Origin of the sequence: Pseudomonas sediminis (assembly GCF_002741105.1) — a bacterium.
GTDB classification, from domain to species: Bacteria; Pseudomonadota; Gammaproteobacteria; order Pseudomonadales; family Pseudomonadaceae; genus Aquipseudomonas; species Aquipseudomonas sediminis.
Genome location: NZ_NIQU01000001.1, coordinates 55,022 through 109,030, shown reverse-complemented (window position 1 = coordinate 109,030; position 54,009 = coordinate 55,022). Strand labels below are relative to the sequence as shown.

The following is a 54,009-nucleotide window of genomic DNA, read 5'->3' as shown; positions in this document are numbered from 1 at the left end:
CGAGCACCAGGGCGTTCTTCAGCATCGAGCGGCTGATTTCCGGCAGCATGCTCATTCTCCCAGCTTGAAGCCGCTATTGGGCTTGCGGTGGCCGTAGCTGCGTGGCCGGGTGTAGTAGTCGATGGTCGGCGCCGCCAGGTTCATCAGCAGCACGGCGAAGGCCACCGCATCCGGGTAGCCGCCCCAGGTGCGGATCACATAGACCAGCACGCCGACGCCGATGCCGAACACCAGACGCCCGCGATTGCTGGTGGCGCCGGACACCGGGTCGGTGACGATGAAGAAGGCGCCGAGCATGGTGGCGCCGGTGAGCAGGTGGAACAGTGGCGAGCCGTTGGAGTCCGAACCACTGCCGTTCCAGAACAGCAGGCTCATGACGAACAGCGCGGCGAGCATGCCCACTGGCGCATGCCAGGTGATCAGGCGTTTATGCAGCAGATACAGGCCGCCTGCGAGGAAGGCCAGATTGACCACCTCGCTGCCGGCACCGCCGAAATAGCCGAAGGCCGGGTTGCTGGCGTGCAGTTCGTCGATGGTCAGGCTCTTGTTCACCTTCAGCGCGTCCAGCGCGGTGGCCTGGGCCCAGCCATCCGGGAGATTGGCTATGCCTAGGATGTGTTTGATGCCGTCCAGCGCGGCGAAGGCGTGTGGCGCGGGCCAACTGGTCATGTCGACGGGGAAGGAGATCAGCACCACCACGTAGCCGACCATGGCCGGGTTGAACGGATTTTGCCCGAGGCCACCGTAGAGCTGCTTGCCGAGGGAGATGGCGAAGCCGCAGGCGATCAGCGTCAGCCACCAGGGCGAGTAGGGCGGCAGGGCCAGGGCCAGCAGCACGGCGGTGACCAGGGCGCTGTAGTCCTTGAGGAAGAACACCACCGGGCGTTTGCGTGCCGCCAGCAGCGCAGCCTCGAAGCCCAGGGCGCAGAGGCTGGCCCAGACCAGATTGAACAGGGTGCCGACGCCGAACAGCCAGGTCAGGGCGAGGATGCCCGGCACGGTGGCCAGCAACACCTGCAGCATGACCTGCTGGGTACGATTGCTGCCCGTGGCGTGGGGCGATGTGATGCGGGGCAGGGCCATCGGCGCTCCGGTCGTTACTGTCGCGGCGCCTTGTTGGGCGCGGTTCCCGGATTGCATCCGGGCTACGGTTGTCTGTGCCGCCCGGGGTCTCCGGCGCGACGGGGTATCTTTTGTAGCCCGGATGCAATCCGGGGCGGATGTCAGGGTTGGTAGTCGGCCAGCTTGCGCTCGGCATCGGCCAGGCGGGTACGTGCCTGCTGCAGTGCGTCGGCGGCAGCGTTGTCGTCACGCTCCAGCTTGCGCAGGTCGGCGCGAGCGAAGGCCACTTCGGTCTTCAGAGCTTTCAGCTCGGCGTCCACGCCCGGATGTTCGGTACGCACCAGCTCCGGGGCTGGTTTACCCGAGGTGGCCTCGGCGGCATGCAGTGCTTGTTCAGCAGCGGCCAGGGCATCGCGTAGCGGTTGCAGTGCGGTGTCGTCGCTGCCGGCCTTTTCTGCCTTCTTCAGTTCGGCGCGTTTCATTGCCAGTTCGATCTTGGCCTTCTTCAGTGCTTCGTCACCGGCGGGTTTGGCGGCCGCAGCGGGCTTCTGGCTATCCAACTCGGCCAGGGCTTTCTCGGCGGCTTCCAGTTGCTGGCGTACGCGGGCGATTTCGGCTTGCTGCTCGTCGTCCGGGCTTTCGATCTTTTCCAGCTTGCGCAGTTGTGCCTTGAGCATGGCGGCTTCGATCTTGGCCTTTTTCAGCGCTTCGTCACCGGCAGGTTTGGCTGCGGCAGCAGGTTCCTGGCTATCCAGCTCTGCCAGGGCTTTCTCGGCCGCTTCCAGTTGCTGGCGCACACGGGCGATTTCGGTTTGCTGCTCGTCGTCCGGGCTTTCGAGCTTTTCCAGCTTGCGCAGTTGCGCCTTGAGCATGGCCGCTTCGATCTTGGCCTTTTTCAAGGCTTCATCGCCTGCTGGCTTGGGCGCTGGGGCAGGGGCTGTCGCCTGGGCATTGGCCAGGGCCTTCTGTGCCGCTTCGGCAGCAGCACGCAGCTCGGCGACCTGTACCTGCAGCTCGGGCGTGTCGTGGGCGGCCAGCTGTTTTTCGGCCTTCTTCAGCGCGACCTGGGCCATGCTGGCCTCGATCTTGAGTTTCTTCAGCGCTTCATCGGCCGGCGCCGCTGCGGCTGCAGGCGGGGCTTCGGCCTGTGCGGCCTTGGCGCGAGCGGCTTTTTCGGCGCGGGCCTTGCGTTCGGCCTCCTTCTGCTCCTCGGCGCGGCGCAGACGTTCCTGGCGTTGCTCGAAGCGCTGCTTGGAATGTTCGGCCTTGAGTTGCTTCTGCTCCAGCTCGCGGATTTCCGCCTTGGCCACACGGTAGTACTGCACCAGTGGGATGCTCGACGGGCAGACGTAGGCGCAGGCGCCGCACTCGATGCAGTCGAACAGGTTGTGCGCCTTGAGCTGTTCGTGCTCCTGGCCCAGGGCGAAGAAGTGCAGTTGTTGTGGCAGCAGGCTGGCTGGGCACGCCTGCGCACATTCGCCGCAACGGATGCAGGGCATGGCCGGCGGTGGCGGCGGCAGTTCTGCGGCGGTGCTGGCCAGCAGGCAGTTGCTGGTCTTGATCAGGGGGACGTCCAGCGAGGGCAGGGTAAAGCCCATCATCGGCCCGCCCATGATCAAGCGATTAAGTGCGTCCTGATCGAGCCCGGCGAAGGTCAGCAATTTGCCCACTGGCGTGCCCAGCAGAGCCTCGACATTGCCAGGTCGCGCCAGCGCTTCGCCGGTCAGAGTGGTGATGCGCGAGATCAGCGGTTTGCCCAGCAGCACGGCATCGTGGATGGCAACGCAGGTGCCGACGTTCTGGCAAAGGATGCCGATATCGGCGGGCAGGCCGCCGCTGGGCACCTCGACGCCGGTGAGAATCTGGATCAGCTGTTTCTCGCCGCCGGACGGGTACTTGGTCGGAAACACCCGCACCTGGTAGTCATGCCCGGCGCAGGCGGCACGCACGGCAGCGATGGCCTCGGGCTTGTTGTCTTCGATGCCGATCAGCACTTGTTGCGGCTGGATCAGGTGGGCCAGTACCTCGATACCAGCCACCAGCTCGGCGGCGCGCTCGCGCATCAGCACGTCATCAGCGGTGATGTAAGGTTCGCACTCGGTGCCGTTGATGATCAGGGTGTGGATCTTCTGCGTCGGCCGTGCGGTGAGCTTGACCGCCGTGGGGAAGCCGGCGCCGCCGAGGCCGTTGATGCCGGCCTCGCGGATCAATGCCAGCAGTTCGGCGGGTTCCAGGCTGCGGTAGTCGGCGGGGGGCGTCAGTTCGATCCACTCGTCCAGGCCATCGCTGTCGATGACGATGGCCGGTGCCAGCATGCCGGAAGCATGCGGATAAGGCTGCTCATCGATAAAGGCGACGCTGCCGGAAGTCGGCGCATGCAGCGGCACACTGACGAAACCGTTGGCGTTGGCGATCTTCTCGCCCTTACGTACGCGTTGGCCGACCGCCACACAGGGCTCAGCGGTTGCGCCAATATGCTGGCCGAGCGGCAACACCAGGCGTTTGGGCAGTGGCGCCTGCTGGATCGGTGTGCGGTTGGACAGTTCCTTGCGCTCGGCTGGGTGGATGCCGCCAGGGATATCCCAGAACTTTTCCTGCACCGTCATGCCGCCTGCTCCCGGTCACTGGCGATCAACTGGCCGGGTGCCAGCGGCTTGTCCCATTTCCAGCTCTGCACGCTGCTGCCGACTTCGATCATGTCGATGCAGTCCACCGGGCAGGGTTCGACGCACAGGTCGCAGCCGGTGCATTCGCTGACGATCACCGTATGCATCTGCCGCGCCGCGCCGACGATGGCGTCCACCGGGCAGGCCTGGATGCATTTGGTGCAGCCAATGCACTCGGCTTCGCGGATAAACGCGACCATCTGTGGCTTTTCGCCTTCCACCGCGTCCAGCGGTTCCGCCTCGACGTCGAGCAGATCGGCCAGGGCGGCGATGGTGGCTTCGCCGCCGGGCGGACACTTGTTGATCTTGTCGCCGCCGGCGATGGCCTCGGCGTAGGGTTTGCAACCGGGATAGCCGCATTGGCCGCACTGGGTCTGCGGCAGCAGGGCGTTGATCTGCTCGGCGATGGGGTCGCCCTCGACCTTGAAGCGCACGGCGGCAAACCCGAGGATGGCGCCGGCGATCAGGCACAGCGCGAGCAGGGCGAGGACGGCGACCAGAACCAGGCTCATAGCTTGATCAGCCCGGAGAAGCCCATGAACGCCAGCGACATCAGCCCGGCGGTGATCATGCCGATAGCCGCGCCCTGGAAGGATTTCGGCACGTCGGCAATGGCGATGCGTTCACGCATGGCGGCGAACAGTACCAGCACCAGGGAGAAGCCCAGGCCAGCGGCGAAACCGTTGACGGTGGCGGTGATGAAGGTGAACTCGGCCTTGTTGGCGTTGAGCAGGGCGACGCCAAGAACGATGCAGTTGGTGGTGATCAGCGGCAGGAAAATGCCCAGGACGCGATAGAGCAGTGGGCTGGTCTTGTTCACCACCATCTCGGTGAACTGCACCACCACGGCGATCACCAGGATGAAACTGATGGTGCGCAGAAACTCCAGATCCAGTGGTTTGAGCACGTACTGCTGCACCAGGTAGCTGCACATGGCCGCCAGGGTCAACACGAAGGTGGTCGCCAGGGACAGGCCGATTGCGGTTTCGATCTTCTTCGACACGCCCATGAACGGGCACAGGCCGAGGAACTGCACCAGCACGAAATTGTTGACCAGGATGGCGCTGACCATGATCAGGACGAGTTCGGTCATCGGATTGCCGTCGAGTGCGCAAAGGCCATAGGAAAAGGGCGCCTATTATCGGGAAGCGCGTAGATGCAAACAAGCCGGCAGTGGCCGGCTTGTTCGACTGCTATAAGCCTAGCTGGTGCTTACTTGACGCGCTGGCCTGGCTTGGCGCCGCTATCCGGGCTGAGCAGGTAGATTTCCTCACCGCCGGGGCCGGCCGCCAGGACCATGCCTTCGCTGACGCCGAACTTCATCTTGCGTGGCGCCAGGTTGGCGACGTAGAGGGTCAGGCGACCTTCCAGCTTGCTCGGGTCCGGGTAGGCGGACTTGATGCCGGAGAACACATTGCGCTTTTCGTCGCCGATATCCAGCGACAGGCGCAGCAGCTTGTCGGCGCCTTCGACGAATTCGCATTTTTCGATCAGGGCGATGCGCAAGTCGACGGCAGCGAAGGCGTCGAAATTGATCTCGGCAGCCAGCGGGTCCTTGCTCAGTTCGCCATTGCCTTGTGGTTTGGGCGCTTCGGCGGCGAGGTCTTCCTTGGAGGCTTCGATCATGGCTTCGATTTTCGGTTGTTCGATGCGGGTCAGCAGCGGGTTGAACGGATTCAACTGATGATTGGCCAGCGGCAGCGCCAGGTCGGCCCAGGACTGAGGCTTCACGTTGAGGAAGGCTTCTGCCTCGGCGGCCAGCTTCGGCAGTACCGGCTTGAGCATGATCACCAGTTGGCGGAACAGGTTGATGCCCAGCGCGCAGATCTGCTGCACCTCGGCTTGCTTGCCTTCGACCTTGTTCAGTGCCCAGGGCGCCTTGTCGGCGATCCAGGCGTTGGCGCGGTCGGCCAGCGCCATGATTTCGCGCATGGCGCGGGAGAAGTCACGCGCCTCGTAGGCATCGGCGATACTCGGCGCGGCGGCCTGGAAGGCATCCCACAGCTCGGGTTCCGGGTTGGCGGCGACCAGCAGGCCGGCGTTGCCCTTGTGGATGAAACCGGCGCAACGGCTGGCGATGTTGACCACCTTGCCGACCAGGTCCGAGTTGACCTTCTGCACGAAGTCCTCGAGGTTCAGGTCGAGGTCGTCGACGCCACGGCTCAGCTTGGAGGCGTAGTAGTAGCGCAGGTATTCCGGGTTCAGGTGATCCAGGTAGGTGCGCGCCTTGATGAAGGTACCGCGCGACTTGGACATTTTCTGGCCGTTGACCGTCAGGTAGCCGTGCACGTTGACCGCGGTGGGCTTACGGTAGCCGGCGCCTTCGAGCATGGCCGGCCAGAACAGGGCGTGGAAGTTGACGATGTCCTTGCCGATGAAGTGATACAACTCGGCGGTCGAGTCCTTGCCCCAGAACGCGTCGAAATCCAGCTCCGGGCGTTTGCTGCAGAGGTTCTTGAAGCTGGCCATGTAGCCGATCGGCGCGTCCAGCCAGACGTAGAAGTACTTGCCCGGCTCGTCCGGAATCTCGAAGCCGAAGTAGGGCGCATCGCGGCTGATGTCCCACTCCTGCAGGCCGCCGTCGAGCCACTCAGCGATCTTGTTGGCCACCGCTTCCTGCAGCGCGCCGGAGCGCGTCCACTGCTTGAGCATGGCTTCGAAGTCCGGCAGCTTGAAGAAGAAGTGCTGCGACTCCTTGAGCACTGGCACAGCGCCGGAGATGGCCGAGCGCGGGTTCTTCAACTCGGTTGGCGAGTAAGTCGCGCCACACTTCTCGCAGTTGTCGCCGTACTGATCCTCGGTGCCACATTTCGGGCAGGTGCCCTTGATGAAACGGTCGGCGAGGAACATACCTTTCTCGGGGTCGAAATACTGGGTCACGGCGCGGGTGGCGATATGCCCCTTGTCGCGCAGCGCCAGGTAGATGGCCGCCGACAGCTCACGGTTCTCGTCGGAGTGGGTCGAGTGGTAATTGTCGAAGTCCACGCCGAAATCGGCGAAGTCAGCCATGTGCTCGGCACGTACACCATCGATCAACTGCTCGGGCGTGATGCCTTCCTTTTCGGCGCGCAGCATGATGGCCGAGCCGTGTGCGTCGTCCGCACACACATAGATGGCCTGGTTGCCACGCAGCTTCTGGTAGCGCACCCACATGTCGGTCTGCACGTACTCGAGCATGTGGCCGAGGTGGATCGAACCGTTGGCGTAGGGGAGGGCGCTGGTAACGAGAATCTTGCGGGCTTCGGTCATGGTGATCGGCTGCACTGGTAAAACGAGGGAAGTCGGCAACTATAAAGCAGCGGCAGGCTGCAAGCCACCTGCTGCAGGCAAGCATGCTCGATGTGCCGCGCATGGTGCGGTGCTGCTGCTATGATGCCGGCCTGTTTTTCCGCTGCCTTCTGGAGTTCATGCATGAGTGCCGTCACCCGCGAAGCGGTCGAAGCCTGTCTGCGTCAGTTCACCGACCCTCACCTCGATCAGGACCCGGTCAGCGCCGGTTGCCTGCGTGAGGTCGACATCCAGGGCACGCGGGTTTCCGTGCGTCTGGAGCTGGGCTATGCCGCTGGTTTGTTCAAGAACGGTTGGGCGCAGATGCTGCAGATGGCGCTGGAGAATCTCGATGCTGTCGACAGCGCGCGGGTGCAGGTCGACTGCGTGATCGATTCGCACCAGGGCCAGGCGCAGGTGCCGGCCCTGGCTGGTGTGAAGAACGTGATTGCCGTGGCCTCGGGCAAGGGCGGTGTGGGCAAGTCCACCACCGCAGCCAACCTGGCGTTGGCGCTGGCGCGTGAAGGCGCGCGGGTCGGCATTCTCGATGCCGATATCTACGGCCCCAGCCAGGGCATCATGTTCGGCATCGCCGAAGGCACGCGCCCGCAGGTCAAAGATCAGAAATGGTTCGTGCCGCTCGAGGCTCATGGCGTGCAGGTGATGTCCATGGCCTTTCTCACTGACGACAACACACCGATGGTGTGGCGCGGGCCGATGGTCAGTGGCGCTTTGCTGCAGTTGATCTCCCAGACCGCCTGGAACGATCTCGATTATCTGGTGGTGGACATGCCGCCGGGCACCGGCGATATCCAGCTGACCCTGGCGCAGAAGGTGCCGGTGGCTGGCAGCGTGATCGTCACCACGCCGCAGGACTTGGCGCTGCTCGATGCCAAGAAAGGCGTGGAGATGTTCCGCAAGGTGCACATCCCGGTGTTGGGCGTGGTGGAAAACATGGCCGTGCATATCTGCTCCAACTGCGGCCATGCCGAACACCTGTTTGGCGAGGGCGGCGGTGAGAAGCTGGCTGCGCAATATGACGTCGAGCTGCTGGCCTCGCTGCCGCTGTCGATGGCCATTCGCATGCAGGCCGATGATGGCAAGCCGACCACGGTCGCCGACCCAGAAAGCCAGATCGCCATGATCTACCAGGACTTGGCGCGTAAGGTCGGCGCGCGCATCGCCCTGGCGGGTAAACCGGCGATGCCGAGCATCGAGATCAGCGAGGACTAACAGCAGCTGCGCAGCGGCTTTCTGATGCCCCTCTCCCATTTATGGGAGACGACTGCATGGATGCAGGAGGTAGAGCGACGCAGGATGCCCAAACCGAGGGTGCCCGGAGGGCGGGAGAGGGTAGGCAGGCGACTCGGTCCTGGCTTGGTGATTTCCCATTGCCCTGATCAAGCTTCTGTAGGAGCGGCTGGGCGGCATTGCGCTTCAGCCGCGATTCGCGGATAAATCCGCTCCTACGGGACGTGCAAACGCCCATAAAAAAGCCCCGCACTAGGCGGGGCTCTTTTCAAGCAGTTCAGCTCAGGTTAGATAACCTGAACTTCCTCAGCTTGCATGCCTTTCTGACCACGGGTGGCCACGAAGGAAACTTGCTGGCCTTCTTTCAGGCTCTTGAAACCATCGCTCTGAATGGCTTTGAAGTGTACGAAGAGGTCGTCACCGGATTGCGGGGTGATGAAGCCGTAGCCTTTCTCATCGTTGAACCACTTAACGGTGCCAGTCTGACGATTGGACATGTGATGTCTCCTAACAAAAGTAATAGCAGCCCTGGAAAAGCCCAGGCCGGGACTGAGTGCAACGAGTACTAGGAGTCGGACGATGTTTGGATCGAAATCTAGGCATCTAGTAGCGATTCGCGGTGACACATGCAGCACAGTGGGGACACCATACGTGTTTTTATCGCCAAGTGCGAATAGTCGATGCAGCTTTTTTGCAAATAATCTTCGGCACTGGAGGCTACGGTCTTTGAAGCGTGGCGCCTGCATCGGTAAGATGCGCTCACTTTTCTTGCAATAGCCCACTCAGGACACCTCGCCATGAGCATCAAATCGGACAAGTGGATTCGCCGCATGGCCCAGGAAAACGGCATGATCGAGCCGTTCGTAGAGCGCCAGGTGCGCGGTGCCGACGACAGTCGCGTCATCTCCTACGGTGTTTCCAGCTATGGCTACGACGTTCGTTGCGCCGATGAATTCAAGGTGTTCACCAATATCCATTCGGCTATCGTCGACCCGAAGAATTTCGATGAGAAGAGCTTCGTCGACATCAAGAGCGATGTTTGCATCATTCCGCCTAACTCCTTCGCTCTGGCCCGTACCGTCGAATACTTCCGTATTCCGCGTGACGTGCTGACCATCTGCCTGGGCAAGAGCACCTATGCGCGTTGCGGCATCATCGTCAACGTCACGCCGCTGGAGCCGGAGTGGGAAGGTCACGTGACCCTGGAGTTCTCCAATACCACCAACCTGCCGGCGAAGATCTACGCCAACGAAGGTGTGGCGCAGATGCTGTTCCTGCAATCCGACGAGGCCTGTGAGGTGTCGTACCGTGATCGCGGTGGCAAGTACCAGGGGCAGACCGGGGTAACCCTGCCCAAGGCCTGATCGCCGAAGCGTTGTCAGGAAGCCGGGCTTAGCCCGGCTTTTTTGTGCGCGCTAGCGTTTGGTCGGATAGCCTGAATTTCCTGCTTGTGTAGGGCTCCACCTGTAACAGTCAACGTTCAGGAGAGCGACTCATGTCTTTTTTCGATCTCAATGCGGGAGGCGTTCCCGGCCAGCCCGAACCCGATATCCCTGATCAGCCAGGAAGGCCCGTGCCGCCGCAGGAGCCGGGTGAGCCAACATTGCCCGATCAACCGCCGCCGGCGCCGATGGCCAAGTGTCGGCCACTTGAGGTTTTCGAGCGCCTCACCGCGTCAGCAGAACGCATTGCCGGGGAGTGGCGTTAATTTGCAGTGCGGACGAAAAAGCCGGGCGATACCCGGCTCTTTCTTGCCGCCCTACGGCGCTCAGGGCACCAGCGGTAGCTCGCGCTTGTGCCGCGTGTTGTCGTAAGTGCGCACGATGGTGGCGTAGGCTTCGTCGCTGACTTTCTCGCCATGCAGGAAGGCATCGATTTCGGCGTAGGTGACGCCATGGGCTTCCTCATCCGGCTTGCCCGGGCGCAGCTCTTCCAGATCGGCGGTGGGCGTCTTCTGCACCAGGTGCTGCGGTGCGCCCAGGTGCTTGGCAATGGCGCGTACCTGGTTCTTCACCAGGCCGGATAGCGGGGCGAGGTCGCAGGCGCCGTCGCCGAACTTGGTGAAGAAGCCCATCACTGCTTCAGCAGCGTGGTCGGTGCCGATCACCAGGCCGTTGTTGGCATTGGCGATGGCGAACTGGGCGACCATGCGGATGCGTGCCTTGATATTGCCGACGACGAAATCGCGCCGGGCGTCCGTCAGTTTCTGCAGGTGGCTGACCTGCTCGCCGAGGCCGCTCACGCTGCTGGCGATGTTGACCGTGTCTTCTTCATCGGCACGGATGAATTTCAGCGAATCCTGGGCGTCATGTTCGTCGTGCTGGGCGTTGTGCGGCAGGCGCACGGCGATGAAACGGTAACCTGTATCGCCCGTTTCGGCGCGCAGCTCCTCGACCGACAGCTGGGCCAGGCGCCCGGCAGTCAGTGAGTCGACGCCACCGCTGATGCCCAGCACCAGTACCTTGAGGCCGGCGTTCTTCAGGGTGTGTTTGATGAAGCTCTTGCGGCGCTCGATCTCTGCGCTCAGCGCTGCCTCATCGGCGAACGGCGGCACTACATCGAGAGCGGCGGCGATTTCGGCTTGGCGGTTGCTCATGTCTGGGTCCTCACTGGGTCACGCGAAAGACGTGTTTCAGGTAACTGACGAAATTCTCGTCGCGGCATTGGGTCTTGCCAGGCGTATCGGAAATCTTCGCCACCGGCTGACCATTGCAGGCGGTCATCTTGATCACGATGTTCATCGGAGTGACGCCAGGGATGTCGCAGGTCAGGTTGGTGCCGATGCCGAAGCTTACGTGGATTCGCCCGGAAAGTGCACGGTAGAGCTGCAGCGACTTGGGTAGATCGAGCCCGTCGGAGAACACCAGGGTCTTGCTTTTGGGGTCAATGCCGAGTTTCTCGTAGTGGGCGATGGCTTTTTCCGCCCATACCAGTGGGTCGCCGGAGTCATGGCGTAGGCCGTCAAAGAGCTTGGCGAAATACAGGTCGAAATCGGCGAGGAAGGCATCCATGGTGATGCAGTCGGTCAGGGCGATGCCAAGCAAGCCGCGGTATTCACGCACCCAGCAGTCGAGTGCGGCGATCTGGCTGTCGATCAGGCGCGGGCCGAGTTGCTGGTGCGCCATCAACCATTCGTGGGCCATGGTGCCAATTGGCTTGAGGTCGAACTCGCGGGCCAGGTGCACGTTGCTGGTGCCGACGAAACGCCCGGGGAAGTCGCGCTTGAGGATATGCACCGCCTGCTCCTGCACGCGGTAGGAGAAGCGCCGGCGAGTACCGAAATCAGCCAGCTGGAAGCCGGCCAGTTCGCTCGGCGAGGCTTTGGCCTTGAGCCAGTCGAGCTTCTCGTACAGGCGCTCGGCGGCCTGTTCCAGCAGCACTTCGCGGTAGCGATAGCGGTTGCGCACTTCGCTGACGATGGCCAGCAGCGGTACTTCGAAAAGGATTACGTGCAGCCAGGGACCGCGCAGGCGGATGTTCAACTGGCCGTCTTCGATGCTGGTGTGCACGTAGCGCAGGTTGAAGCGGAACAAACTCAGAAAGCGGATGAAGTCGGGCTTGATGAAGGGAATGCTGTCGAGAAAGGCAAGCTGGTCGACGCTTAGGCTCAGCTCGCTGAGGCGTTCGATCTGGTAGCGGATCTCGGCCAGGTAGGGCGTCAGATCCTCGCTGCTGCGGCAGCGGAACTCCCATTCCACTTCTGCGTTGGGGTAGTTGTGCAGCACCGCCTGCATCATGGTCAGCTTGTAGAAATCGGTGTCCAGCAGGTTCTGCACGGTGCGCTCGGCGAAGATGCTCTCGCTCATCGCAGGTTCTCCTTGGCGAGGGTGTCATCCAGCTGTTCCAGGCTGGTGGCAAGTGTGATGCCCTGTTCGCGCATGGCGATGCAGGCTGTTTCGGCCGTTTCGCTGGCAATGGCTCGGCAGGCAGGTAGATGCACGATCACCTCGAAGCCGGCGCGGCGCAGCTGCAGGGCGGTGGTCTTGACGCAGTAGTCCAGGGCCAGGCCGCCGACCAGAACGAGGTCGACGTCATTTTGCCGGAGAAACTCGATCACGCCCGTGCTGCGCTTCTCGGCCAGGTCGTGATAGCAGGCACCGTAGGGGTGCAGGTCCGGTTCGACGCCTTTCCACACGAAGTAGTCGTAATCCAGCGGCGCTGGTAGGTCATCGAGCAGTTCGAAGCCGGGCGTACCAGGCACGCAGTGGCTGACCCAGGTCAGGTCTGCATTGGCCAACGGCAGGGGGCGCAACATCTCATCGTGGTTATCGACGACCCAGGCCGCTTGCGGGCTGTGGGCATCCTTGCTGCCGATGCGCAGCTGGGCGCGTGCGGCCAGTTGGTTCAGCGCCGGGACGATGGTGTCGCCCTCGGGCACCGGTAGCTCGTTGGGGCACAGCGGGGTAAAGCCTTTCTGAGCGTCGACGTCGAAGCTGGCGATCTTCATGGTACGCCTCCTTCTCTTGGGTGAGTGACTACATATTTCATCTGATGAAATATGTAGTCAAGTGTTTTCGCCAAAACCTACGTGAAAAAATATGAGTTATTGGTCAAGATGAAATAAGTACATGAAGGAGCAAGCAACAGGATGAGTGCAGTTGAGGTGCTGGCCGGGGTAGATATCGTCGCCCTGCGTCTGAGCGAGGAGGGGACGCTACAGGTGCTTCTGTTGCGTCGCCAGCGTGAACCTTACGCCGGGCAATGGGCGCTGCCGGGCGTGCTGGTCAACGGCCGTTGTGCCGATGCCAGCCTGGACGCCGCCGCTGCCCGAGCACTGGCCGACAAGGCGCGCCTGCAACCGCAGTATCTGGAGCAGGTGGCGACAGTCGGTAATGGTGTGCGCGATCCGCGCGGCTGGTCGCTGAGCACCTGCTACCTGGCGCTGTTGGCGTCTGATGCAGAGCCACAGGATGAAAACCTGCGATTCGTCGAGTTGGCGGGCGTCATTGCAGGGGCACAGGCATTGCCGTTCGACCACACGCAGTTGGTGCGTCTGGCGGCTGAGCGGCTGCGGGGCAAGTCGGTCTACAGCTCGTTGCCGCTGTATCTGCTGGCACCGCGATTCACCGTGACCGATGCGCTGACGGCATTTCAGGGGTGTCTGGGGGAGCCGGTGCAGCACACCACCTTGCGCGGTAGGCTGGAGCGGATGAAGGCGCAAGGCTGGATCAGTGATACGGGCGAAAAGAACTACCCGAAGATGGGGCGACCGCAGAACCTGCTGGCGCACAGCCCGCACGCGGGTGAGGCTTTTATCTTCGACCGCAGCCTGCTGGCTTAGCAGGTGTTCTCTGAATTGCAGGCAAAAAAATAGGCGCCAGAGGCGCCAGGGGAGCATTTCAATCGATGCATAGTCTCTGAACCTGCTTTGTCCGAGAAGTTCCATTCGGTGATGGAAAAAAGCCATCTTTTTCTTCGGGCAAAAGAAAAGGCGCCAAGGGCGCCTTAAAACGATGATCTATGGAGTAAGTCGATTATTCAGAGTGAGGCGCTGAGGCAAAGGTTCAGCGCCGCCCGACGAACGGTCATTACTTGGCCGGCATCAGCAACAGGCGCTGGTTGCCATAGACCTTGTCCAGATTTTCCGCCTTGAACGGGAAGCTCATGTAGCCACCCGTGAGCCATGCCTCGATGCCGTCAGCGTAGTGTGGGCTGGCTGGGTTGCCCGACTGCCCTGAGCTGTTGACGCCGACCAACGGCTCGTCGGCGGCAAAATCCACCACGATACGCATGGCCGGGATGAGGAAGGTATTGAAGTCCTGGCCCCAGGCGTAGGCAGAGACGTTCAGCGTGCTGTGGTCGCCCCCGGCCGGATAGGGGCCGCGATCCAGATAACCTTTCAAGGCGTTGATGCTGCTGCGTTGACTGGCGCTCATGTAGGGCGCCATGCGCGTGGTATCGGTCACCCACTCATAGGTATGCAGCTTGCCCCACTGCCAGTTGCGCCGCTCCGTGCCCAACCGGCTCTCCAGCAACTCGATGCTGGCGGCCAGGCTGCGCGCGAGGATAGTCGGTTTGTCTTCCTGCTCCGGCGTGCGGATGTCATTCCAGAAGGGGCTGTCGGCACGGCCGAGCAGGTGATCGGCCTGTGCCGAATAGGAGGTGTTGGCGGCTTGCACCAGCGCCTGCCAGGCCGGGCTGTCTTCCGGGCCCAGTTCGTCGAGGAAAATATGCCGCGCACTCTCATGCAGGAAGGCGCTGTAGATGGCGGCATCAGCAGAGCTGGCAGCGAGCTTGCCGTCGAACGCCAGCAGACGTTTCAGCGCTTCGTCGGCACGTGCGCGTTGCCCAGCCGGCAGGGCGGTGATGGCTTGGCGCAACGAGTCGTGCATGGCCGGGTCGTTGAACATGGCCTGCAATTTGGCGACGAAGGGCGAGGTCTGATCGTACTGCATGGCGATCATGCTGCGGCCATCGTGACGACCGTTGCCGGCCAGCTCGGCAATGCGCTCGGCGCGCTCCGGGTAGTACCAGGAGCTGGACAGCTGCATGCCGTAGCCGGGCGGCACGCTGCGCTCATTGGCGGTACCCAGCCAACCTTGCGGCGGGTCCTGATCGTAGGGGTGGAGCATCGGGTCAGCGAAGCCATCCCAGGCGTAGCGCTCGTCCCAGCCGGGGGAGGGCAGCAGGCCGCGACCTTCGCGGCGGTTCGGGTAGCGGCCGGTGACCTGCCAGCCAATGTGCTGGGCGTCGGCGAAGACGATGTTCAGCGGCATGGCGCGGATTTCCCGCGTCGCTTCGAAGGCCTGGTCCACCGACTGCGCGCGCGACAGGTCGAAGAAGGCGTCGAGGCTCTGGTCACGTTCGAATTGGGTGGTTTTCAGCGCCAGGCCGTAACCGCTCTGCAGAGCCAGGGGCTGCAGCATATGCTTGCGTTCGCCCAGCACCGAGTTCAGTAGCGGACCGTTACGGGTCTCGTAAAGCGTTTCGCGAATCGGGCGTTGGCCCTTGATGAAGAAGGTCTCCTGGCGTTCGGCGACCGGCAGCCACTTGCTGTCGGCCTGGTACATCAGGCGGCTGCCTTCGCGTTTGATGCGCTCAAGATAAATGTCCTGGTTGTCACCCATGACCATGGTCATGCCCCAGGCCAGCTTACCGTTGTAGCCGGCGACTACTGCCGGTACGCCCGCCAGGGAGATGCCCGCGGCCTGGTATTTGGGCGAGCGGATCTGCACGAAGCTCCATAGCGAAGGCATGCTCAGCGGCAGGTGTGTGTCATTGGCCAGCAGGCTCTTGCCGCCACGGCTGCGCTGCGGGGCGATGGCCCAGTTGTTCGAGGCGGCGACGCCGAGCATGTGCTGTTCGGCGATCTGTGCTGCGGTGCGGGAAATCGCCTGTAGACCCGGTAGCTGACCCTTGAGGTCGAGACCGGCGAGTTTTTCTGCTTCGGCGAAGGGCAGCGGCTCGTCTGGGTAGATCGGCAGCAGCCAGGGCAGCTTGTCGGTGCCCACGCGCTGGGCCATGGTCAGCGCGGCGATCTCTTCCTGCATGTTCACCGCCAGACCGAAGTTGAGCAGGCAGAACAACAGCACCGAGTCCTCGGGCTTCCAGTACTCGGGACGGTAGCCGGACTCGGCCAGATCCATCGGCAGGCGATCGCGGTAGCGGAACAGGTAGGCGTTGACGCCGCGCGAATAGACTTCGAAGAAACGCTTCAGGCGTGGCGAGGCGTCGGCGTAGAGAATTTCCGCACTCTTTTTCAGGTTGACCGCGCGCATGAACCGGTCCATTTCCAGCACGCCGGGCCCTGCCATTTCGGCCAGGCGGCCCTGAGCCAGCAGGCGCATGCCGACCATCTGGCTGAGGCGATCACCCGCATGCACGTAGCCCAGGGTAAACAGGGCGTCGTGGAAATTGCTCGATTCGATCAGTGGCATGCCGAGGGCATTGCGTCGCACCGATGCACTTTCTGCCACGCCCTGAATGCGCTCGACGCCGCGGGTGGGTGGCACGCTGTCGGCATAACGGCTATTGAGCAGGGACTGGCAGCCGGCAAGGCTGGTCAGTGAGGCGGCGAGAGTCAGGCAGGCCAGCGTGCGCATGGCGAATTTCCTTGGTGTGCGGTCGGTCGAGGCCGGTCACGCAGGGACCGGCCACAAAGGCGCCAAGGTAATGAGGCTGGGGGGTGCCTGGCAAGAGGCCTGAGAACCGTTGAAAGTGACGATGCTGCGCTGAAAGCTCTCTCAGATGTTCGCCTGAGGCCTCTTCAACCCTTCATCCAGCAACCAACGTGCAGCGACACGCGCAGCGGCCTTGTGTTGTAGCTCCAGTTCGGTGAAGCGTTTCTCGAAGCGGCGCCGTTCGGCCTTGTCCAGCGCTTTCCAGCCCGCATGCGTGGGTACTTCGGCGGTCGCCTCGAAGAGCAGATGGAACACCTGGCAACGGCTGTCATTGCTCAAGGCACTGTCATAGTTGTCGAGCAGCACCTTGATGCGGATGGCTCCTTCGATCAGCGGCAACTGCTCGTCGAGCAGGCTGCTGGCGAGAATGTTCAGATCGCCGCCGATACGTTGTTGGCGTTCTTGCTGTGCTTCGTCGCGCACGCGCTGGTTTGCCCATACGCGGCGCCACAGGTGCCAGGCATAGGCGGCCAGCGCCGCGATCAGCAGCAGGCCGGTCAGGAGTAGTGTGAGGCTCAGAGCATCCATGCGCGGTTCAGGCGCCGTGGCACTTCTTGAATTTCTTCTCGCTGCCGCACGGGCAAGGATCGTTACGGCCGACATCCTTCAACGCGTTGCGCACGGGCTCCTGATGGCCATGGTTGCAGTGCGGGCCGTGCACATGGTCGTGATCGTGATGATCGTGGTCATGGTTGCAGTCAGGGCCGTGGACGTGGGGTTGGTTGCTCATGGTGTTACTCATGCAGGTTATTCGGGGATGAAATCGCCGGGAATTATCTCTCCATTGCGCGCCATGTGCACGCTGCGGCCGAATAACATACCGGTTTTTACCTGGCCCTTGAGGCTATAGCGAATTGGCTCGTTCGGTTTTTCCAGCGCTTTGACGATCTGTCGCACATGACGCCAGAGGTTGGTGCGCACCGGTACTTCGAAAGTGTGATGACCGTGAGCGGGCACGGTGAACCACTCGTTGGAGTAGCCCTCGGCCAGTTGGATGCCGTTTAGATGGACGTTGTAGTCCAGCCCACGCACCGGCAGGCTGACGCCGTTGGGATTGTCGATTCGAAAGCGCAGGCGGAACTCCTGTTCGAGCAGCCTGGCCTTGACCACATCAACTTTGATGAGTTGGACGTCCGGGTCCTTGAAGCCACCTGTCATCCAGGTGGAGCATCCTGTCAGGCCTGAAAGCAGGCCAAAAAACATCAATAGGCTGATAATTCTTATCATTTGCGCCTGAGAAAACATTTCATACCCCCATTGCGGCTCAGTGTAACAAGCAAGCGCTTGGCTGCAACGGGGAAGCACTCATTATTTTCAATGAGATAGTGGGGTGGTCTGGTGCTGTCGAGGTTCGGGAGAGCATGAATGAGAAGCCTGCAGTGTCGGGGCAAAGGAACCTGCGCCATACTGAGCGGCGAATAGGACAGGAGTGTGACCATGAGTCGCTATGAGATCGCCTTCTCCGGGCAACTGGTGCCGGGCGCCCAGCCGGAGCTGGTCAAAGCCAATATGGCCAAGCTGTTCCAGGCCGATGCTCAGCGCATTGCCCAGTTGTTCTCTGGGCGTCGCATCGTGATCAAGAACAACCTCGATGCCGCTGCCGCGGAAAAATACCGCGCGACGCTGGAGCGGGCCGGTGCTCGGGTCGAGGTCGTCGACATGGACGTGGTGATCGAGGAGGTCGAGCTGGCTCCGCCTCCGCCCGTACAGTCGGAACCTGCGCCGGTAGCCATCCCCGCTGCGGCCAGGCCGGGTCGCCTGCAGGTCGCTCCCCGAGATGAGTACATGGCCGCGTTCAGTGATGTGGATGCGCCGGATTTCGATATCGCTCCGGTGGGCAGCAATCTGCAAGACGCCAGACCCGACGCTGCCGCGCCACAGGTCGATCTTTCGCAGTTCAGTCTGGCCCCCGTCGGTAGCGATATGGGGCAAGCCAAGCCCTTAGCTCCCGCTCCTGCGCCGGATACCTCGCACCTGAAACTGCAGGATTGACGGTCCAGCAGGCAATGAAGCGCCGTGAGCTGCCCAGGCAGTCCCGGCGTTTTTGCGCTCAGGCTGCTAACCAGCCTTGCACTTGGCTGCGGCCTCTTCAGGTTTGAGATTGCGCACGCTGGTGAAGAACAGCTCGCAGGTTTGCAGTTTCTCCGTCACCTGCCATTTCTCTGTGCAGGTATTGAGCGTTTGCTGCGGATCAACTGCCGGTTGCCGGCCCATGTTGGCCTGCCAGCAGGCGGCGCTCAGGTCTTGCCCCATGACCTTGATCCCTGCTGCGTTGGCGGCGGCCTCGCTGCCCTTGTTGTTGGCCGGATCGGCCGCATACCAGATATAGCTTGGGTGATTGGCGCCGAGCACGGGGACCTGCTTTCCAGGCCTCGCCTCGATCTGGCCGAGGCCCAGCACCGGCAGATTCACTCCGTATTGCTGTGTGATCCAGCTACGCACCGGCGCACCAAAGGCGACCATCGGCAGGCTGGTATTCCCCGGGCCGGCGCTGAGCTCGCTGACCATGCGCCGTTGATAGCTGGTGAAGTAGCCATAGACGCCTTCCAGAGCACTGCCGGCACTGGCTGGGGCGGCAATCGGAGCGATGTCGACGATGGTCTGATAAGCGGGTGTGTGTTCTGGTTGTACACCATTGAAACTGAGCAGAGAGGCCCAGCGGTCTGTGGTGCTGGAGCGTAGGTAGTCCTGAGCCTGGGTCAGTGAGTAGTCCGGCGGGAAGTGCAGCAACTCGACGCTCTTGCGGTTCTCCAGGGCCATGCCCAGGGGCAGGAAGAAGTACCAGTTGTACTGCCATTTGCCGTCACGATTCAGCTGGCTGGCGCCCTGATAGGCCAGGTCACCGGTATCGAGCAGTTGCAGCAGCGGCTTGCCGTAATCTGTTGGCGCGCCGTCGAAGGTGGCATGAATGCGTTCCCCGTTGCGTGTTACGCGCACGTTGGCCTGGGGGTAACCATCGCGCGTCAGGCTCTGCTGCAGGTAGTGTTCGACCGTCTGTTCCAGCGTCCAGTCGCGGTAGCAGATCACGCTGCAGTTGTTCGGGTAGGCGAACAGGCGACTGACGCGCTGGCTGTCACCCAGATCCAGCGTTTCCCCTTGCAGCCCGCCGGGCTGGTTGGCGCAGCCTACTAGCAGGCCGGCCAGGATAAGAGCGATACCACTTTTCTTGTGCATGGCTTTCTCCTTGTTAAGTGTCCTCGCGGGACGTTTCAACTGAAGCAGAAAGCAGGATTAACGCCAATCAGGCACTCAGGTAGGGCGCACAGCACTTCTTGAACTTCTGCCCGCCTTGGCAGGGACACGGGTCATTGCGTCCGGCTTTCAGTGGCGCCGTGGGGTCGAGAAAGAACCAGCGTCCGTCCACCTGAACGAAAGCGGAGCATTCGCGGTGACGATGTTCGCCGTTGTCATCGTGCCAGCGGGCAACGAAGGTGACCTGGGCGTGCTCCGGTTTGCCGCCGAATACGTCGCTGCCCTCGACTTCCAGTCCCAGCCAGGTGCTCTGCGCACTCCAGGCAGCCATGGCGTCGTGGTCGAGCGCTTGTTGCTGGGCAGGCAAAGTGGTGGCGACCAGATAGTCCACCAGGCCCAGCACATAAGCGGTGTAGCGCGAGCGCATCAATAGTTCCGCGCTGGGGGCGTGGGCCCCCGCATGATAGCGACCGCAGCACTGGCTCAGCAGGTTGCCGCTGCCGCAGGGGCAATTGGGATCGAGTGGGTTCATCGCTCTACCACCAGTATTTGCCGAAGTTTTGTGGATTAGCCCAGAATTTTGCGTTCAACCAGTCGGGAACTTGCTTGTAATCAAGCAGATCATAGGTGAACAGATGCAGGGTCTGTCCCTCGCGCTGGAACTGTTCACTGGCTTGCAAAGCCAGGGCGAAAAGATCGGTTTCCTGCCAACCACATGCCTTCAGGTCGAGCAATACGGCGACCCGGCTGGCATTGAGGTTGCGGATGCCGCCCAGTAGTTGCAGTCCATCGCGTTTGGGTAAGTGCTCCAGACAGTCGACCAGAATTGCCAGGTCGAAGCGCTGCGCGGCCAGTTCAGGCGCCAGGGGGGCAGCAGGTGCGGTGGTGACCTGACACTGCGGGTGGGCGCTTTGAAAGGCGCTGACTGCGGGTAGTTCGCTTGCCCCGAGCAACAGCAGTTTTTCGGGGGTATAGCGGGCAAGCAGTGCCGCAATGGCTTGCTGTGGAGTACGGGTGCTAAGGCTGGCGGTCATCGAACTTCCTCGAAAAGTCTGCAAAGACTAACGTGGTGTCGGTATCAGGCCTAGAGTGAGAGAAAATTATCCGCAGAAGCTGCTATAGCTGGCGGATTGTACAACTCCTGTCTTTACTACTATTGAGTCGGTTATGGGCCGATGAACATTGGAGACCTAAAGTATGAGTATCACAAGGAACGCAGTACCCCTGATTCTGGCTAGTACCCTGCTGACCGGCTGTGCCGGCTTGCAGAAAACCGACTGGCCCACCTGCGCAGCTGTAGGCGGTGTGGGTGGTGCGGCGTTAGGGGCAATTGAAAGTTCTTCCTGGGCTGGTGCTGGTGCTGCGCTCGGTGCTGGTTTAGGCGCAGCTTACTGCTGGGTACACGGTGCCGAAGCGCAGCAGGTTGCCGTTGTCGAAGAAGTTGTTGTCGAGGAGGTTGCCGTTGCCGAGCCGGCCGAAGCCGTTCGTGTCGAACTGGACGTCAAGTTCGACTTCGACAAGGCCCAGGTCAAGCAGGAAAGCTATGGCGATATCAAAGCCCTGGCCGACTTCATGAAACAGTATCCGCAGACCAGCACTGTGGTTGAAGGTCACACCGACTCCGTGGGCAGCGATGCTTACAACCAGGGTCTGTCCGAGCGCCGTGCCAGTGCCGTTCGCGACGTTCTGGTCAACCAGTACGGTGTCGAGTCCGGCCGTGTGCAGGCGGTGGGCTATGGCGAGAGCCGCCCGGTTGCTGACAACGCCACTGCTGATGGCCGTGCCATCAACCGTCGCGTAGAAGCCGAGGTCGAAGCTCAGCCGTAAGGCGCTTCGCTCAACCGGATAAGGCGTCACCCGAAAAGGCCCGACCGATTTTCATCGGTCGGGTCTTTTCTTGTGCGGAATCTGCCGCTGACCGCGGCTTGCGCGCAATCTTCCTTGTACCTGCACCTCTTCGCTGATAGTGGGCCGCGCCCATGACGGATGCAGCGAGGCACTCGAGCGTTCGCGGGTGATAAACAAAGTCGTTAAAAAATATTCGTCGCTCTGGTGGTCATTGTTGCGAGGGGGTAACGTGCAGCGCTAATTAGAAAATAGCTGCGCAAGAGGGCGGGGATGAAAACATTGTTGACGATGGGCAAGGCGCTGGCCTTGGCCTTCTGGCTGGTATTCGGGGCGGCGCTGGCCAAGCGTTTCGGTACCCCGTTCGAACAACTCGTCTATGTGCTCGCGGCCTTTCTTGCGTTGCTGCATGGCGTGCAACTGTGGCTGTTTTCAGACCTCCTGTCCGGTCGCGCTAGCCCCTGGCTGGATCGTCTACAGGTCCTGCTGTTCGGCGTTTTCCACCTCTACCCGCTGAAGGTAGAGCACAAGTCCGAATGCATGGCAGCAGCGTTTGAGGAGGCTACTCATGCGTAGTTTCACGCTGTTGCTCTGCCTGTTTGCGGGTACTTCACTTGCTGCTACGCAGGTCAAGGTACCTTCCAATACCTTGATGCGCTTACCGGTCGCCAGCAGCAGTCTGCAGCTTGAGCGACTGGAAGTGGCGGATCAGGCCACCCTGATGATTCCTGCGACGGTGACCGAGCTGCATATCGGCGAGTTGCTGATGGGCCGCGACGCACGTATTGGCGTAGCGCCCAGCGATCAGCCGCTGCGTCTGGTGGTTGAGGATGCCGATATCGGTCCGGGCGCCTGGATCAGCGCCAAGGGCGCCGCTGGTACGTACACCCGGCCAGCCACTCCTGGGCGGGAGATCAAACTCAAGCTGCACAAGCTGACATTCGAGTCGCTGACCCTGGATGTGCGTGGTGGTCAGGGCAGGCCGGGTTATGCCGGGCTCGATGGCGCGCATGGGCAGCCGGGTGGTTGTACCTGGGGCCAGGCCAGCGCTGGCTACGATGGCCAGGACGGTACCGATGGTCATGATGGCGCGCCGGGCGGCAATGTGGTGCTGGAAGTGCCGCACCAAGTCGAGGTCGAGCGCATGCAGGTGCTGCTCGATGGCGGCGCGGGTGGTGTAGCTGGATCGGCGGGGCGCCCCGGCCGTGGCGGGGCCGCCAAGGGTTGCCTGGTCTATGGCGTAGAGGGGGCTGCCGATGGCAAACCCGGTCAGCCTGGGCGCGAAGGCGCTGCAGGTCGCAGTGGCGCTGTGCAGGTGTTTCGTTTCTGACCCTACCCAGCCCTCGTTCGCTCATTGCCAGCGAGGGCTGCGTCATCGATCAGAATGACGGCCGCATGGCCACCAGCGTCATCAGTGCCAGGCCGATCAACAGATTGCTGCCTACGATCCTGCGAATTCGCCCCAGCACCTCGCCGCCTGCCGGCCAGTTTTCGGCCTCCACGGCGCGCCGCAGCTCCGGTAGCTGCAGTGCTTGAATCCGCAGGAACAGAGCGAGCATCACCAGGTACAAGCCCATCATGATGTGCACATAGCGCGGCGCTGTTTCGAAGCCGCTGTAGCCCATGTGCAGCATGCCCATGCCGGTCACAGGCAAGATCAGTACCGCCAGCCAGACCCAGACGAAGAAGCGTTTGAACACACTCAGCCACAGGCGCAGGCGTGCTGGCGGCTCCAGTGTTTCCACCGCTGCCGGGCGCAGAATCATCCAGGCGAAGAACATGCCGCCGACCCAGACGACGGCGGCCAGCAGGTGTAGCGCATAGAGCGGTGCGTAAGGTGTCATGCGGTATCTCCAGAGGGGCCGTTTGGCAGCTTGGTTGATTCGATTGGCACGCGAGTCTGCGCCAGATCGACAGGCGCGCTATGATAGCGATCGCTCCGCGAATACTGAAAATTTATCCAGCCTTTTTCGTTTCAGAATCCATGCTCAGTACCGAACTCAAGTCCCAGATCCAGGGCGCCTATTCGCGCTTTCTCGAGGCCAAGTCACTCAAGCCGCGCTACGGCCAGCGGCTGATGATCGCCGAGATTGCCAAGGTGCTCGGCACCATCAAGACCGATGACGAGGGCAAGCGTCTGGGTGAGCCTGCCGTGGTGGCGGTCGAGGCGGGCACCGGTACCGGCAAGACGGTGGCTTACAGCCTGGCCACCATTCCCACGGCCAAGGCCGCTGGCAAGCGCCTGGTGATTGCCACCGCCACCGTGGCGCTGCAGGAGCAGATCGTGCACAAGGATCTGCCCGATCTGCTGCGCAACAGCGGCCTGAACTTCAGCTTCGCCCTGGCCAAGGGCCGTGGTCGTTACCTGTGCCTGTCCAAGCTTGATCACCTGCTGCAGGATGGTGCCGCGCAGAGCGCTACCGCGCAGTTGTTCGAGGAAGAGGGTTTTCGCATCGATGTGGATGAACAGGGCCAGAAGCTGTTCACCGCGATGATCGAAAAGCTCGCCGGCAACAAATGGGACGGCGACCGCGACAGCTGGCCGGAGGAGCTGGAAGACGTGCGCTGGGCGCAGCTGACCACCGACCACAGCCAATGCACCAATCGTCATTGCCCGAACTTTCAACAGTGCGCCTTCTACAAGGCGCGCGAGGGCATGGGCAAGGTCGATGTGATCGTCACCAACCACGACATGGTGCTGGCCGACCTGGCCCTGGGCGGCGGCGCAGTGTTGCCCGACCCGCGTGAAACCATCTACGTCTTCGACGAAGGCCATCACCTGCCGGACAAGGCCATCGGCCATTTCGCTCACTTCACCCGCTTGCGCTCGACCGCCGACTGGCTGACCCAGATCGACAAGAACCTGACCAAGCTGCTGGCGCAGAACCCGTTGCCGGGGGATCTCGGCCGGCTGATCGAACAGGTGCCGGAGCTGGCCCGCGAGCTGAAGACCCAGCAGCAATTCATGTTCACTGTTTGTGAAGAGATTGCCGACTTCAAGGCCGGAGAGGACATGGAAGGGCGCGAACGCCCGCGTCACCGCTTCGTCGGCGGCGTGGTGCCGGAGCACCTGACCGAGTTGGGGCTGGAGTTGAAGAAGGGCTTTTCCAAGCTCAACGACCTGTTTACCGGGGTTACCGAGCTGCTCAAGGAAGCGATGGACGGCGAGGGTGCCGTGGGCATCGCCAGCCACCAGGCTGAGGAGTGGTATCCGCTGTTCGGCAGCCTGATGGCACGCGCCAAGGGCAACTGGGAGCTGTGGCTGGCTTTCACCGCCGAAGACCCGGAGGAAAGCCCGCCGATGGCGCGCTGGTTGACCCTGGCCGAGAGCGGTGCGCTGTTCGATATCGAGGTCAACGCCAGCCCGATCCTGGCCGCCGAGACGCTGCGCCGTAACCTGTGGAATGTCGCCCATGGCTGCCTGGTGACGTCCGCGACGCTGACCGCGCTGGGCACCTTCGACCGCTATCGCATGCGTGCGGGCCTGCCCAGAGTGGCGGTCGCCGCCATCGTGCCGAGCCCCTTCCATCATGCCGATGCCGGCCTGCTGCGTGTGCCTGATCTCAAGGCCGACCCGCGCGAGGCAGCAGTACATACGGCAGCGATTATTCGCGAGCTGCCAGACCTGGTGGCGGGCAGTCGCGGAACGCTGGTGCTGTTCTCCTCACGCAAGCAGATGCAGGACGTGTTCGATGGCCTGGATCGTGACTGGCGCAAACGGGTGTTCATTCAGGGCAACCTGTCCAAACAGGAGACCCTGAACAAGCACAAGGCACGCGTCGATTCAGGTGAGGAAAGCGTGCTGTTCGGCCTGGCCAGTTTCGCCGAAGGTGTCGACCTGCCGGGTGCCTACTGCGAGCACGTGGTGATCGCCAAGATTCCCTTCGCCGTGCCGGATGATCCGGTGGAGGCGGCGCTGGCCGAGTGGATCGAGGCGCGCGGTGGTAATCCCTTCATGGAAATCGCCGTGCCTGACGCTTCGCTGCGCCTGGTGCAGGCTTGCGGTCGCCTGCTGCGCACCGAGGCCGACCGCGGCACCATCACCCTGCTGGATCGGCGTGTGGTTACCCAGCGCTACGGCAAGGCCATTCTCAATGCGTTGCCGCCGTTCCGTCGGCAGATCGACTGACTGATCTATTCACCGCCCCTGTTGCGCTGCTCCAGCTCATCACCCAGTCGTCCCAGCGTCGGCCGAATGCCGGCGCGGTGCGCGGCGCGGGCGATGGCGTGAGCGGCCAGCGGTGCGCTGGCCAGCAGAATCAGCAGGCCGATAAAGGCCTCCAGGGCCAGCTCGCCACTGCTGGCCAGAGCCACTGCGCCAAGTAACAGGACGGCGCCGAGCACGCCGGCCTTGCTCGCGGCGTGCATGCGGCTGTAGCTGTCGGGCAGGCGCAGCACGCCAATCGCGCCAAGCAGAGAAATCACCGCGCCGCCCAGAACCAGCAGCGAGGCTAGCCAGGCTTGTACTTCGTTCATGGGCGTTCCTCGCTTTTTTCCGGCATCTGGCTGTGGGCATCGTCGAACAGGAAGGCAAAGGCTGCCGTACCGAGAAACGACACCAGTGCCAGCAGCACCGCGACGTCGATGAACAGCGCCTCGCCGCGCATCAGACACAGCAGTGCCATAGCGGCGACCGCCAGCAGGGTGAGGGCGTCGATGGCCACCGCACGATCCGGGCGGCTCGGGCCGCGCAACAGGCGATAGAGGCTGATCAAACCACTCAGTGCGAGCATGGCTGCAGCCAAGGGCAGTACCCAGGCGGCGCCGGCCAGGTGCAGGGTCATGGTGTTACTCCTTCGGCTTTGACGGCATCGAGCCAGGCCAACAGACGGCGTTCCAGCTCGATGAGGGTTTCGGTCACGTCCTCACGGCGACGTGCATCGAGTGCGTGGATATAGAGCAGGCCTTGCTCCTCGTCATAATCCAGGGCCAGGGTGCCGGGGGTCAGGGTCAGCAGGGTGCCGAGCAGGGTGACCTTGTCCACTTCGCGGCGGGTCACCGGGTAGGCAAGCACTGCTGGTTCCACGTCGACCCGGCGCGCCAGCACCAGAATGGCGACGTGGTAGGTCGCGAGAAATACCTGGGCGATGAACCACAGGCAGAAACTGACGCCATGTTCCAGGCTGCGTGCGTAACGACCAAGGCGTTGGACGGCCAACCCCAGCAGGCGGGCGATCAGGTAAAACAGGGCGAAGGCCAGCAGGCCGCCGCCCAGATGGCCGGCGCCGAGGCTCCATGCCAGGCCAGCGCTGGCCAGCAAATGGATGACAAACAGCATCAGATACCTCCTGCGCCGGTGAAGGGTTGCAGATAGGCTTGCGGGTCGGCGAGCTGCGCGGCGGCCGCCACGGCATAGTCGATCAGCGGACCGGCGCCCAGGCCGATCAACACGGTCAGCAGCGCCAGGGCACTCATGCCCAGCCAGGCCGCGCGTATGCCGGTAACCGTTTGCAGCGCCTCTTCACCTCCTGGATGGGGCTTGAGAAAGGCTTCGTTCCAGATCTTGTTCATCGACAGCAGGGTGAATACGCCGGTCAGCAGGGCAATAGCCGCCGCCCACCAGGCAGCAGCATCCAGGCTGGCCTTGACCAGCAGGAACTTGGCCCAGAAACCGGACAACGGCGGAATGCCCGCCAGTGACAGCGCCGGAATGGCGAACAGCAGTGCCAGCCAGGGCATGCGCTTATATAGCCCGCCCATGTCGGCCAGCCGCTCGGAGCCACAGATGCGCGCCGCCAGGCCGCCGATGAAGAACAGGTTGGCTTTCACCACGATATGGTGGATCAGGTAGAACACCGCGCCGGCCAGCGCCAGCGGGGTGGCCAGGGCCAGGCCGAGGATCATGTAGCCAACCTGGCTTACAATGTGGAACGACAGGATGCGCCGCACCTCGGTCTGCGCCGCCGCGCCAAGCACACCTACCAGCATGGTTGCGCAGGCGACCCACAGCAGCAGTTGATGCGGCAGGCCATGTTCCGGCCAGAGCAGGGTCACCAGGCGGATCAGTGCGTACACGCCGACCTTGGTCAGCAGCCCTGCGAACATCGCCGAAACGGCTGTCAGGGCAACGTGATAGGTGGCCGGCAACCAGCCGAATACCGGGAACAGCGCGGCCTTGATGGCGAACGACAGCAACATCAGCAGCAGTGCCGGCGTTACGCCAGGTGGCGCCTCACCGCTGCGCATGATCACCGCCAGCTCGCCCATGTTCAGCGTGCCGCTGGCGCCGTAGACCAAGCCGGCAGAGAGCAGGAAGATCAGCGTGGCGAACAGGTTCAGAGCCACGTAGGTCATGCTGCCGGCCAGCCGGCGGCTGCCACCGCCAAGCGCCATCAGGGCGAAGGAGGCGATCAGCAGCACTTCGAACCAGACGTACAGGTTGAAGATATCGGCGGTGATGAAGGCGCCGCAGATACCGGTCAGCAGACCCTGGATGAACAGATGGAAGTCGCGACCGATCTTGCTGTCGTTGTCCTTGGCCACGCCATAGAGCAGGGTGACCAGTGCGACTAGGGCACTGATGGCGATCATCACCGCTGACAGGCGATCAATCACCAGGCTGATACCGAACGGCGCCTGCCAGTTGCCCACCTGACCGCTGAGCACCACGCCTTGCGCGGCCTGCCAGACCAGCACCAGGCCGACGGCCAGCAGCAGGGCGGCGCCGCTTAGGCTGAGCACACGCACGGCCAGCAGGTGGCGGCGCAGGATGATCGCCAGCAGCAGGCTGCACAGGGGGATGAGAATCGGTGCAACGAGTAACGCGTGATTCATCGGCGAGCCTCCGCGCCACTGGCGTCGTTTTCATGCTCGCTGTCGTGCCAGTCCGGTGCCGGTTGCTCGGTGATCGAGCTGACCGAGTCGGTGGTCTTGTCGCCATGCAGTTCGCGGGTGCGCTTGAGCAGCGCCAGGGCGAAGATGAACAGGCTGAAACCGATGACGATGGCGGTCAGCACCAGCGCCTGCGGCAACGGGTTGGCTGTGCTGACTGCGTTGCCAGCCTCGACGAATGCCGGGCGTTCGCCGAAGAAGCGCCCAGCGGTGAGAACCCCCAGGTTGATTGCATTACCCAGGACCACCACGCCCAGCACGACGCGCTTGAGGTTGCGATCCAGGAGCATCCACAGGCCCAGACCCGCCAGGCCTCCGGTAGTGATTGCGGCTAGCCATTCCATTACTGGCGAACTCCCGTGAGCTTGTCGATCATGTGCAGGGCGGAGCCGAACACGGTGAGGAAAACGCCGATATCGAAGAGCAAGGGCGTGCCCAGCGGCAGCCCGCCGGGGAAGGTCCAGAGACCGGTAAGAAAGGCGTTGCCTGCGATCAGGCCAAGAATGCCGGCGCCCGCCGCACAACCCAGGCCAATACCGATCAACTGCGCAGGCGCAACGGGCAGCACCCGGCGAATCTGTCCGTGACCGTAGGTCAGCACCAGTAGGATCAGGCCGCAGGCCGCCACCAAGCCGCCGATGAAACCTCCGCCGGGCAGGTTGTGACCGCGCCACAGCACCAGCAGCGAGGCGGCCATCATCAACCAGGCCAGCGGGCGCAGGCCTTGGCGCAGCAGCGGCGAGGTGAAGGCGTCTTCACCGCTATGCTCGTTACCGAAGCGCCGGCCGGTGCCCAGCAGGCTGGCTGCAGCCAGGGCGGAGAGGGCGACCACGAGGATCTCGCCGAGGGTATCGAAGGCGCGGAAGTCCACCAGGATCACATTGACCACGTTGTGCCCGTGGCCACCCGGCAAGCTGTTGGCCTGATACCACTGGGCAATTTCACCCGGCAGTGGCAGGCTTACCGCCAGCAGCAGGGCGCCGGTCACGCTGAGGCCGAAGAGAATCGCCACGCTGGCGTGCAGGCGTCGCTTCCACGGCGCGCGTGCGCCGCTGGTGGGAACCGTGGGCATCTTGCGAAACACCAGGGCGAGGAAGATCAGACTGAGGGTTTCCACCATCAGCTGGGTCATCGCCACGTCCGGTGCATTGACCGAGACGAACACCAGCGCCAGACCCAGACCGCAAGCACCCAACGCCGCCAGCAAGGTCAGTCGGCCAGGCAGGAAGGCTGCTGCCACGCCGCCAGCCAGTGCCAACAGGCAGCCGGCCAAACCCAGCGGTGAGATGGGGCTGTAGCTGCCCTGCAGCAGTTGCGGCAGAGCAGGTACCAGGCCGACCGCCAAGAGGCCGCCGACTGCCAGGGCCAGCAGTACCAGATGCTGGCGCAAGGAACCGTGCTGAAAACGCGCGGCAAGCAACCCTGCGAAGTGGAATACGCGTTTGAGCAAACGATCCCAGATCAGGTCGCCGCTGACGTTCCAGGCCGCGTTGGCGCGATCGAGCAGCCGTCTGACGCGGTCACGCATGACATAGAACAGCACGCCCAGCGATACGGTCATCAAGCTGGCCAACAGCGCTGGAGTGATGCCGCCCCATAGATACAGGTGTACATCCACCGGGCCACGTGCCATGGCCTGTACCGCATTATTCACCAGCCAGGTTTCCGGCCAGGCATTCCAGGCGCCGAGCAGGAAACCGCCTATGGCCAGCAGCATCGGCCCCAGCCACATCGGCAGGCCAACTTCGTGCGGCGTGCGTGGGTAGTCGCCACGCTTGCCGAGGAACGTCTGCAGGAAGACCAGGCCGGCAGCGGCGAACAGCAGGGCGTTGGTAAGGATCATCACCAGCGTCACCGCCCAGCCGATATGACCCATCTCGATCAGGCCGGTGTACTTGAATTCCTTGGCGATGAAGCCGAAGAACGGCGGCAAGCCGGCGTTGGAAAACGCTGCCAGCGCCACGGCTGCGCCAGTCAGTGGCATGAAGCGGATCAGGCCGCCAAGACGGGCCAGTTCACGGGTGCCGGTGGCGTGGTCGATGGCGCCGACCGCCATGAACAGCGCGCCTTTATACAGAGAATGCGCCACCAGATAGAGCACGAACGCCTGCAGGCCATAGCTGGTGTTGGTGCCGATCAGCATGGTCAGCTGGCCCAGCACGGTCACCGTGGTGTACGCCAGCAGGCGCTTGAGGTCGGTCTGGCGGAAGGCGAGAAAGGCGCCGAGCACCGCAGTGGCTGCGCCGAAGGTAATCAGCAGCGTGCCCCAGCCGACGGAGCCGCCGAGCACCGGGTTGAGACGGGCCAGCAGATAGATGCCGGCTTTTACCATGGTTGCCGAGTGCAGGTAGGCCGACACTGGCGTCGGTGCGTTCATCGCGTTGGGCAGCCACAGGTGGAAGGGCACCTGCGCCGACTTGGTGAAGCAGCCCAGCAGCACCAGGGCGATGATCGCCGGCAGCAGCACATGGCCTTCGATCTGCTCGGCGCTGAGGCTGGAGAACTGCCAATTACCGGTCGCGCCACCGAGCAGAATCAGCCCCGCCAGCAATGCCAGACCACCGCCACCGGTGATCAGCAGCGCCTGCAGCGCCGCCCGGCGCGAGACGGCTTTGTCGTGTTGAAAGCTGATCAACAGGAAGGAGGCGATACTGGTCAGCTCCCAGAACACGAACATCGCCACGAGGTCGTCGGCTAGCACCAGGCCGAGCATCGCCAGCATGAACACCAGCAAGTAGGCATGAAAGCGACCGAGGTGGGCGTGGCTGGACAGGTAACTGCCGGCGTACAGCACGATCAGGCTGCCGATGCCGCTGATCAATAGGGCAAAAACCAGCGAGAGGCCGTCCAGGCGCAGGCTCAGGTTGATGCCCAGTGCCGGAATCCAGCTCAGGCTCTGCATCACCGCGCCACCGTCGGCGATCAGCGGAATCTGTTGGACGAACCAGACGAAGGCCGCCAGCGGCGCCAACATCAGCAGCCAACCTGTGCGAGCACCCAACAGGCGCGTCAGGCCGGGTGCCATGATGGCAGCCAGGGCGATCAGGGACAGTAGGTAGAGCACTCGTTTCTCCTGTGCCGAGCGTCGAATCCAAGGCGGCCTGACGACTGCGTACGCACCGCAGCTGCGCTGTTCGGGGCGTATTGGTCATATCAGGCCGCATTTGTTTCATCATAGGAAAAACCAATCGAAGATCGCTATTTTATGAAGTTTCAGAACATTGCATGATAGGCGGCTGCCATCATCGGCAGTATTGAGATAAGCAGTGAAACGGGAGAACAGTGTGCAGATTCAGGGCTATTTCGACTTGCGCTTCGAAGCGGTGAGGGACGCATTCGCCGCACTGTTCGATGATGCGCAGGAGCGGGGCGCGGCCCTGTGCGTGAAGGTGGGTGGGGAAACCGTGGTCGACCTGTGGGCCGGTGTGATGGACAAGGACGGCCAGCAGGCCTGGCACAGCGACACCATCGCCAACCTGTTCTCCTGTACCAAACCTTTCGCCGCTGTGGTGGCCCTGCAACTGGTGGGCGAGGGCAAGCTCGACCTGGATGCGCCGGTTGCGCGCTACTGGCCTGAGTTCGCCGCCGCTGGCAAACAACGTATCAGTGTGCGTCACCTGCTCTGCCATCAGGCCGGCTTGCCGGCGTTGCGTCAGGCGCTGCCCGCCGAGGCGCTGTATGACTGGCAGACCATGACCAACGCGTTGGCAGCTGAAGAGCCCTGGTGGCCGCTGGGTGAAGGTCATGGCTACGCGCCCATTACCTATGGTTGGCTGATTGGCGAGCTGATTCGCCGTGTCGAAGGTCGTGGTCCCGGCGAGAGCATCGCTGCGCGCATCGCCAAGCCGTTGGGCCTGGATTTCCACGTCGGCCTGGCTGACAGCGGGTTCGATCGCGTCGCCCATATCGCTCGCGGCAAGGGCAATCTTGGCGACGCTGCCGCGCAACGCCTGCTCAAGGTGATGATGAGTGACGCCCAAGCCATGAGCACGCGCTCGTTCACCAACCCGCCGTCGATCATGACCAGTACCAACAAGCCTGAGTGGCGGCGCATGCAGCAGCCGGCCGCCAATGGCCACGGCAACGCGCGCAGCCTGGCGGGTTTCTATGCCGGTCTTCTCGACGGCAGCCTGCTCGATGCCGAGCTGCTGGGTGAAATGACCCGTGAGCACAGTGTCGGTGACGACAAGACCTTGCTGACCCGCACGCGTTTCGGCCTGGGTTGCATGCTCGATCAGGCCGATGTGGCCAACGCCACTTATGGCATGGGGGCAAAAGCCTTCGGCCATCCCGGCGCCGGTGGCTCCAGCGGTTTTGCCGACCCGGAACGAGACCTGGCATTCGGTTTCGTTACCAACAATCTAGGACCGTTCGTCTTGATGGACCCCCGCGCGCAGAAACTTGCGCGACAGATTGCGGACTGTATCTGATTGAAACGGCTAAACTTGCGCCAACCGTTCAGTACCAACCATAACAGGCCGTTGAAAAAACGTAGGCGAGGCAGCCAGTGCAAGGCAAAAACAGGCGAAAAAGCGCAGTTTACGAGTTGTAAATGAGCATTTTGATCGGACTCGCGCACGAGCCTGTTTTTAACGCAGCAATGGCAACGCAGGTAGTTTTTCAACAGCCTGATAACGAATCGACCATTAGATCTGTTTGACCCCGGGGGCTACATGCGTGCCAACAAGATTTTTGCCTTTACCTGCTGCCTGCTGATCGCGGGCTGCGCCGGCTCGGAAAAGAAGGAAGTCGCCAAGCCGGCAGTGATGCCACCGCCTCAAGTGACTCGCGCTTGGCTCGACGAGTACGAGCCGAAACTGCGTGAAGCGGTCAAGGGCAGCCACTTCGAGTTCGAGCGCCGCGAAAACCTGCTGGTGGTCACCGCCCCGGTGCAGGGCTCGTTCAATCCGGATCGCCCGCAGATGTTGCTGCCGGTCAGCCTGGGCCCGATCACTCGCGTGGCCAAACTGCTGGAAGCCGACGAGGATGTCGCCGTGGTCGTGCTCGGCCATGCCGACACCAGCGGTGACGACGCGAAGAACCGCGAACTCAGTCAGCAGCGCGCGCGTGCCGTGACCTCGATTTTTCGTCTCAGCGGCCTCAAGCAAAACCGCCTGCAGGTCATGGGTCTGGGCTCCGACGCACCCCGTGCGGCAAACGACAGCGCGGCCGGCCGTGCGCTCAACCGCCGCGTGGAAATCCTCCTGACCTCGCGTGACACCATGCAGGGCCTGATCGCCAAGTACAGCCAACCGGCCAAGGCTGAGCTCAAGGATGCACCCAAGGTAGCTGCTGCAGATCAAGGAAAAGTGGGCAAGTCGGAGTAAGCTTGCGGGCATTTCCACCCTGAGCGGGCAGGCACTCGAATCCAGCGGATTGGTTTCTGGCCCTGCCCTGAGGAATTGCCATGACCCAAACCCTGGCCGATATGCGCCGCGACTATACCCGCGATGGCCTGAGCGAAGCCCAGGCCCCGTTGGAGCCCTTTGCCCTGTTTCGTCAGTGGTTCGATGACGCGGTCAAGACCGAGCAATTGCCGGTCGAACCCAACGCCATGACCCTGGCCACCGTCGACGAAGATGGCCGCCCGCACTGCCGGGTGCTACTGCTCAAGGGGCTCGACGAACGCGGCTTCACCTTCTTCAGCAACTACGACAGCGCCAAGGGCCGCCAGCTCGCGGCACGCCCGTTCGCCGCCATGACCTTCTTCTGGCCCAGCCTGGAGCGCCAGGTGCGCATCGAAGGTCGTGTCGAGCAGGTCACCCCGGCCGAATCCGACGGCTACTTCCAGGTACGCCCGCTGGGCAGTCGCATAGGCGCCTGGGCTTCGCCGCAGAGCAAGGTGATTCGCGACCGCGCCGAGCTGGAAAACCTGCTGGCGGAAACCGAAAGACGCTTCCTCAACCAGACGCCACACTGCCCACCGCACTGGGGCGGCTACCGTCTGCTGCCCGAGCGCATCGAATTCTGGCAGGGCAGGCCAAGTCGGCTGCATGACCGCCTCAACTATCGGTTCAAGGGTGAAGCCTGGATTCGTGAGCGGCTGGCGCCCTGACCATCAGCTACCGCCGAGCATGCTGTTCGCCAATAAGGCTGTACGAAACGAGCACATAAGATACCCTTGCGCCACGAACCAACCAGGACGCTGCGAACCGAACGATGGGTTTTGAACAATTAGCCGAGCTACGTGACCGCCTGCGCGCCGAGAAGCAGCAGGTACAGCAGGTAAAGACCGAAAGCGCGAAGCCGCAAAAACGCAAGCAGCCGCCAAAAGGCAAGCCGCGTGAGCAGGATCCTACCGTCGAGGCGATCTGGCGCTTGCAGAAGCACTTCCCCTTGGCCTTCCCGGTCAACCCGGCGCCCAAGGTGCCGTTGAAGGAAGGCATTCTCAAGGACGCCGAGCAACATCTGCAATTGCTCGGTATCACCGTTGAGCAGCTCAAAGCGGGTATTGCCGCCTGGTGCCGCGGTGGTCGTTACTGGGCTGCAATGACCGAAAGTGCACCGCGTCTGGATCTGCAAGGCCAGCCCGTTGGTATGGTGACGGCGGCGCAGGCGCTGCATGCCAAGCAGCAGGCCAGACGGCACCGTGCCGAAGCTCGGCGCAATCAGGCCAAGGCTAAAGCTCCAGCGGACGACAAGGCCGTGGAGAGCGCTGCAGCACCTGCTGCGGAGTAAATCCTGGCTAGCTGAAGGTTTTGCCGGCGCTGCGAGGGATACCTCGTGCAGCGTCGCTGGCGCGCCTACAATGACGGCCTCATTCGCGAGGCCGTTTTTCATGCTCGAACTCGACTCTACCCTGGCGCAGCACATTGTCGACCGCGCCATGGCCATCCTGCCGCACAACATCAATGTGATGGACGCCCAGGGCATGATCATCGGCAGCGGTGACCCCAGTCGACTGCACACCCGTCATGAAGGTGCGCAATTGGTGCTGGCCAATTGTCGCGTGGTGGAGATCGACGCTCAGGCGGCGGCGTGCCTGCGAGGCGTCAAGCCCGGCGTTAACCTGCCGTTGCTGCATGCCGAGCGTCTGATTGGCGTGCTCGGTATCACGGGCGACCCCGAGACCGTGCGGCCCTATGCCGAACTGGTGCGCATGGCTGCGGAAATGTTGGTCGAGCATCGCGTTCTGCAGGCTGAGCGGCACTGGCAGCGGCACCAGCAAGAGGCCTGGTTGCGACAGCTGCTCGATCCCATGCTGCGTCTGTCCAGTCTCGAGGTCGATGCCGAACGCCTGGGCCTGCAACTGACCTGGCCACGACAGATGTGTCTGCTGCAACTCGATGGTGAGGGCGATCCGCTGCCGCGTCAGGCGCGTCTGCTCGCCGCATTGGGGGGCAAGAGTGAACATCTGGTGGCGCCGCTCGGGCGCCATGAACTGCTCTGGTGTCGACCCTACAGCGCCACGCGTGATGATCGCGCCTGGCTCCAGCAGGCCGACGAGCGCGAGTGGGGCGTAGGGTCGCTGGCGCTCAGCGATCCGCTGCATGATCTGACCGAGCTGCGCCAGGCGAGCCTGGTCCTGCGTGATCTTCAGGCCTATGGCCAAGCGCGCTTTCCCGATCGTCGCCTGCTACGCCTGGACGAATTGCGCCTGCCGACGCTGCTCTATGCCCAGCGCCACAGCTGGTTACTGCAAGGCTGGCTGGCGCCGTTGCGGCAGGTGCTGATGCAGGACCCCCAAGGCACGCTGAGAGCCACGCTGGAAGCCTGGTGCGCGCATGACGGCCAGGTACAAACCTGTGCGCAGGAATTGGGCATTCATCGCAATACGTTGCGCTACCGCCTGGAGCGCATCGCCGAACTCAGTGGTCTGGACCTCAATCGGCTGGATCAGCGCCTGCAGCTATCTCTGGGGTTGGGCTTGCTGGAACCCGCCGCGGTAGCGCCGGTGAGCGTTCGGTAATTCATCTTCGCTGGTGAACACGGGGTGCTGGCTTTGTGCGATTGCACAGCCAATTGCACTCAGCGCTTGATGTTTTGGTGCTGGCGCACAGGGCGATGCTGGTGCAGGCTGAGCCACAATGTGGCGCCTGTCGGCATTCCCATCCGGGCCCTGCGCCCGCCATAACAACAATGAGGAGACTGGTCATGGGCCTGGTCCTGATCCTGGTGGCACTGATTGCATTCATCGTGCTGTCCACTACCCGTTTGAAATTGCACCCCTTCCTGGCATTGCTGGCTGCTGCGCTGATCGCCGGCTTTGCCTACCAGCTGCCTAGCGGCGAAATCATCAAGACCATGAGTGCCGGCTTCGGTGGCATTCTCGGTTACATCGGTATCGTGATCGTTCTCGGTACCATCATTGGAGTGATCCTCGAGCGTAGCGGCGCCGCCATTACCATGGCCGAGACGGTGATTCGTCTGTTGGGCCAGCGTTTCCCCACCCTGACCATGTCGATCATCGGTTACCTGGTATCGATTCCGGTGTTCTGCGACTCCGGTTACGTCATCCTCAACTCGCTGAAGAATGCCCTGGCTGCACGCATGAAGGTGTCCGTGGTGGCCATGAGCGTGGCCCTGGCGACTGGTCTGTACGCCACCCACACCTTCGTGCCGCCAACCCCCGGTCCGATCGCTGCGGCCGGCAACCTGGGCCTGGAAACCTCACTGGGTCTGGTGATCCTGGTCGGTCTATTGGTCGCTGCGGTCACCGCTGTAGCCGGCATGCTGTGGGCCAACCGTTTCCTCAAACAGAACGACCACGACTTGCTGGAAGAAGCGCCAAGCGAGCTGCTCGCCGATAACGTCGACTTCGATGCACTGCGCGCTCGCTACGGCAAGCTGCCCAGTGCCTGGCAGGCGTTCTCGCCGATCTTCGTGCCGATCATTCTGATCTGCCTGGGCTCTGTCGCTGCTTTCCCGAGCAAGCCCTTCGGTACTGGCGTTTTCTTCGATGTGCTGAGCTTCCTCGGTCAGCCGGTTGCCGCGCTGCTGGTCGGTCTGGTGTTGGCGTGCTCGCTGCTCAAGGGCGAAGGCAAGCGTCAGCAGTTCCATGACTACGTCGCTCATGGCCTGAAAGAGGCGGCGCCGATTCTGCTGATCACCGGTGCCGGTGGCGCCTTCGGTGCCATCCTCAAGGCCACCGCGCTGACCGGTTATCTGGGCGACACCCTGTCGGCACTGGGTATCGGCCTGTTCATGCCGTTCTTGGTAGCTGCTGCGCTGAAGAGTGCCCAAGGCTCCTCCACCGTCGCGCTGGTCACCACTTCGGCCATGGTTGCACCGCTGCTGGGCAACCTGGGCCTCGACAGCGAGATGGGCCGCGTGCTGACGGTAATGGCCATTGGTGCAGGTGCGATGACCGTTTCCCACGCCAACGACAGCTTCTTCTGGGTCGTGACTCAGTTCAGCCGCATGAAAGTGGCGACCGCTTACCGTGCCCAGACCATGGCGACCCTGATCCAGGGTATCGCCGGTATGGCCGCTGTCTGGCTGCTGAGTCTGGTTCTGCTGTAATCCGCTATACCGGCAGGCGACCAGAAGGTCGTCTGCCTCCTTTCGAGGTACCTATCATGAAAATCGTCATTGCTCCTGATTCCTTCAAGGAGAGCCTCAGCGCGCCCGACGTTGCCGCCGCCATCGCCCGCGGTTGGCAGCAGGTTTTTCCCGAGGCCGAATGTTTGCTGAGGCCAATGGCCGATGGCGGCGAAGGCACGGTCGATGCGCTGCTCGCTGCCGTCGGCGGCGAGCGCCGCGAGTGTGAGGTGCGTGGCCCGCAGGGTGAGCCGGTCAAGGCGCATTGGGGTTGGCTGGGGCAGGGCACGGCGGTCATCGAGATGGCTGCTGCCAGTGGCTTGCACTGGGTGCGGCGTGAACAACGCGATGCTCGTCTGGCCTGCAGCTTCGGCACTGGCGAGCTGATCCGCGAGGCGCTGGATGCCGGTGCTACGCGCATCATCCTGGGGCTGGGCGGCAGTGCCACCAATGACGCCGGTGCTGGCCTGTTACAGGCGCTAGGGATGCGCTTTCTCGATGTCCATGGGCGCGAGCTGGCGCCGGGCGGCGCGGCTTTGGCTGGTCTCGACCAGCTTGATTTGAGTGGGCTCGACGCGCGTCTGCTCAAGGTGCAGATCGAGGTCGCTGCTGATGTCGACAATCCCTTGTGCGGGCCACGCGGCGCATCTGCGGTGTTCGGTCCGCAGAAGGGGGCGACGCCTGAGCATGTCGCGGAGCTGGATACGGCACTCGGCCACTTCGCCCGTATCGTAGCGGCGACGCTGGGCGAGGACCATGCCGAGTTCCCTGGTGTGGGTGCGGCGGGCGGTCTCGGTTTCGCTGCGCGCGCCTTCCTCAAGGCGAGCTTCCGCCCCGGTATCGCGCTGGTGGCCGAGCTGTCCGGTCTCGCTGCAGCAGTAGAGAACGCGGATCTGGTGATTACCGGGGAAGGGCGTATGGATGCCCAGACCCTGCATGGCAAGACCCCGGTCGGGGTAGCGCGCGTGGCGCGTGCGGCGGGGGTACCGGTCATCGCCTTGTCCGGTAGTCTGGGCGACAACTATCAGGCGCTGTACGACGCTGGTATCGAAGCTGCATTCAGCCTGGCGCCGGGGCCATTGTCCCTGGAGCAGGCGATGGCCGGTGCGGCGGCTGAGTTGCAGGCGCGCACCACGGATATCGCCCGTCTCTGGCGCCTCGCTCGATCCTGATAGGGCGAACCTCGCTGAACCTGATCTGTCTGAAATAACTATTGTTCAGGCTCCGTCGTGACAGTTACGCTCGCCCGGCGTCTAATGGATTGAGATACCTCTGGAGGAATTGCTATGCGTAAACCCACTCTGCTCATTACCTCGCTGGCCGCGGTGTTGGCCCTCGGGGGCTGTCAGTCCAGCCTGACTGGCGATACCTACAGCCGCGATGAGGCCCGAGCGGTGCAAACAGTACGCATGGGAACCATCGAATCGCTGCGCCCGGTCAAGATCGAAGGGACCAAGACGCCGATCGGTGCTGGTGCCGGTGCTGTGGTTGGCGGTATCGGTGGTAGTGGCCTCGGTGGTGGGCGCGGCAGCGCGGTTCTGGCTGTGGTCGGTGCCGTCGCTGGCGGTCTGTTGGGCGCCGCCGCTGAAGAAGGCATAACCCGTACTCAGGGTGTTGAGATCACCGTGCGTGAGGACGATGGCACCATGCGCGCCTACGTTCAGGAAGTCGAGCCGAACCAGGTGTTCCGTGTCGGCGAGCGTGTGCGCATCATGACGGTCAACGGTACCAGCCGCGTCACCCACTGATCGTGACAAGCAAGCCGGAGCAACTTTGGTTGCTCCGGCTTTTTGTTGCCTGTCATCTCTGGCGACAGCTCTTCAGGCTCGGACAAAAACGCTCGCGGCAATTTTTTGTGGCCTCGCTATAGTGGTGGTCGGCTGCCATCTGCGGTTGCAGCAGCCTGCATGTTACCAAGTGTGTTTAACGATAATTCAATGCATGACGTTGCGTTGATAGTTATGGATAATCGGCCGTTATGCTTGTGCCGACAACGACTTAGCTGAGCCGTTGTGGCGCATGAACTATCACCGTCAGGGAGTTGCGACTCCAATTCTCGGCGTCGGGTCAGTTGACCTGGCGTGCCTGTTTAAGGGGTTTTCCGATGGCGCTTGCGCTGATTGTCGCCTTGCCATTTCTTGGGTTGTTTCTACCGGTGCTGGCCGACCGGCTCGGACGCTCGGCCTGCGCTGCAGCGGCGGCTTTGGCGCCCATCGTGGCGCTGGTACTGCTGTTCAATTATCAGTCGGCGGTGTTCGCCGGTGAGGTGCTACGGGTCAAGCTGGAGTGGCTGCCGCACCTGGGCCTGAACCTAAGCCTGCGTCTCGATGGCCTGGGCTTTCTGTTCGCCCTGCTGATTCTCGGCATCGGCCTGCTGGTCATCCTCTACGCGCGCTATTACCTGGCCAAGACCGAGCCCATGGGGCGTTTCTTCGCCTTCCTACTGCTATTCATGGGCGCCATGCTCGGTGTGGTGCTGTCGGAAAACCTGCTGCTGATGCTGATGTTCTGGGAGCTGACCAGCCTGTCGTCGTTCCTGCTGATCGGTTTCTGGGGCTCGCGCTCCGATGCCCGCAAGGGCGCGCGCATGGCGCTGGCAATCACCGGTGGCGGTGGTCTGGCGCTGCTCGCCGGTATCCTGCTGATCGGCCACATCGCCGGCAGTTTCGAGCTGTCTCAGGTGCTGGCCGCCGGCTACGCGATCCGTGCGCATGAGCTGTATCCGCTGGCGCTGGTACTGGTACTGCTGGGCGTGTTCACCAAGTCGGCGCAATTCCCTTTCCACTTCTGGCTGCCGCATGCGATGGCGGCGCCTACGCCGGTATCGGCGTATCTGCACTCTGCGACCATGGTCAAGGCCGGGGTGTTCCTGCTGGCACGCCTGTACCCGGCGCTGGCTGGCTCCGAGTGGTGGTTCTACATGGTCAGCCTGACCGGTCTGGCCACGTTGCTGGTGGGGGCGTGCATGGCGCTGTTCCAGCATGACCTCAAAGGCCTGCTGGCCTATTCGACCATCAGTCACCTGGGCCTGATCACGCTGCTGTTCGGCCTGGATACCCAGTTGGCCGCCGTGGCGGCGGTGTTCCACATCATCAACCATGCGACCTTCAAGGCCTCGTTGTTCATGGCCGCCGGCATCATTGACCACGAGACCGGCAGCCGCGATATGCGGCGAATAAACGGTTTGTGGAAGTACATGCCGCATACGGCTGTGCTGGCGATGGTGGCGGCCTCGGCCATGGCTGGCGTGCCGCTGCTCAATGGCTTTTTGAGCAAGGAAATGTTCTTCACCGAGACCCTGCACCAGCACCTGCTGGGCGGTTTCAACTGGGTGATTCCGGCAGCCGCGACCCTGGCCGGGGTGTTCTCGGTGGCCTACTCGCTGCGTTTCATTCACGACGTGTTCTTCAACGGCGAGCCGATCGACCTGCCCAAATACCCGCCGCACGAGCCGCCGCGCTATATGAAGGTGCCGGTCGAGGTGCTGGTGTTCCTCTGCCTGCTGGTGGGTATCGTGCCGGCCTATACGGTCGCGCCGCTGCTGGCCGCCGCCGCGTCCTCTACCCTGGGTGGCACGCTGCCTGAGTACAGCCTGGCGGTCTGGCACGGCCTCAATCTGCCGCTGCTGATGAGCTTCGTCGCGCTGTTCGGCGGGATCATCGTCTACACCTGTCGCAAGCCGCTGTTCCGCTGGTATGAAGGCCTGCCTAGCCTCGATGCCAAGGACGCCTTCGACCAGGTGGTGCGCTACATGACGCGTCTGTCCGTCCGTATCACCGCGTTGCTGGAAAGCGGTTCGCTGCAGCGCTACCTGGCCTGGATGCTGGGCAGTGCCCTGACCCTGGTGGTGATCGCGCTGTCGCCGCTCGAGCAGTTGACCGGTAGCGTGCCAATGACGCCAATCGATCCGCTGACAACCATTGGCATGCTGATTCTGATGGTGACTGCGGTGCTCACCGTGTTTTTCCACCGCCGCCGCCTCGTGGCACTGATGATCCTCAGCGCTGCTGGTCTGATGGTGGCACTGGCCTTCGCCCGCTTCTCCGCCCCGGATCTGGCGTTGACCCAGTTGTCGGTGGAGGTGGTGACCATCATCCTGCTGATGCTCACCCTGTACTTCATGACCGACCGCACACCTGCCGAGTCCAGCAGCCTGCGTGGCTTGCGTGATCTGGTCCTGGCGCTGGGCAGCGGCACCATGGTGGCGATGCTGACCTACGCCGTGCTGACCCGCCCTTACCAGAGCATTTCCTCGTTCTTCCTCGAGAACAGCGTCTCCGGGGGCGGCGGTACCAACGTGGTCAACGTAATCCTGGTGGACTTCCGCGGCTTCGATACCCTGGGTGAGATCACCGTGCTGGCGATTGCTGCCATCGGTATCTACGCGCTGCTGCATGGCCTGCACCTGCCGCATCCGACCCACGACAAGAACGGTCGTCCGTGGTCGACCGATGCGCATCCGATGATCCTCGACAACCTGGCGCGGGCCATGCTGCCGATGGCGCTGCTGATTTCGGCGTTCATCTTCCTGCGCGGGCATAACCTGCCGGGCGGCGGCTTCATCGCCGGCCTGATCACCTCGGTGGCGTTGATTCTGCAGTACATCTCCCACGGTGTGACCTGGACTCAGGAACGCCTGAAATTCAGCTATCACGCCACCGCCGGCTGGGGCGTGCTGATCGCCGGGCTGACTGGTCTGGGCAGTTGGCTCTTCGGCTCGCCGTTCCTGACTTCGGCATTTGGCCATTTCCATATTCCGCTGATTGGCGAAATCGAACTGGCGACCGCGATCCTCTTCGATCTCGGGGTGTATCTGGCCGTCGTCGGCGCCACCCTGCTGATCCTTTCCAATATCGGCCATGTCAGTCAGGACGAGTCGTGCAAGGAGGTCATCTGATATGGAGGCAGTATTCGCAATTACCCTCGGGGTGTTGGCTGCCAGCGGCGTCTACCTGCTGCTGCGGGCGCGCATTTTCCCGGTTGTGATGGGGCTGACCCTGATCTCCTATGCAGTCAACCTGTTCATCTTCGCCATGGGCCGGCTCGGTACGGGCGTGCCGGCGGTGATCGGCAAGAGCGCCGAGTATGGTGACCCGTTGCCGCAGGCGCTGGTACTGACCGCCATCGTCATTGGCTTCGCCATGACTGCGTTCGTCGTGGTGCTTGCCCTGCGTGGCATGGGTGAGTTGAAAACCGATCACGTCGATGGCGAGGAGCCGCGCGCATGAGTCACGCCATCATCCTCCCCATTCTGCTGCCGATGTTTTTCGGCGCGTTGTTGCTGGTCGGCCACGGCTGGTCGCGTGAGGTGAAGCGGGGTGTTTCCCTGATCGGCTGCCTGGCGCTGCTGCCGGTGTGTCTGTATCTGGTGCTGTTGGCCGGTGCGGGGCAGTTGCAGGTTTATGCCTTGGGTAACTGGGTCGCGCCGTTCGGCATCATGCTGCTGCTCGACCGCTTCAACGCTGCGCTGCTGTTGCTTACCTCACTGCTCGCCTGCTTCGCCCTGATCTACGCCTGCCGTGGCGATGATGAGCGTGGGCCGAACTTCCATGCGCTGTTCCAGTTCCAGTTGCTGGGCATCAATGGTGCGTTCCTGACCGCCGACCTGTTCAACCTGTTCGTGTTCTTCGAGATTCTGCTGATCTCGTCTTATGCACTGTTGCTGCATGGCAACCGTGCCAATCAGGTCAAGGCTGGCGTGCATTACGTGGTGCTCAACCTGCTGGGCTCGTCGTTCTTCCTGATCGGCGTCAGCCTGTTGTACGGCCTGACCGGCACCCTGAACATGCCGGACCTGGCAGCGCGCGTAGCCAGCGCCGATGTCGCCGATGCACCGTTGATCAAGGCCGCGGCCTACCTGCTGCTGATCGTCTTCGGCCTCAAGGCTGCCGTGCTGCCGTTGTGTTTCTGGTTGCCACGCGCCTATGCCGCGGCGCCCGCTTCAGTGGCGGCGTTGTTCGCGATCATGACCAAGGTTGGCTTCTACGCCATCGTTCGCGTGTTCACCCTGGTGTTCGGCGAAGAGGCTGGGCCGCTGGCCAACCTAGGCCATGAGCTGCTCTGGTGGATGGCGCTGCCGACCATTGCCTTCGGTGTGATTGGTGCTTTGGGCGCGCGACAATTGCAGGCGCTGCTGGCTTATCTGGTGGTGGTCTCGGTGGGCACGCTGATGGCTGGCTTCGCCATGGGCAACGTAGCGGCGTTGAGTGCTGCGCTTTATTACATGGTGCATAGCACACTGATCAGCGCGGCATTGTTTTTGTTGGCGGGGCTGGTGGTCGCCCAGCGTGATAGCGCTGGTGGCGATCTGCAGCAGGAGCGTGTGCTGCGTCAGCCGTTGGTGCTGGGCTGCATGTTCTTCTTCGCCTCCATCTCCGTGGCCGGGTTGCCGCCGTTCTCTGGTTTCCTCGGCAAGATGCTGCTGCTGCGCGCGGCAGAGCCAGGCTGGCAGGCCTGGAGCCTTTGGCCGGTGATTCTGATTGGCGGTCTGTTGACCTTGGTGGCGCTGAGCCGCGCCGGTACCAGCCTGTTCTGGCTGGGCCATGGCGCGGATGCGTCGCCGTCGAAAGCCGAGCCGGCTGATCGTATCAGTCTGCTGGCTGCGCTGGGCCTGTTGCTGGCCAGCCCGCTACTGCTGATCGCTGCTGCCCCGATAATGGCGTATCTGGAGGCTGCCGCCGCGCAATTGCTCGATCTGCAACCCTACCTGTCGATCATCGCTGGAGGTGCGGCATGAGGCGTTTCTTCCCCCACCCGCGGATGATGCTGGTGCTGGCGGTGCTCTGGCTACTGCTGGTCAATACCCTCAACCTGGGGCATATCCTGCTCGGGCTGTTTCTGGGTTGGTCGATCGTGCATCTGTGCGGCGATTTCCTGCTGACTGTGCCGAAAGTGCGCAAGCCCCTGGGCCTGCTGCTGTTCATTGGCAAGGTGTTCTACGACATCGTGGTGGCCAACCTGCAGGTGGTTAAGCTGGTGCTAGGGCCGAAATCGCGTCTTGAACCGGCATTCGTCGAGGTGCCGGTGGAGATAGAAGACGAGTTCGTCCTGTCGACCCTGGCCTGCATCATCTCGCTGACGCCTGGCACCGTCTCTGCCGGTCTCAGTTCCGACCACAAGACACTGCTGCTGCACGGGCTCAACGTGCCGGATCGCGACGAGCTGATCGCCGAGGTCAAGAGTCGCTACGAAAAGCCGCTGCTGGAGATTTTCGAATGCTCGAGAACGTAGTCTTTCTGTGCATGGGCATCCTCACGCTGGCCATGCTGCTCAATGTCGCGCGTCTGGTCGAAGGGCCGAGCGTGGTCGACCGCGTTCTGGCCCTGGATACCTTGTATATCAACGCGCTGGCGCTGATCGTGCTGTTCGGCATCTGGCTGGCGTCGGATCTGTTCTTCGAAGCCGCACTGCTGATCGCAGTGATGGGCTTCGTCGGTACGGTCGCAGTGGGTAAACACCTGCTGCACGGCGACATCATCGATTAAGGGGGAATGACCATGCCGTTCTGGCTGGAACTGTTGATTTGCGCCTGCCTGATCCTGGGTAGCCTGTTCGCCCTGGTCGGTGCTATCGGGCTGTATCGCCTGCCGGATTTCTTTACCCGTCTGCATGGTCCGACCAAGGCCACCACGCTGGGGGTCGGCGGTACGCTGATCGCCTCGATGCTGTTCTTCGCTCACCACACCGGCAGCCTCAGCCTGCATGAGCTGCTGATCACGCTGTTCCTGTTCCTCACTGCGCCGGTCAGTGCGCACATCCTGTCCAAGGCGGCTATGCAGCAGAAGGTCGAGCTGTCCGAGCAGACCCGTGGTCAGCCGTGGGACGATGATCACTGATTCACTGTCAGGCACTTCTCGTGCCTGGCTGTCACTGTCGCCAAGCAATTAGCCGCTCTAGACTGCGCCCTGAAATCAAGTTCAGGGGAGTTGGGAACATGAGCGAGCTGGTCATTCGTCAGGCCGTTGCCGAGGATATCGAAGCGCTCTGCGCGCTGATTCTCGAGCACGGGCCCAATCCCTGGAATCATTTACCTGAAGTCGAAGTTCGCCAACACCTGCAGGCTATTGCGACGAACGCGACGCTGGCGGTATTGGCCGAAGAGCAAGGGTTACTGCTGGGGTTCGTTAGCTATCGCCTGACGCAGAATTTTGCGGATCATCAACCTGCGGCGCGTGCCGGGCAGTTGCATGGCTATATCTGTGAGGCGGTGGTGCATCGTGACTTTGCCGGCCGAGGGTTGGGCGCGCACCTTCTGCGCGAGGCTGTCATCGAGCTGTGGCGGCTGGGCGTCAGTGATATCTATATCGACCGTCACGAAGAGAATGCCGCATCGGCAGGGATGATGCGCAAGGCCGGTTTCAGTGAGCTGCTGACCTATGCCGACCCGGCGCGTCGTCCGAATGGTTCGCGGCGTTCGACGCTGTGCTGCCTGCGGTCCAGGCAATGATCCAGCGGCTGCTGGCCACGGCTTTGCTGGCCGGCGTGCAGATTCTGCTGGCGTTTGTGCTTTACCACAGCGCTTTCGAGGCCTATCGACAGATGTTTGGCAGCGTTCGCCGCGATATCAGTTATGGCCTGCAGCTAAACCACTCGTTGTATCTCTTCGGCGCTCTTGCGCTGGGCAATGCTGGCTGGCTGCTCAGTTGCCGTAGCCGACGTAGCGGTCTGATAGGTTTTGGCATCTGCCTGCTGTTCTGGACGGCATTCTGGGCCAATGTCTTCGCCAGCATGCCGCATCGCGGCCTGCTGGTGGTTGGGGTCGGTACGCTTGCGCTGGCGATGCCGCTGCTGGTGCTGCTGCTTCGCCTTAGAAGACCCGGCCAAGTCGATGACGCCCGGCCGGGCAGCGCTGCTTAGCGATTCAACCCAAGCATGCTCTTGGCCACGGCCTCGGCCACACGGATGCCATCGACCCCGGCCGAAAGAATGCCACCGGCATAACCGGCGCCTTCACCAGCTGGGTACAGACCCTTGAGATTCAGGCTCTGCAGGTCATCGCCACGGGTGATGCGCACCGGCGAGGAGGTGCGCGTTTCGATGCCGGTGAGTACCGCGTCGGCCAGATCGAAACCCTTGATCTGCTTGCCGAAGGCCGGTAGCGCCTCGCGGATGGCTTCGATGGCGAAATCCGGCAGCGAGGGCGCCAGGTCACCCAGTTTCACGCCCGGCTTGTAGGACGGCTGCACTTCGCCGAGTGCGGTGGACGGCGTGCCCTTGATGAAGTCGCCGACCAGTTGTCCGGGCGCCTCGTAGTTGCGACCGCCGAGCACATAGGCGTGCGACTCCAGGCGCTCCTGCAGTTCCACGCCGGCCAGTGGGCCGCCTGGGTAGTCCTGTTCGGGGGTGATGCCGACGACGATGCCGGCGTTGGCGTTGCGCTCGTTGCGCGAGTATTGGCTCATGCCGTTGGTGACCACGCGCTCCGGCTCGGAGGTGGCGGCGACCACAGTACCGCCCGGGCACATGCAGAAGCTGTAGACCGAGCGACCGTTGCTGGCGTGGTGCACCAGCTTGTAATCGGCAGCGCCAAGTTTCGGGTGGCCGGCGTACTTGCCCAGGCGAGCGCGGTCGATCAGCGACTGCGGGTGTTCGATGCGGAAGCCGACCGAGAAGGGCTTGGCTTCCAGGTACACGCCGCGGGCATGCAGCATGCGGAAGGTGTCACGCGAGCTGTGACCGAGGGCGAGTACCACATGGCGGCTGAGGATCTGCTCGCCACTTTCCAGCACTACGCCAGTGAGCTGGTCGTCTTCGATGAGCAGGTCGCTGACACGCTCCTGGAAGCGCACTTCGCCACCAAGGGTCTTGATCTCTTCACGCATGGTGGCGACCACGCCGGTCAGGCGGAAGGTGCCGATATGCGGCTTGCTGACGTAGAGGATCTCGTCCGGCGCGCCAGCCTTGACGAACTCCTGCAGCACCTTGCGCCCGTGGTGATGCGGGTCCTTGATCTGGCTGTACAGCTTGCCATCGGAGAAGGTGCCGGCGCCGCCTTCGCCGAACTGCACGTTGGACTCCGGGTTGAGCTGGTTCTTGCGCCACAGGCCCCAGGTGTCCTTGGTGCGTTGGCGTACTTCCTTGCCGCGCTCGAGCACGATGGGGCGCAGGCCGGCCTGGGCCAGGATCAGCGCGGCGAAGATACCGCAGGGGCCGAAACCGACCACGATCGGGCGTTCGTCCAGCGGCGTTTCAGCTTTGCCCACGGGTTTGTAGGCGATGTCCGGTGCCGGGCCGACATGCTTGTCACCACTTAGGCGAGCGAGCAGGGCGGCTTCGTCTTTCACTTCGCAGTCGATGGTGTAGATGAACGGCATGTCGCCGTACTTCTTGCGCGCATCGTAGCTGCGCTTGAACACGCTGAAGGCCAGCAGGTCATTGTCGGCGATGCCCAGGCGCTGGACGATGGCCGGGCGCAGGGCATCATCGGCATGGTCGAGGGGCAGTTTCAGTTCGGTCAGGCGAAGCATGGGCGGTGTCCTGGTTGGCCGGTGGTGATCCGGCAAGGTGAAGAAGGGGCGCGATTGTACGGGATTCGCTGCCCGGATGGAGGAGGCCGGCAATCTCGAACGACTGACGGCTTTGCTCCGTTGAGCGTAGGTGAATGATGTTTTGAACGCTGCGCAAGTACGGGCTCAGCCACGCTGGCGTTCGATCGCCCTCCCCCGAATGAGCATCAGGGCAGCGCCCGCGAAGGCTGCTGCCGCGGCATAGACGATCACGGCTTGCGAGTCGAGGCTGTCGATGATCAGCCCTCCTAGAACCGCACCTGCGGCAATGGCGACCTGGAAGGTCGAGGACAGCAGGGCGCCAGCGCTTTCCGCGTGATCGGCGGCGGCGCGCGCGTTCCAGATCGAGATCGATACCGGGAAGGCGCCGAAGGCGAAGCCCCATAGCGCAATCGCGACGAAGGCAATGTTGGCCTGTGTGCCGAACAGGATCAGCGTGAGTGCAACGGCAGCGATCAGGAACGAGCAACTGCTGACAGCCCAGGCCGGACTGCGCGCGGCGACGGCGCCGCCGGCAAGGTTGCCGAAAAAGCCGCTGACACCGAAGGCCAGCAAGGCAAGCGAGACGGTCGCGACATCCAGGCGGGGAACCTCCTCGAGGAAGGGGCGGATGAAGGTCAGCGCGGCGAAGTGCCCGGAAATGACCAGCAGCCCGGTGCCGATGCCGACGACGACCGCACGCCGCGTCAGCGCTGCCTTGAAGGACGCCAGGCCCGGCGCTGCCGCGGCCGGCAGTTTGGGCAGGGTCAGCATCTGGATCGCCAGCGCCACCACGCCAATACCGGACGCCGCCAGGAAGGTTGCCTGCCAGCCCCACAATTCTCCCAGGTAGGCACCCAGCGGGGCAGCGAAGATGGTGGCGAGCGAGATGCCCATCATGATGATCGAAATGGCCCGCGGCACCTTGTCCGGGGGCACCAGGCGCAGGGCAAGCGCTGCCATCATGGCCCAGAAGCTGCCGAGGGCGAAGCCTAGCAGCCCACGCGCGACCAACAGCACCGTAATATTCGAGGCATAGGCTGAAAGGATGCAGGAGAACACCAGCATGGCCATCAACCCCCAGACGATCTTCTGTCGATCCAGGCGGCCCGAGAACAGCACCACCAGTGGTCCGGCGAATGCGGCGACCACGGCGGTGGCGGTGATGGCTTGGCCCACCGCGCCGTTGGATACGCCCAAGTCCGCGGCCATCGGCGTCAGCAGGCTGATCGGCAGGAATTCCGCCGTGACCAGGCCGAAGGCGCCCAGGGCAAGAGAGATGACGGCCCACCACGCAGCAGACATGGATCGGGTGTCAGAAGATGAGTCGGTATGGGGCATTACGGAATCCTTCATTTTCGTCTCCCGGTAGCTCAGCCGAACTGCACCAGTTCGAGCGAGGGCAACGGCCCACCGGGGAATTGCGTCAGGCGCCCACCTTCGGCCAGCTCGCCAAGGTCGATAGCGGCGAAGCCCAGCTCATCGATCAGTGCGCTGACCTGGGTTTTTGCGTGAGTGTCGTCACCGGCCAGGAACAGCACACGCCGGCCGCCGCGCTCGGCGGGATCGGCGATGAGCAGTCTGGGGTTCAAGTGGTTGAACGCCTTCACTACATGGGCGCCCGGCACCAGGTCGGCAAACACCTCGCTTGAGGTGCGGCCATGCAGATCGATGGGATTGAACAGCGGCGCTTCGATCGGGTTGTTGCTGTCGATGACGACACGCCCGGCGAAGTCGGCAAGCCCGGACAGCGCGGCTGGCAGCTTCGACCAGTTCACCGCGACCAGCACGATGGACTGTGCTGCCGCCTGCTCACGGGTGCCGGCACGGATGCTAGGGCCGATGGATTGTACCAGGCCTCGCAGGCTCTCTGGCCCACGGCTGTTGGCGAGGATTGCCGGGATGTTCCGACGCGCCAGGGCGCGAGCGAAGGCCGCGCCGATCTGACCGGCACCGATGATGCCGATGGATGGGGACGTGCTCATGAGCAGGTTCCTTATTGAAATTAGTCGTGGCGTCTGCGGGGCAGGCCTGTGGCCGGCCCCACGGCGTTTCAGGAGGTAAAGCCACCGTCGGCGTGAATGTCGGCGCCAGTGATGAGCGAAGCCTGCGGACTGGCGAGGAAAGCCACGAGGCTGGCGATCTCGGTCGACTCTCCGTAACGACCCAATGCGATGCGCGGGGTGAGCAGCTTGGCGATCTCACCATCGGCCGGATTCATGTCGGTGTTCACCGGGCCGGGGTGGATGCTGTTGACGGTGATCCCGCGTGGCCCCAGGTCATGCGCCAGGCTGCGGTTGAAACCGGCTACGGCGCCTTTGGTCAGGCCGTATGCAGCGAGCCCGGGAACGCCCGCGTATTTGGTTACGGAGCTGCCGATATGAATGATGCGACCGCCCTCCTGCATGTGCCGTACAGCTTCCTGGGTGGCGACGAAAACGCCGGTGACGTTGATGTCCAGCATTGCCTGGTAGTCTTCGAAGCGGGTGTCTTCGATGGCACTGGCCGAGGCGATACCGGCGTTGTTCACCAGAATGTCGAGGCTGCCGAATGCTTCTACCGTCTTCGCGACTGCGGCGCGCACGGCCTCGGGGTCGGCTGCGTTGGCCTGGATCGCCAGCGCTCGACCGCCTGCCGATTCGATTTCGACCGCGACTTCTTCAGCCAGTTTGGGCGAGCCATTGTAGGTGAAGGCAACTTGGGCGCCGTCAGCGGCCAGGCGTTTGGCGATAGCTGCGCCGATAGAGCGAGAGCCGCCTGTTACGAGAGCCGTCTTGCCGGCCAGGGGAATGGGTTGGGAAGAAATTACGTTGCTCATGGTTCACTCCGTTTGATTGCCGAGACATTCGGTGGAGTGACTATCGCGTTTTCATTCATCTTTGATTAGTAGCTAATCATTTGGATTATCTTCAAGTATCTGTTTAAGATCGGTCTATGGAGACATTAGCCAACCTGGAATCATTCGTACGCAGTGCCGAGAGCGGTAGCTTCTCGGCGGCTGCACGTCGTCTTGCTCTGACGCCTGCAGCGGTGAGCCGTAATGTCGCCATGCTGGAGCGCAACCTGGGTGTACGGTTGTTCCAGCGCTCGACACGCAAGCTGACGCTGACCGAGGCGGGCGAGTCTTTCTTGGCCGCGGTTAGCGGCAATCTGGAGTCCTTGCAGAACGCCATTGCAGCGGTATCAGCCGATGATGGTCAGCCGGCCGGTGTGCTAAAGATCAGCGTGGCGCCATCCTTCGGGATCGGTTACCTGTTGCCGTTGTTACCCGAGTTCCTGCAGCGCTATCCCCGCGTTCGCCCTGAATGGCATTTCGAGAACCGTACGGTCGACCTGATTTCCGAGGGCTACGACGCCGCCATTGGCGGTGGCTTCGAGCTGGCCAGCGGCGTGGTCGCCCGCACGCTGGCGCCGCTGCACGTCGTTGCCTTTGCCTCTCCCGCTTACCTGGCTCGGCACAGGTTGCCAGCCGATCCATCAGGCCTGATCGAACTGGATTGCATCGTCATGCGCTCGTTGTCGTCGGGTCGTATTCGTACCTGGAACATGCGCAACGCACAGGGCGATGAAGTGATCGCGACGATGCGTGAGACCGTGGTGGTCAACGATCCAACTGCTGTGCGAGAGGCCGCGCGGTTGGGCCTGGGGGTAGCGATGCTTGCTGTCCCCGATGTACTGCCCTGGCTGGAATCGGGCGAGCTGGTGCGGGTGCTGCCGCGCTGGTGGGCGGATGCCGGTGCGTTGTCGCTGTATTACCCCAGCCGTCAGTTGCTGCCGGGCAAGACACGCAGCTTCATCGACTTCGTGGTCGAGGTCTTCGAGCGGGAAGATTACGCGCGGCGTTTCGCCGGAAGTTTGGGCTAGCACCCCGTTGAGCGATCCATGCCGGTGACGCTTGGCGGGGTCACCGGCATTGGCGCGGCTCAGTTACGCATGGCGCCGAAATGTGCGCAGCCACGCAGCACCTGGCCGTCGAGGCGCAGTTCGGCGCTGAGGTGGTTGACCGCGCCGCTCATGCCGTCGATGCAGCGCTGTGGTGCAACCCACAGATCCAGACGCTGACCGTTGGCTTCGCTGCTGAAGTTCAGGCGACCGTCCGGCAGCTGTTCCTCCAGATAAGGCAGGGCCAACGGCTCTTGATCAGGGCGGTTCAGCACCAGGCCCTTGCTGCCGACTTCCACTTGCCAGAGCGGCTCGTTACCGCTGGCGCGCAGGGCCAGACGCTTGAAGTTAAGGTCGTCGCAGCCGTGTCCTTCACCTTGCAGGCGATAGATCTGGCTGACCTCGAAGCGACCATCGCTGCCCTTGCCCTGGCTGCCGCCCAGGCGCCCGGCCAGATCGGCGAACAGGCTGGACTGGCCATCGCTGCCGAGCTGCATGACTTCGCGCTCGATACCGGTGGTGTCGCCATCGACCAGCACAAAGCGACGCTGTTCCTGGCAGGGAGTGAACACCAGTTGACCATTTTCGACCTGGACTTGACCTTGCAGGCGAGTCGCTGGCGGTGGGCCTTCCGGCTTGCCGGTGTAGACCTGACAGGCGGCAAGGAGCGGGAGAAGGGCGACGCTGGTAAGCAGGGAGCGGGTGATGGACATGAGTCTCTCCAGATACGAGCGGCCACCATAGCCACAGCGCGACCCTGGCTCAAGCCGTTTGCTTTGACTGAGCCGCACGAGTACGGCCTAATTTGCCCCTTCACAAGCCGTCGAGCAGCTTCTGCAATGCCCAACCCCGCCATGCGCCCCAGCACGCTTCATTTGCCCCAGGGCCACTGGGCGACGGTGCTCGATTGCCTGTGCGATCACTTTCCCGCCATCGACCGCGCCACCTGGCTGCAACGTATGGCGCGCGGTCGGGTGTTGGATGCGGCCGGTGCGCCTATCGATGCCACGCACCCTTATCGCGTCGGGCTCAAGGTGCGCTATTTCCGTGAGGTGCCGAACGAGACGCCGATTCCCTTCGACGAGCAGGTGCTGTGGCAGGACGAGCACCTGCTGGTCGCCGACAAACCGCATTTTCTGCCGGTGATGCCGGCCGGTGAATACGTTGAGCAGACGCTGCTGGCACGCCTGATCAAGCGCACCGGCAATCCTGACCTGGTGCCGATCCACCGCATTGACCGACTGACGGCAGGGCTGGTGTTGTTCTCGGTCAACCCGGCCAGTCGCGGCCAGTATCAGGCGCTGTTTCGCCAGCGTGCCGTGGAAAAGCGCTACGAGGCCATCGCGCCGGCATTGGCCCATTTACAGTTTCCCTACCTGCACCGTTCACGCATGGTCGATGGTGAGCCGTTCTTTCGCATGCAGGAAGTCGCGGGCGAGGCCAACAGCGAAACCCGAATCGCGGTGCTGGAACAGCGTGGCGCGCTGTGGCGCTACGGTTTGTCACCGGTGACGGGACGCAAGCATCAATTGCGTGTGCATCTGGCCGGGCTTGGCGCGCCTATCGTTGGTGATGACTTCTATCCGCAGTTGCTGGAGTCGCGTCACCAGCCGGATGACTACAGCAAGCCGCTCAAACTGCTGGCACGCGGCTTGCGCTTCGTCGACCCGGTCAGTGGTCAAGTGCGTGAGTTCCAGAGCGAATTGCAGCTGCAGTGGTAGCTTCCACTCGTGGGAGGGGCTTCAGCCGCGAGCTTTTCGCCGCTTCGACTGCATGGATGCAGGAGGTAGAGCGAAGCAGGACGCCAGAGCCGAAAACGTCTTCCACCGTGTGTTGCCGAAGGCATAAAAAAAGCCCGCACAAGGCGGGCTAAACGTGGCTCTTGCACCAGAGCTTGAATAAGGGTTCGGCGAGGAACATGACCAGAAA

Annotated in this window: 56 protein-coding genes and 1 pseudogene (2 of these 57 only partly in view); 27 read left to right on the top strand and 30 right to left on the bottom strand. The window is 62.7% G+C overall.

Features of this window, described 5'->3' with window-relative positions; all coding sequences use genetic code 11:
- From rsxG to metG, 6 genes are all read right to left on the bottom strand, one after another.
- Positions 1-49, bottom strand: partial view of an electron transport complex subunit RsxG gene (gene rsxG, locus CDO35_RS00560; protein ID WP_099522104.1) — the 5' end (the start) only. Its footprint begins 587 nt before the window's first position; the window shows 49 of its 636 coding nt (coding positions 1-49); its start codon is at positions 47-49; the stop codon falls past the left edge of the window.
- Between the two features lie 2 nt (positions 50-51).
- Complete coding sequence (locus CDO35_RS00555) at positions 52-1,083, bottom strand: RnfABCDGE type electron transport complex subunit D (protein ID WP_099522103.1); 1,032 nt, start codon at positions 1,081-1,083, stop codon at positions 52-54.
- 140 nt (positions 1,084-1,223) lie between these two features.
- Positions 1,224-3,668, bottom strand: a complete 2,445-nt coding sequence (rsxC, locus tag CDO35_RS00550) for an electron transport complex subunit RsxC (RefSeq protein WP_099522102.1) — start codon at positions 3,666-3,668, stop codon at positions 1,224-1,226.
- Positions 3,665-4,240: an electron transport complex subunit RsxB gene (gene rsxB / locus CDO35_RS00545; RefSeq protein ID WP_013714593.1), complete on the bottom strand. Its 576-nt coding sequence runs from the start codon at positions 4,238-4,240 to the stop codon at positions 3,665-3,667. The genes rsxC and rsxB overlap by 4 nt, the downstream gene beginning before the upstream one ends.
- A complete protein-coding gene (gene rsxA, locus CDO35_RS00540; protein ID WP_013714594.1) occupies positions 4,237-4,821 on the bottom strand; it encodes an electron transport complex subunit RsxA in 585 nt (194 codons plus the stop codon). The genes rsxB and rsxA overlap by 4 nt, the downstream gene beginning before the upstream one ends.
- 119 nt (positions 4,822-4,940) lie before the next feature.
- Positions 4,941-6,977 carry a methionine--tRNA ligase gene (gene metG, locus CDO35_RS00535; protein WP_099522101.1) on the bottom strand — a complete coding sequence of 679 codons (2,037 nt, stop codon included), beginning with the start codon at positions 6,975-6,977 and terminating at the stop codon, positions 4,941-4,943.
- A 162-nt stretch (positions 6,978-7,139) separates the two neighbouring features.
- On the opposite strand from metG, the gene apbC reads away from it, so the two are divergent.
- Positions 7,140-8,228, top strand: a complete 1,089-nt coding sequence (gene apbC, locus CDO35_RS00530) for an iron-sulfur cluster carrier protein ApbC (protein ID WP_099522100.1) — start codon at positions 7,140-7,142, stop codon at positions 8,226-8,228.
- 305 nt (positions 8,229-8,533) lie between these two features.
- Here apbC and CDO35_RS00525 read toward each other — a convergent pair whose 3' ends face one another.
- A complete protein-coding gene (locus CDO35_RS00525; RefSeq protein WP_003245585.1) occupies positions 8,534-8,743 on the bottom strand; it encodes a cold-shock protein in 210 nt (69 codons plus the stop codon).
- A gap of 300 nt (positions 8,744-9,043) precedes the next feature.
- On the opposite strand from CDO35_RS00525, the gene dcd reads away from it, so the two are divergent.
- Positions 9,044-9,610: a dCTP deaminase gene (dcd, locus tag CDO35_RS00520; protein ID WP_099522099.1), complete on the top strand. Its 567-nt coding sequence runs from the start codon at positions 9,044-9,046 to the stop codon at positions 9,608-9,610.
- A 131-nt stretch (positions 9,611-9,741) separates the two neighbouring features.
- Positions 9,742-9,954 carry a hypothetical protein gene (locus CDO35_RS00515; RefSeq protein WP_099522098.1) on the top strand — a complete coding sequence of 71 codons (213 nt, stop codon included), beginning with the start codon at positions 9,742-9,744 and terminating at the stop codon, positions 9,952-9,954.
- 60 nt (positions 9,955-10,014) lie between these two features.
- On the opposite strand, the gene nadE is transcribed toward CDO35_RS00515, so the two are convergent.
- From nadE to CDO35_RS00500, 3 genes are read right to left on the bottom strand one after another with little or no spacing between them, the layout of a single operon-like run.
- Positions 10,015-10,842, bottom strand: coding sequence for an ammonia-dependent NAD(+) synthetase (nadE, locus tag CDO35_RS00510; RefSeq protein ID WP_099522097.1), 828 nt, complete (start codon positions 10,840-10,842; stop codon positions 10,015-10,017).
- 10 nt (positions 10,843-10,852) lie between these two features.
- Positions 10,853-12,052, bottom strand: a complete 1,200-nt coding sequence (gene pncB / locus CDO35_RS00505) for a nicotinate phosphoribosyltransferase (protein ID WP_099522096.1) — start codon at positions 12,050-12,052, stop codon at positions 10,853-10,855.
- A complete protein-coding gene (locus CDO35_RS00500; protein ID WP_099522095.1) occupies positions 12,049-12,693 on the bottom strand; it encodes a nicotinamidase in 645 nt (214 codons plus the stop codon). The genes pncB and CDO35_RS00500 overlap by 4 nt, the downstream gene beginning before the upstream one ends.
- A gap of 141 nt (positions 12,694-12,834) precedes the next feature.
- Between CDO35_RS00500 and CDO35_RS00495 the strand changes: the two genes are divergently transcribed.
- Positions 12,835-13,527 (top strand): NUDIX hydrolase, encoded by a 693-nt coding sequence (locus CDO35_RS00495; protein ID WP_099522094.1) that lies wholly within the window; start codon positions 12,835-12,837, stop codon positions 13,525-13,527.
- 247 nt (positions 13,528-13,774) lie between these two features.
- Here CDO35_RS00495 and CDO35_RS00490 read toward each other — a convergent pair whose 3' ends face one another.
- The 4 genes from CDO35_RS00490 to CDO35_RS00475 all read right to left on the bottom strand — a co-directional run bounded on the left by CDO35_RS00490 (position 13,775) and on the right by CDO35_RS00475 (position 17,611).
- Positions 13,775-16,288 carry a penicillin acylase family protein gene (locus CDO35_RS00490; protein WP_099522093.1) on the bottom strand — a complete coding sequence of 838 codons (2,514 nt, stop codon included), beginning with the start codon at positions 16,286-16,288 and terminating at the stop codon, positions 13,775-13,777.
- Positions 16,289-16,429: 141 nt separating this feature from the next.
- Positions 16,430-16,894, bottom strand: a complete 465-nt coding sequence (locus CDO35_RS00485) for a DUF2489 domain-containing protein (RefSeq protein ID WP_099522092.1) — start codon at positions 16,892-16,894, stop codon at positions 16,430-16,432.
- A gap of 7 nt (positions 16,895-16,901) precedes the next feature.
- Positions 16,902-17,096, bottom strand: a complete 195-nt coding sequence (locus tag CDO35_RS00480) for an SEC-C metal-binding domain-containing protein (protein WP_039964455.1) — start codon at positions 17,094-17,096, stop codon at positions 16,902-16,904.
- A 17-nt stretch (positions 17,097-17,113) separates the two neighbouring features.
- Positions 17,114-17,611 (bottom strand): LEA/WHy family protein, encoded by a 498-nt coding sequence (locus CDO35_RS00475; protein ID WP_099522091.1) that lies wholly within the window; start codon positions 17,609-17,611, stop codon positions 17,114-17,116.
- Between the two features lie 192 nt (positions 17,612-17,803).
- On the opposite strand from CDO35_RS00475, the gene CDO35_RS00470 reads away from it, so the two are divergent.
- Positions 17,804-18,358, top strand: a complete 555-nt coding sequence (locus CDO35_RS00470; protein ID WP_099522090.1) for a hypothetical protein — start codon at positions 17,804-17,806, stop codon at positions 18,356-18,358.
- A 66-nt stretch (positions 18,359-18,424) separates the two neighbouring features.
- Here the strand turns inward: CDO35_RS00470 and CDO35_RS00465 are convergent, their stop codons facing one another.
- From CDO35_RS00465 to CDO35_RS00455, 3 genes are all read right to left on the bottom strand, one after another.
- Positions 18,425-19,540 (bottom strand): hypothetical protein, encoded by a 1,116-nt coding sequence (locus CDO35_RS00465; RefSeq protein ID WP_099522089.1) that lies wholly within the window; start codon positions 19,538-19,540, stop codon positions 18,425-18,427.
- A 67-nt stretch (positions 19,541-19,607) separates the two neighbouring features.
- The gene (locus tag CDO35_RS00460; protein WP_099522088.1) at positions 19,608-20,090 is read right to left on the bottom strand and encodes a YchJ family protein; all 483 of its coding nucleotides are present in this window, start codon (positions 20,088-20,090) and stop codon (positions 19,608-19,610) included.
- 4 nt (positions 20,091-20,094) lie between these two features.
- Positions 20,095-20,592: a DUF6231 family protein gene (locus CDO35_RS00455; RefSeq protein WP_099522087.1), complete on the bottom strand. Its 498-nt coding sequence runs from the start codon at positions 20,590-20,592 to the stop codon at positions 20,095-20,097.
- A 439-nt stretch (positions 20,593-21,031) separates the two neighbouring features.
- On the opposite strand from CDO35_RS00455, the pseudogene CDO35_RS22985 reads away from it, so the two are divergent.
- The 3 genes and pseudogenes from CDO35_RS22985 to CDO35_RS00440 form a co-directional block, all read left to right on the top strand.
- A pseudogene (locus tag CDO35_RS22985) lies at positions 21,032-21,385 on the top strand (OmpA family protein); the annotation flags it as partial.
- A gap of 291 nt (positions 21,386-21,676) precedes the next feature.
- Positions 21,677-21,979 (top strand): DUF1145 domain-containing protein, encoded by a 303-nt coding sequence (locus CDO35_RS00445; RefSeq protein WP_099522086.1) that lies wholly within the window; start codon positions 21,677-21,679, stop codon positions 21,977-21,979.
- On the top strand, positions 21,972-22,733 hold the full coding sequence (locus CDO35_RS00440) for a hypothetical protein (protein ID WP_099522085.1): 762 nt from the start codon (positions 21,972-21,974) through the stop codon (positions 22,731-22,733). Before CDO35_RS00445 ends, CDO35_RS00440 begins: the two co-directional genes overlap by 8 nt.
- A 49-nt stretch (positions 22,734-22,782) precedes the next feature.
- Here CDO35_RS00440 and CDO35_RS00435 read toward each other — a convergent pair whose 3' ends face one another.
- Complete coding sequence (locus CDO35_RS00435; RefSeq protein ID WP_099522084.1) at positions 22,783-23,247, bottom strand: CopD family protein; 465 nt, start codon at positions 23,245-23,247, stop codon at positions 22,783-22,785.
- A 140-nt stretch (positions 23,248-23,387) separates the two neighbouring features.
- Between CDO35_RS00435 and dinG the strand changes: the two genes are divergently transcribed.
- Entirely contained in the window at positions 23,388-25,532 is a 2,145-nt protein-coding gene (gene dinG / locus CDO35_RS00430) for an ATP-dependent DNA helicase DinG (protein ID WP_099522083.1), read from the top strand.
- A 5-nt stretch (positions 25,533-25,537) separates the two neighbouring features.
- On the opposite strand, the gene mnhG is transcribed toward dinG, so the two are convergent.
- From mnhG to mbhE, 6 genes are read right to left on the bottom strand one after another with little or no spacing between them, the layout of a single operon-like run.
- Positions 25,538-25,879 (bottom strand): monovalent cation/H(+) antiporter subunit G, encoded by a 342-nt coding sequence (mnhG, locus tag CDO35_RS00425; protein WP_099522082.1) that lies wholly within the window; start codon positions 25,877-25,879, stop codon positions 25,538-25,540.
- Positions 25,876-26,187, bottom strand: a complete 312-nt coding sequence (locus CDO35_RS00420) for a monovalent cation/H+ antiporter complex subunit F (protein WP_004423813.1) — start codon at positions 26,185-26,187, stop codon at positions 25,876-25,878. Before CDO35_RS00420 ends, mnhG begins: the two co-directional genes overlap by 4 nt.
- Positions 26,184-26,681 carry a Na+/H+ antiporter subunit E gene (locus tag CDO35_RS00415; protein ID WP_099522081.1) on the bottom strand — a complete coding sequence of 166 codons (498 nt, stop codon included), beginning with the start codon at positions 26,679-26,681 and terminating at the stop codon, positions 26,184-26,186. Before CDO35_RS00415 ends, CDO35_RS00420 begins: the two co-directional genes overlap by 4 nt.
- The gene (locus CDO35_RS00410) at positions 26,681-28,177 is read right to left on the bottom strand and encodes a proton-conducting transporter transmembrane domain-containing protein (RefSeq protein ID WP_099522080.1); all 1,497 of its coding nucleotides are present in this window, start codon (positions 28,175-28,177) and stop codon (positions 26,681-26,683) included. The genes CDO35_RS00415 and CDO35_RS00410 overlap by 1 nt, the downstream gene beginning before the upstream one ends.
- The gene (locus tag CDO35_RS00405) at positions 28,174-28,578 is read right to left on the bottom strand and encodes a sodium:proton antiporter (protein ID WP_099522079.1); all 405 of its coding nucleotides are present in this window, start codon (positions 28,576-28,578) and stop codon (positions 28,174-28,176) included. The genes CDO35_RS00410 and CDO35_RS00405 overlap by 4 nt, the downstream gene beginning before the upstream one ends.
- Positions 28,578-31,298, bottom strand: a complete 2,721-nt coding sequence (gene mbhE, locus CDO35_RS00400) for a hydrogen gas-evolving membrane-bound hydrogenase subunit E (RefSeq protein ID WP_099522078.1) — start codon at positions 31,296-31,298, stop codon at positions 28,578-28,580. Before mbhE ends, CDO35_RS00405 begins: the two co-directional genes overlap by 1 nt.
- 220 nt (positions 31,299-31,518) lie before the next feature.
- Here mbhE and CDO35_RS00395 point away from each other — a divergent pair, with 220 nt between their 5' ends.
- The 16 genes from CDO35_RS00395 (at position 31,519) to CDO35_RS00320 (ending at position 46,570) form a co-directional block, all read left to right on the top strand.
- On the top strand, positions 31,519-32,664 hold the full coding sequence (locus CDO35_RS00395; RefSeq protein ID WP_099522077.1) for a serine hydrolase domain-containing protein: 1,146 nt from the start codon (positions 31,519-31,521) through the stop codon (positions 32,662-32,664).
- 243 nt (positions 32,665-32,907) lie between these two features.
- Positions 32,908-33,561: an OmpA family protein gene (locus CDO35_RS00390; RefSeq protein WP_099522076.1), complete on the top strand. Its 654-nt coding sequence runs from the start codon at positions 32,908-32,910 to the stop codon at positions 33,559-33,561.
- Between the two features lie 80 nt (positions 33,562-33,641).
- Positions 33,642-34,289 carry a pyridoxamine 5'-phosphate oxidase gene (gene pdxH, locus CDO35_RS00385; protein ID WP_099522075.1) on the top strand — a complete coding sequence of 216 codons (648 nt, stop codon included), beginning with the start codon at positions 33,642-33,644 and terminating at the stop codon, positions 34,287-34,289.
- Between the two features lie 104 nt (positions 34,290-34,393).
- A complete protein-coding gene (locus CDO35_RS00380) occupies positions 34,394-34,912 on the top strand; it encodes a ProQ/FinO family protein (RefSeq protein ID WP_099522074.1) in 519 nt (172 codons plus the stop codon).
- A gap of 100 nt (positions 34,913-35,012) precedes the next feature.
- Complete coding sequence (locus CDO35_RS00375; RefSeq protein ID WP_099522073.1) at positions 35,013-36,143, top strand: sugar diacid recognition domain-containing protein; 1,131 nt, start codon at positions 35,013-35,015, stop codon at positions 36,141-36,143.
- A gap of 185 nt (positions 36,144-36,328) precedes the next feature.
- Positions 36,329-37,696, top strand: a complete 1,368-nt coding sequence (locus CDO35_RS00370) for a GntP family permease (protein WP_099522072.1) — start codon at positions 36,329-36,331, stop codon at positions 37,694-37,696.
- Positions 37,697-37,752: 56 nt separating this feature from the next.
- The gene (locus tag CDO35_RS00365; protein WP_099522071.1) at positions 37,753-38,886 is read left to right on the top strand and encodes a glycerate kinase; all 1,134 of its coding nucleotides are present in this window, start codon (positions 37,753-37,755) and stop codon (positions 38,884-38,886) included.
- 114 nt (positions 38,887-39,000) lie between these two features.
- Positions 39,001-39,462, top strand: coding sequence for an outer membrane lipoprotein (locus CDO35_RS00360; RefSeq protein ID WP_099522070.1), 462 nt, complete (start codon positions 39,001-39,003; stop codon positions 39,460-39,462).
- Between the two features lie 356 nt (positions 39,463-39,818).
- A complete protein-coding gene (locus tag CDO35_RS00355; RefSeq protein WP_099522069.1) occupies positions 39,819-42,611 on the top strand; it encodes a monovalent cation/H+ antiporter subunit A in 2,793 nt (930 codons plus the stop codon).
- Position 42,612: 1 nt separating this feature from the next.
- On the top strand, positions 42,613-42,942 hold the full coding sequence (locus tag CDO35_RS00350; protein ID WP_099522068.1) for a Na+/H+ antiporter subunit C: 330 nt from the start codon (positions 42,613-42,615) through the stop codon (positions 42,940-42,942).
- On the top strand, positions 42,939-44,450 hold the full coding sequence (locus CDO35_RS00345) for a monovalent cation/H+ antiporter subunit D (RefSeq protein WP_099522067.1): 1,512 nt from the start codon (positions 42,939-42,941) through the stop codon (positions 44,448-44,450). Before CDO35_RS00350 ends, CDO35_RS00345 begins: the two co-directional genes overlap by 4 nt.
- Positions 44,447-44,944 (top strand): Na+/H+ antiporter subunit E, encoded by a 498-nt coding sequence (locus CDO35_RS00340; RefSeq protein ID WP_099522066.1) that lies wholly within the window; start codon positions 44,447-44,449, stop codon positions 44,942-44,944. The genes CDO35_RS00345 and CDO35_RS00340 overlap by 4 nt, the downstream gene beginning before the upstream one ends.
- Entirely contained in the window at positions 44,929-45,198 is a 270-nt protein-coding gene (locus CDO35_RS00335) for a K+/H+ antiporter subunit F (RefSeq protein ID WP_013714638.1), read from the top strand. The genes CDO35_RS00340 and CDO35_RS00335 overlap by 16 nt, the downstream gene beginning before the upstream one ends.
- Positions 45,199-45,210: 12 nt before the next feature.
- Complete coding sequence (locus CDO35_RS00330) at positions 45,211-45,549, top strand: Na+/H+ antiporter subunit G (protein ID WP_041769702.1); 339 nt, start codon at positions 45,211-45,213, stop codon at positions 45,547-45,549.
- Between the two features lie 98 nt (positions 45,550-45,647).
- On the top strand, positions 45,648-46,160 hold the full coding sequence (locus CDO35_RS00325) for a GNAT family N-acetyltransferase (protein ID WP_099522065.1): 513 nt from the start codon (positions 45,648-45,650) through the stop codon (positions 46,158-46,160).
- On the top strand, positions 46,157-46,570 hold the full coding sequence (locus CDO35_RS00320; RefSeq protein WP_099522064.1) for a hypothetical protein: 414 nt from the start codon (positions 46,157-46,159) through the stop codon (positions 46,568-46,570). The genes CDO35_RS00325 and CDO35_RS00320 overlap by 4 nt, the downstream gene beginning before the upstream one ends.
- On the opposite strand, the gene CDO35_RS00315 is transcribed toward CDO35_RS00320, so the two are convergent.
- The 4 genes from CDO35_RS00315 to CDO35_RS00300 form a co-directional block, all read right to left on the bottom strand.
- A complete protein-coding gene (locus tag CDO35_RS00315; RefSeq protein WP_099522063.1) occupies positions 46,567-48,180 on the bottom strand; it encodes an NAD(P)/FAD-dependent oxidoreductase in 1,614 nt (537 codons plus the stop codon). The two genes, CDO35_RS00320 and CDO35_RS00315, sit on opposite strands and share 4 nt — an antisense overlap.
- A 165-nt stretch (positions 48,181-48,345) precedes the next feature.
- A complete protein-coding gene (locus CDO35_RS00310) occupies positions 48,346-49,539 on the bottom strand; it encodes an MFS transporter (RefSeq protein ID WP_243699031.1) in 1,194 nt (397 codons plus the stop codon).
- Between the two features lie 32 nt (positions 49,540-49,571).
- A complete protein-coding gene (locus tag CDO35_RS00305) occupies positions 49,572-50,183 on the bottom strand; it encodes an NADPH-dependent F420 reductase (RefSeq protein ID WP_099522062.1) in 612 nt (203 codons plus the stop codon).
- A gap of 68 nt (positions 50,184-50,251) precedes the next feature.
- Entirely contained in the window at positions 50,252-51,016 is a 765-nt protein-coding gene (locus CDO35_RS00300) for a 3-oxoacyl-ACP reductase family protein (protein WP_099522061.1), read from the bottom strand.
- A 116-nt stretch (positions 51,017-51,132) separates the two neighbouring features.
- Between CDO35_RS00300 and CDO35_RS00295 the strand changes: the two genes are divergently transcribed.
- Positions 51,133-52,062, top strand: a complete 930-nt coding sequence (locus CDO35_RS00295; RefSeq protein ID WP_099522060.1) for a LysR family transcriptional regulator — start codon at positions 51,133-51,135, stop codon at positions 52,060-52,062.
- A gap of 59 nt (positions 52,063-52,121) precedes the next feature.
- Here the strand turns inward: CDO35_RS00295 and CDO35_RS00290 are convergent, their stop codons facing one another.
- Entirely contained in the window at positions 52,122-52,793 is a 672-nt protein-coding gene (locus CDO35_RS00290; RefSeq protein ID WP_099522059.1) for a COG3650 family protein, read from the bottom strand.
- A gap of 126 nt (positions 52,794-52,919) precedes the next feature.
- On the opposite strand from CDO35_RS00290, the gene CDO35_RS00285 reads away from it, so the two are divergent.
- Positions 52,920-53,801, top strand: a complete 882-nt coding sequence (locus CDO35_RS00285) for a pseudouridine synthase (RefSeq protein WP_099522058.1) — start codon at positions 52,920-52,922, stop codon at positions 53,799-53,801.
- Positions 53,802-53,949: 148 nt separating this feature from the next.
- On the opposite strand, the gene CDO35_RS00280 is transcribed toward CDO35_RS00285, so the two are convergent.
- Positions 53,950-54,009, bottom strand: partial view of an AbrB family transcriptional regulator gene (locus CDO35_RS00280; protein ID WP_099522057.1) — the 3' end only. 963 nt of this gene lie beyond the right edge of the window; 60 of the gene's 1,023 nt are visible here — the last part of the coding sequence; its start codon lies off the right edge, out of view; it ends in the stop codon at positions 53,950-53,952.

Excerpts from the sequence above, each read along its gene's own strand:
- CDO35_RS00445 (WP_099522086.1), top strand. The coding sequence starts at position 21,677 with ATGAAAACATTGTTGACGATGGGCAAGGCGCTGGCCTTGGCCTTCTGG.
- CDO35_RS00290 (WP_099522059.1), bottom strand. The coding sequence starts at position 52,793 with ATGTCCATCACCCGCTCCCTGCTTACCAGCGTCGCCCTTCTCCCGCTC.
- pdxH (WP_099522075.1), top strand. The coding sequence starts at position 33,642 with ATGACCCAAACCCTGGCCGATATGCGCCGCGACTATACCCGCGATGGC.
- dinG (WP_099522083.1), top strand. The coding sequence starts at position 23,388 with ATGCTCAGTACCGAACTCAAGTCCCAGATCCAGGGCGCCTATTCGCGC.
- CDO35_RS00460 (WP_099522088.1), bottom strand. The coding sequence starts at position 20,090 with ATGAACCCACTCGATCCCAATTGCCCCTGCGGCAGCGGCAACCTGCTG.
- CDO35_RS00325 (WP_099522065.1), top strand. The coding sequence starts at position 45,648 with ATGAGCGAGCTGGTCATTCGTCAGGCCGTTGCCGAGGATATCGAAGCG.
- pncB (WP_099522096.1), bottom strand. The coding sequence starts at position 12,052 with ATGAGCGAGAGCATCTTCGCCGAGCGCACCGTGCAGAACCTGCTGGAC.
- CDO35_RS00360 (WP_099522070.1), top strand. The coding sequence starts at position 39,001 with ATGCGTAAACCCACTCTGCTCATTACCTCGCTGGCCGCGGTGTTGGCC.
- CDO35_RS00320 (WP_099522064.1), top strand. The coding sequence starts at position 46,157 with ATGATCCAGCGGCTGCTGGCCACGGCTTTGCTGGCCGGCGTGCAGATT.
- CDO35_RS00420 (WP_004423813.1), bottom strand. The coding sequence starts at position 26,187 with ATGACCCTGCACCTGGCCGGCGCCGCCTGGGTACTGCCCTTGGCTGCA.
- CDO35_RS00415 (WP_099522081.1), bottom strand. The coding sequence starts at position 26,681 with ATGCTGTTTGTCATCCATTTGCTGGCCAGCGCTGGCCTGGCATGGAGC.
- CDO35_RS00405 (WP_099522079.1), bottom strand. The coding sequence starts at position 28,578 with ATGGAATGGCTAGCCGCAATCACTACCGGAGGCCTGGCGGGTCTGGGC.
- CDO35_RS00435 (WP_099522084.1), bottom strand. The coding sequence starts at position 23,247 with ATGACACCTTACGCACCGCTCTATGCGCTACACCTGCTGGCCGCCGTC.
- CDO35_RS00515 (WP_099522098.1), top strand. The coding sequence starts at position 9,742 with ATGTCTTTTTTCGATCTCAATGCGGGAGGCGTTCCCGGCCAGCCCGAA.
- CDO35_RS00465 (WP_099522089.1), bottom strand. The coding sequence starts at position 19,540 with ATGCACAAGAAAAGTGGTATCGCTCTTATCCTGGCCGGCCTGCTAGTA.
- CDO35_RS00345 (WP_099522067.1), top strand. The coding sequence starts at position 42,939 with ATGAGTCACGCCATCATCCTCCCCATTCTGCTGCCGATGTTTTTCGGC.
- rsxB (WP_013714593.1), bottom strand. The coding sequence starts at position 4,240 with ATGAGCCTGGTTCTGGTCGCCGTCCTCGCCCTGCTCGCGCTGTGCCTG.
- CDO35_RS00390 (WP_099522076.1), top strand. The coding sequence starts at position 32,908 with ATGCGTGCCAACAAGATTTTTGCCTTTACCTGCTGCCTGCTGATCGCG.
- CDO35_RS00315 (WP_099522063.1), bottom strand. The coding sequence starts at position 48,180 with ATGCTTCGCCTGACCGAACTGAAACTGCCCCTCGACCATGCCGATGAT.
- CDO35_RS00470 (WP_099522090.1), top strand. The coding sequence starts at position 17,804 with ATGAGTCGCTATGAGATCGCCTTCTCCGGGCAACTGGTGCCGGGCGCC.
- CDO35_RS00380 (WP_099522074.1), top strand. The coding sequence starts at position 34,394 with ATGGGTTTTGAACAATTAGCCGAGCTACGTGACCGCCTGCGCGCCGAG.
- CDO35_RS00365 (WP_099522071.1), top strand. The coding sequence starts at position 37,753 with ATGAAAATCGTCATTGCTCCTGATTCCTTCAAGGAGAGCCTCAGCGCG.
- CDO35_RS00455 (WP_099522087.1), bottom strand. The coding sequence starts at position 20,592 with ATGACCGCCAGCCTTAGCACCCGTACTCCACAGCAAGCCATTGCGGCA.
- CDO35_RS00555 (WP_099522103.1), bottom strand. The coding sequence starts at position 1,083 with ATGGCCCTGCCCCGCATCACATCGCCCCACGCCACGGGCAGCAATCGT.
- rsxA (WP_013714594.1), bottom strand. The coding sequence starts at position 4,821 with ATGACCGAACTCGTCCTGATCATGGTCAGCGCCATCCTGGTCAACAAT.
- nadE (WP_099522097.1), bottom strand. The coding sequence starts at position 10,842 with ATGAGCAACCGCCAAGCCGAAATCGCCGCCGCTCTCGATGTAGTGCCG.
- CDO35_RS00285 (WP_099522058.1), top strand. The coding sequence starts at position 52,920 with ATGCCCAACCCCGCCATGCGCCCCAGCACGCTTCATTTGCCCCAGGGC.
- CDO35_RS00340 (WP_099522066.1), top strand. The coding sequence starts at position 44,447 with ATGAGGCGTTTCTTCCCCCACCCGCGGATGATGCTGGTGCTGGCGGTG.
- CDO35_RS00410 (WP_099522080.1), bottom strand. The coding sequence starts at position 28,177 with ATGAATCACGCGTTACTCGTTGCACCGATTCTCATCCCCCTGTGCAGC.
- CDO35_RS00485 (WP_099522092.1), bottom strand. The coding sequence starts at position 16,894 with ATGGATGCTCTGAGCCTCACACTACTCCTGACCGGCCTGCTGCTGATC.
- CDO35_RS00350 (WP_099522068.1), top strand. The coding sequence starts at position 42,613 with ATGGAGGCAGTATTCGCAATTACCCTCGGGGTGTTGGCTGCCAGCGGC.
- mnhG (WP_099522082.1), bottom strand. The coding sequence starts at position 25,879 with ATGAACGAAGTACAAGCCTGGCTAGCCTCGCTGCTGGTTCTGGGCGGC.
- CDO35_RS00490 (WP_099522093.1), bottom strand. The coding sequence starts at position 16,288 with ATGCGCACGCTGGCCTGCCTGACTCTCGCCGCCTCACTGACCAGCCTT.
- CDO35_RS00305 (WP_099522062.1), bottom strand. The coding sequence starts at position 50,183 with ATGAGCACGTCCCCATCCATCGGCATCATCGGTGCCGGTCAGATCGGC.
- CDO35_RS00370 (WP_099522072.1), top strand. The coding sequence starts at position 36,329 with ATGGGCCTGGTCCTGATCCTGGTGGCACTGATTGCATTCATCGTGCTG.
- CDO35_RS00295 (WP_099522060.1), top strand. The coding sequence starts at position 51,133 with ATGGAGACATTAGCCAACCTGGAATCATTCGTACGCAGTGCCGAGAGC.
- CDO35_RS00480 (WP_039964455.1), bottom strand. The coding sequence starts at position 17,096 with ATGAGCAACCAACCCCACGTCCACGGCCCTGACTGCAACCATGACCAC.
- CDO35_RS00500 (WP_099522095.1), bottom strand. The coding sequence starts at position 12,693 with ATGAAGATCGCCAGCTTCGACGTCGACGCTCAGAAAGGCTTTACCCCG.
- CDO35_RS00310 (WP_243699031.1), bottom strand. The coding sequence starts at position 49,539 with ATGCCCCATACCGACTCATCTTCTGACACCCGATCCATGTCTGCTGCG.
- dcd (WP_099522099.1), top strand. The coding sequence starts at position 9,044 with ATGAGCATCAAATCGGACAAGTGGATTCGCCGCATGGCCCAGGAAAAC.
- CDO35_RS00300 (WP_099522061.1), bottom strand. The coding sequence starts at position 51,016 with ATGAGCAACGTAATTTCTTCCCAACCCATTCCCCTGGCCGGCAAGACG.
- CDO35_RS00475 (WP_099522091.1), bottom strand. The coding sequence starts at position 17,611 with ATGTTTTCTCAGGCGCAAATGATAAGAATTATCAGCCTATTGATGTTT.
- CDO35_RS00440 (WP_099522085.1), top strand. The coding sequence starts at position 21,972 with ATGCGTAGTTTCACGCTGTTGCTCTGCCTGTTTGCGGGTACTTCACTT.
- CDO35_RS00330 (WP_041769702.1), top strand. The coding sequence starts at position 45,211 with ATGCCGTTCTGGCTGGAACTGTTGATTTGCGCCTGCCTGATCCTGGGT.
- rsxC (WP_099522102.1), bottom strand. The coding sequence starts at position 3,668 with ATGACGGTGCAGGAAAAGTTCTGGGATATCCCTGGCGGCATCCACCCA.
- CDO35_RS00355 (WP_099522069.1), top strand. The coding sequence starts at position 39,819 with ATGGCGCTTGCGCTGATTGTCGCCTTGCCATTTCTTGGGTTGTTTCTA.
- CDO35_RS00525 (WP_003245585.1), bottom strand. The coding sequence starts at position 8,743 with ATGTCCAATCGTCAGACTGGCACCGTTAAGTGGTTCAACGATGAGAAA.
- CDO35_RS00335 (WP_013714638.1), top strand. The coding sequence starts at position 44,929 with ATGCTCGAGAACGTAGTCTTTCTGTGCATGGGCATCCTCACGCTGGCC.
- CDO35_RS00375 (WP_099522073.1), top strand. The coding sequence starts at position 35,013 with ATGCTCGAACTCGACTCTACCCTGGCGCAGCACATTGTCGACCGCGCC.
- apbC (WP_099522100.1), top strand. The coding sequence starts at position 7,140 with ATGAGTGCCGTCACCCGCGAAGCGGTCGAAGCCTGTCTGCGTCAGTTC.
- metG (WP_099522101.1), bottom strand. The coding sequence starts at position 6,977 with ATGACCGAAGCCCGCAAGATTCTCGTTACCAGCGCCCTCCCCTACGCC.
- CDO35_RS00495 (WP_099522094.1), top strand. The coding sequence starts at position 12,835 with ATGAGTGCAGTTGAGGTGCTGGCCGGGGTAGATATCGTCGCCCTGCGT.